General features: G+C 64.3%; 44 protein-coding genes and 1 tRNA gene (2 of these 45 cut by a window edge). 12 read left to right on the top strand and 33 right to left on the bottom strand.

What is annotated here, in order from left to right; all coding sequences use genetic code 11:
- Nucleotides 1-1756, top strand: partial view of an acyl-CoA dehydrogenase family protein gene (locus F6B93_RS14775; RefSeq protein ID WP_211695756.1) — the 3' portion only. It extends 185 nt beyond the left edge of the window; 1756 of the gene's 1941 nt are visible here — the last part of the coding sequence; its start codon lies beyond the left edge, outside the window; it ends in the stop codon at nucleotides 1754-1756.
- A gap of 1 nt (nucleotide 1757) precedes the next feature.
- Here F6B93_RS14775 and F6B93_RS14780 read toward each other — a convergent pair whose 3' ends face one another.
- The 3 genes from F6B93_RS14780 to F6B93_RS14790 form a co-directional block, all read right to left on the bottom strand.
- Nucleotides 1758-3335, bottom strand: a complete 1578-nt coding sequence (locus F6B93_RS14780) for a nitrate/nitrite transporter (protein ID WP_211695757.1) — start codon at nucleotides 3333-3335, stop codon at nucleotides 1758-1760.
- Between the two features lie 239 nt (nucleotides 3336-3574).
- Nucleotides 3575-4063, bottom strand: coding sequence for an LppP/LprE family lipoprotein (locus F6B93_RS14785; protein WP_211699513.1), 489 nt, complete (start codon nucleotides 4061-4063; stop codon nucleotides 3575-3577).
- A 109-nt stretch (nucleotides 4064-4172) separates the two neighbouring features.
- A complete protein-coding gene (locus F6B93_RS14790) occupies nucleotides 4173-4673 on the bottom strand; it encodes a cupin domain-containing protein (RefSeq protein WP_211695758.1) in 501 nt (166 codons plus the stop codon).
- Nucleotides 4674-4910: 237 nt separating this feature from the next.
- Between F6B93_RS14790 and F6B93_RS14795 the strand changes: the two genes are divergently transcribed.
- From F6B93_RS14795 to cysE, 3 genes are all read left to right on the top strand, one after another.
- Nucleotides 4911-6557, top strand: a complete 1647-nt coding sequence (locus F6B93_RS14795; protein ID WP_211695759.1) for an NAD-dependent malic enzyme — start codon at nucleotides 4911-4913, stop codon at nucleotides 6555-6557.
- Between the two features lie 313 nt (nucleotides 6558-6870).
- Complete coding sequence (gene cysK, locus F6B93_RS14800; protein ID WP_211695760.1) at nucleotides 6871-7803, top strand: cysteine synthase A; 933 nt, start codon at nucleotides 6871-6873, stop codon at nucleotides 7801-7803.
- Between the two features lie 2 nt (nucleotides 7804-7805).
- Nucleotides 7806-8495 (top strand): serine O-acetyltransferase, encoded by a 690-nt coding sequence (gene cysE, locus F6B93_RS14805; RefSeq protein ID WP_211695761.1) that lies wholly within the window; start codon nucleotides 7806-7808, stop codon nucleotides 8493-8495.
- Between the two features lie 114 nt (nucleotides 8496-8609).
- Here cysE and F6B93_RS14810 read toward each other — a convergent pair.
- Nucleotides 8610-8682: transfer RNA gene (locus F6B93_RS14810), tRNA-Asn, on the bottom strand.
- 259 nt (nucleotides 8683-8941) lie between these two features.
- Between F6B93_RS14810 and F6B93_RS14815 the strand changes: the two genes are divergently transcribed.
- Nucleotides 8942-9211: a hypothetical protein gene (locus tag F6B93_RS14815; protein WP_211695762.1), complete on the top strand. Its 270-nt coding sequence runs from the start codon at nucleotides 8942-8944 to the stop codon at nucleotides 9209-9211.
- A gap of 3 nt (nucleotides 9212-9214) precedes the next feature.
- Here the strand turns inward: F6B93_RS14815 and dnaG are convergent, their stop codons facing one another.
- Nucleotides 9215-11137, bottom strand: a complete 1923-nt coding sequence (dnaG, locus tag F6B93_RS14820) for a DNA primase (protein WP_211695763.1) — start codon at nucleotides 11135-11137, stop codon at nucleotides 9215-9217.
- Between the two features lie 38 nt (nucleotides 11138-11175).
- Entirely contained in the window at nucleotides 11176-12462 is a 1287-nt protein-coding gene (locus F6B93_RS14825; protein ID WP_211695764.1) for a deoxyguanosinetriphosphate triphosphohydrolase, read from the bottom strand.
- A gap of 76 nt (nucleotides 12463-12538) precedes the next feature.
- On the opposite strand from F6B93_RS14825, the gene F6B93_RS14830 reads away from it, so the two are divergent.
- A complete protein-coding gene (locus F6B93_RS14830; RefSeq protein ID WP_211695765.1) occupies nucleotides 12539-14539 on the top strand; it encodes a TPM domain-containing protein in 2001 nt (666 codons plus the stop codon).
- 32 nt (nucleotides 14540-14571) lie between these two features.
- Here the strand turns inward: F6B93_RS14830 and F6B93_RS22990 are convergent, their stop codons facing one another.
- The 5 genes from F6B93_RS22990 to F6B93_RS14895 all read right to left on the bottom strand — a co-directional run bounded on the left by F6B93_RS22990 (nucleotide 14572) and on the right by F6B93_RS14895 (nucleotide 29232).
- Complete coding sequence (locus F6B93_RS22990; RefSeq protein WP_246540797.1) at nucleotides 14572-25446, bottom strand: PPE domain-containing protein; 10875 nt, start codon at nucleotides 25444-25446, stop codon at nucleotides 14572-14574.
- A gap of 483 nt (nucleotides 25447-25929) precedes the next feature.
- The gene (locus tag F6B93_RS14880) at nucleotides 25930-26214 is read right to left on the bottom strand and encodes a WXG100 family type VII secretion target (protein ID WP_211695766.1); all 285 of its coding nucleotides are present in this window, start codon (nucleotides 26212-26214) and stop codon (nucleotides 25930-25932) included.
- Between the two features lie 32 nt (nucleotides 26215-26246).
- Nucleotides 26247-26543 carry a WXG100 family type VII secretion target gene (locus F6B93_RS14885; RefSeq protein ID WP_211695767.1) on the bottom strand — a complete coding sequence of 99 codons (297 nt, stop codon included), beginning with the start codon at nucleotides 26541-26543 and terminating at the stop codon, nucleotides 26247-26249.
- Between the two features lie 133 nt (nucleotides 26544-26676).
- Complete coding sequence (locus tag F6B93_RS14890; protein WP_211695768.1) at nucleotides 26677-27003, bottom strand: hypothetical protein; 327 nt, start codon at nucleotides 27001-27003, stop codon at nucleotides 26677-26679.
- Between the two features lie 690 nt (nucleotides 27004-27693).
- The gene (locus tag F6B93_RS14895; RefSeq protein ID WP_211699514.1) at nucleotides 27694-29232 is read right to left on the bottom strand and encodes a phospholipase C; all 1539 of its coding nucleotides are present in this window, start codon (nucleotides 29230-29232) and stop codon (nucleotides 27694-27696) included.
- A 630-nt stretch (nucleotides 29233-29862) separates the two neighbouring features.
- On the opposite strand from F6B93_RS14895, the gene F6B93_RS14900 reads away from it, so the two are divergent.
- Nucleotides 29863-30579 (top strand): GAP family protein, encoded by a 717-nt coding sequence (locus F6B93_RS14900; protein WP_281426089.1) that lies wholly within the window; start codon nucleotides 29863-29865, stop codon nucleotides 30577-30579.
- Between the two features lie 69 nt (nucleotides 30580-30648).
- Here the strand turns inward: F6B93_RS14900 and F6B93_RS14905 are convergent, their stop codons facing one another.
- From F6B93_RS14905 to F6B93_RS14925, 5 genes are all read right to left on the bottom strand, one after another.
- The gene (locus F6B93_RS14905; protein WP_211695770.1) at nucleotides 30649-31833 is read right to left on the bottom strand and encodes a PPE family protein; all 1185 of its coding nucleotides are present in this window, start codon (nucleotides 31831-31833) and stop codon (nucleotides 30649-30651) included.
- Nucleotides 31834-32150: 317 nt separating this feature from the next.
- Complete coding sequence (locus F6B93_RS14910) at nucleotides 32151-33344, bottom strand: PPE family protein (RefSeq protein ID WP_211699515.1); 1194 nt, start codon at nucleotides 33342-33344, stop codon at nucleotides 32151-32153.
- Between the two features lie 581 nt (nucleotides 33345-33925).
- Entirely contained in the window at nucleotides 33926-35845 is a 1920-nt protein-coding gene (locus F6B93_RS23775; RefSeq protein WP_211695771.1) for a PPE family protein, read from the bottom strand.
- 245 nt (nucleotides 35846-36090) lie between these two features.
- The gene (locus tag F6B93_RS14920) at nucleotides 36091-37968 is read right to left on the bottom strand and encodes a PPE family protein (RefSeq protein WP_211695772.1); all 1878 of its coding nucleotides are present in this window, start codon (nucleotides 37966-37968) and stop codon (nucleotides 36091-36093) included.
- A gap of 213 nt (nucleotides 37969-38181) precedes the next feature.
- Entirely contained in the window at nucleotides 38182-39573 is a 1392-nt protein-coding gene (locus F6B93_RS14925; protein ID WP_211695773.1) for a glycine--tRNA ligase, read from the bottom strand.
- Nucleotides 39574-39788: 215 nt separating this feature from the next.
- Here F6B93_RS14925 and F6B93_RS14930 point away from each other — a divergent pair, with 215 nt between their 5' ends.
- Complete coding sequence (locus F6B93_RS14930) at nucleotides 39789-40196, top strand: ArsR/SmtB family transcription factor (protein WP_211695774.1); 408 nt, start codon at nucleotides 39789-39791, stop codon at nucleotides 40194-40196.
- 143 nt (nucleotides 40197-40339) lie between these two features.
- Nucleotides 40340-40729 (top strand): Fur family transcriptional regulator, encoded by a 390-nt coding sequence (locus F6B93_RS14935; RefSeq protein WP_211695775.1) that lies wholly within the window; start codon nucleotides 40340-40342, stop codon nucleotides 40727-40729.
- Between the two features lie 13 nt (nucleotides 40730-40742).
- Here the strand turns inward: F6B93_RS14935 and F6B93_RS14940 are convergent, their stop codons facing one another.
- The 3 genes from F6B93_RS14940 to recO are packed head-to-tail and all read right to left on the bottom strand — an operon-like array spanning nucleotide 40743 to nucleotide 42891.
- Nucleotides 40743-41183, bottom strand: coding sequence for a hypothetical protein (locus F6B93_RS14940; RefSeq protein ID WP_211695776.1), 441 nt, complete (start codon nucleotides 41181-41183; stop codon nucleotides 40743-40745).
- Complete coding sequence (locus F6B93_RS14945) at nucleotides 41183-42052, bottom strand: decaprenyl diphosphate synthase (RefSeq protein ID WP_211699516.1); 870 nt, start codon at nucleotides 42050-42052, stop codon at nucleotides 41183-41185. Before F6B93_RS14945 ends, F6B93_RS14940 begins: the two co-directional genes overlap by 1 nt.
- Before the next feature lie 26 nt (nucleotides 42053-42078).
- Complete coding sequence (gene recO, locus F6B93_RS14950; RefSeq protein WP_211695777.1) at nucleotides 42079-42891, bottom strand: DNA repair protein RecO; 813 nt, start codon at nucleotides 42889-42891, stop codon at nucleotides 42079-42081.
- 61 nt (nucleotides 42892-42952) lie between these two features.
- On the opposite strand from recO, the gene F6B93_RS14955 reads away from it, so the two are divergent.
- Nucleotides 42953-44476, top strand: a complete 1524-nt coding sequence (locus F6B93_RS14955; protein ID WP_211695778.1) for an amidase — start codon at nucleotides 42953-42955, stop codon at nucleotides 44474-44476.
- A gap of 15 nt (nucleotides 44477-44491) precedes the next feature.
- On the opposite strand, the gene era is transcribed toward F6B93_RS14955, so the two are convergent.
- The 9 genes from era to hrcA form a co-directional block, all read right to left on the bottom strand.
- Nucleotides 44492-45394, bottom strand: coding sequence for a GTPase Era (gene era, locus F6B93_RS14960; RefSeq protein WP_211695779.1), 903 nt, complete (start codon nucleotides 45392-45394; stop codon nucleotides 44492-44494).
- 73 nt (nucleotides 45395-45467) lie between these two features.
- A complete protein-coding gene (locus tag F6B93_RS14965; protein WP_211699517.1) occupies nucleotides 45468-45815 on the bottom strand; it encodes a cytidine deaminase in 348 nt (115 codons plus the stop codon).
- Complete coding sequence (locus F6B93_RS14970; protein WP_211695780.1) at nucleotides 45778-47094, bottom strand: hemolysin family protein; 1317 nt, start codon at nucleotides 47092-47094, stop codon at nucleotides 45778-45780. The genes F6B93_RS14965 and F6B93_RS14970 overlap by 38 nt, the downstream gene beginning before the upstream one ends.
- Nucleotides 47091-47627 carry an rRNA maturation RNase YbeY gene (ybeY, locus tag F6B93_RS14975; RefSeq protein WP_211695781.1) on the bottom strand — a complete coding sequence of 179 codons (537 nt, stop codon included), beginning with the start codon at nucleotides 47625-47627 and terminating at the stop codon, nucleotides 47091-47093. The genes F6B93_RS14970 and ybeY overlap by 4 nt, the downstream gene beginning before the upstream one ends.
- Nucleotides 47628-47660: 33 nt before the next feature.
- Complete coding sequence (locus tag F6B93_RS14980) at nucleotides 47661-48719, bottom strand: PhoH family protein (RefSeq protein ID WP_211695782.1); 1059 nt, start codon at nucleotides 48717-48719, stop codon at nucleotides 47661-47663.
- Nucleotides 48720-48885: 166 nt separating this feature from the next.
- On the bottom strand, nucleotides 48886-49410 hold the full coding sequence (locus F6B93_RS14985; protein WP_211695783.1) for a nuclear transport factor 2 family protein: 525 nt from the start codon (nucleotides 49408-49410) through the stop codon (nucleotides 48886-48888).
- Between the two features lie 72 nt (nucleotides 49411-49482).
- Nucleotides 49483-50244 (bottom strand): 16S rRNA (uracil(1498)-N(3))-methyltransferase, encoded by a 762-nt coding sequence (locus F6B93_RS14990; protein ID WP_211695784.1) that lies wholly within the window; start codon nucleotides 50242-50244, stop codon nucleotides 49483-49485.
- A 27-nt stretch (nucleotides 50245-50271) separates the two neighbouring features.
- On the bottom strand, nucleotides 50272-51417 hold the full coding sequence (dnaJ, locus tag F6B93_RS14995) for a molecular chaperone DnaJ (protein WP_211695785.1): 1146 nt from the start codon (nucleotides 51415-51417) through the stop codon (nucleotides 50272-50274).
- A gap of 71 nt (nucleotides 51418-51488) precedes the next feature.
- Nucleotides 51489-52520, bottom strand: a complete 1032-nt coding sequence (hrcA, locus tag F6B93_RS15000) for a heat-inducible transcriptional repressor HrcA (protein WP_211695786.1) — start codon at nucleotides 52518-52520, stop codon at nucleotides 51489-51491.
- Between the two features lie 311 nt (nucleotides 52521-52831).
- Between hrcA and F6B93_RS15005 the strand changes: the two genes are divergently transcribed.
- Complete coding sequence (locus F6B93_RS15005; protein ID WP_211695787.1) at nucleotides 52832-53143, top strand: type II toxin-antitoxin system VapB family antitoxin; 312 nt, start codon at nucleotides 52832-52834, stop codon at nucleotides 53141-53143.
- 49 nt (nucleotides 53144-53192) lie between these two features.
- Nucleotides 53193-53813, top strand: a complete 621-nt coding sequence (locus F6B93_RS15010; RefSeq protein ID WP_211695788.1) for a GNAT family N-acetyltransferase — start codon at nucleotides 53193-53195, stop codon at nucleotides 53811-53813.
- Between the two features lie 23 nt (nucleotides 53814-53836).
- On the opposite strand, the gene mbtM is transcribed toward F6B93_RS15010, so the two are convergent.
- The 5 genes in view from mbtM to F6B93_RS15035 are tightly spaced (at most 16 nt apart) and all read right to left on the bottom strand, a layout consistent with a single transcriptional unit that may run on beyond the window.
- Complete coding sequence (mbtM, locus tag F6B93_RS15015; RefSeq protein ID WP_211695789.1) at nucleotides 53837-55429, bottom strand: long-chain-fatty acid--ACP ligase MbtM; 1593 nt, start codon at nucleotides 55427-55429, stop codon at nucleotides 53837-53839.
- Entirely contained in the window at nucleotides 55426-55683 is a 258-nt protein-coding gene (locus F6B93_RS15020; protein WP_211695790.1) for an acyl carrier protein, read from the bottom strand. The genes mbtM and F6B93_RS15020 overlap by 4 nt, the downstream gene beginning before the upstream one ends.
- Nucleotides 55683-55898, bottom strand: a complete 216-nt coding sequence (locus F6B93_RS15025) for an MbtH family protein (RefSeq protein WP_211695791.1) — start codon at nucleotides 55896-55898, stop codon at nucleotides 55683-55685. The genes F6B93_RS15020 and F6B93_RS15025 overlap by 1 nt, the downstream gene beginning before the upstream one ends.
- Complete coding sequence (gene mbtG / locus F6B93_RS15030; protein ID WP_211695792.1) at nucleotides 55876-57159, bottom strand: NADPH-dependent L-lysine N(6)-monooxygenase MbtG; 1284 nt, start codon at nucleotides 57157-57159, stop codon at nucleotides 55876-55878. The genes F6B93_RS15025 and mbtG overlap by 23 nt, the downstream gene beginning before the upstream one ends.
- 16 nt (nucleotides 57160-57175) lie before the next feature.
- Nucleotides 57176-57671, bottom strand: partial view of an amino acid adenylation domain-containing protein gene (locus tag F6B93_RS15035; protein ID WP_425518457.1) — the end only. The gene runs 4064 nt beyond the window's last position; 496 of the gene's 4560 nt are visible here — the last part of the coding sequence; its start codon lies beyond the right edge, outside the window; its stop codon occupies nucleotides 57176-57178.

Here is a 57671-nt window from a genome sequence, read left to right on the forward strand (position 1 = left end):
AATCTCCGACGAGGGCTTCCGCAAGGAGCACGGCGGGACCGGCGATGTCGGTGCGGCGATCACGATGATCGAGATGGTCGCGATGTCGGATCTGTCCCTCATGGTCAAGGCCGGAGTGCAATGGGGCCTGTTCGGTGGTGCCGTCGAGAACCTCGGCACCGAACGCCACCACGACACCTACGTCCCCAAGATCATCAACCTGGAACTCCTCGGCTGTTTCGCCATGACCGAGACCGGACACGGCAGTGACGTCCAGGCGCTGGAAACAACAGCGACCTATGACGCCCACACCGAAGAGTTCATTGTCCACTCCCCCACTCCGTCAGCCCGCAAGGACTACATCGGAGGTGCCGCCGAAACCGCGACTATTGCAGCGGTTTTCGCGCAGTTGGTCACCACGACCGGCGGCGAGGCAGTCAACCATGGCGTGCACTGCGTGTTGGTGCCCATCCGGGACGCGGCGGGCAATGATCTTCCTGGTGTGACGACGTCGGACTGCCACTACAAAGGGGGGCTGCCCGGCGTCGACAACGGCCGCATCGTGTTCGACCAGGTACGCGTACCGCGGGAGAACCTGCTGAACAAGTACGGCGACGTCGCACCGGACGGCACCTATAGCTCACCGATCGACAACCCGAACCGCCGGTTCTTCACCATGATCGGCACCCTCATCCGGGGCCGAGTCACCGTCGGTGGTAGCGCAGCCGCCGCTGCTCGCGTCGCGCTGGACATCGCCACCCGATATGCGTTGCAACGCAGGCAATTCAGCGCTCCTGACGATGACCGCGAAGTGCTGATCATGGATTATCTGGTCCACCAGCGGCGGCTGCTGCCGTTGATCGCGCGGTCGTATGCGTTGCAGTTCGCACAAAACGAGCTGGTATCCAAGTGCCACGACTTACAAACGTCGGACGTCGTCGACGCCGACGAGCAGCGCGAGCTGGAAGCCCGCGCCGCCGGGCTGAAAGCTGCCAATACCTGGCACGCGAGCCGGGCTATCCAAGAGGCGCGCGAGGCCTGCGGCGGAGCGGGCTATATGGCCGAGAACCGGCTGATCGAGCTGCGGGCGGACACCGACGTGTTCACCACCTTCGAAGGTGACAACCATGTGCTGACCCAGTTGGTGGCCAAGGAGCTGCTCACCGCCTACGCCGACGACATCCGAAGCATGAGCCCAGTCGAATGGGTACGCTTCGCCGCCAATGCCGTCGGCGATCGCGTGATGAAACGCACCGCGGCCGAGGCGATCATGCAGCGGATCGTGGACGCGCGCCAGGACAGCGAAGAGGAAGGCAGCCTGTTCAACCGCGGCACCCAGGTCAACATGTTTGAGGAGCGTGAGGACTATCTGCTGTCGTCGGTCGCGCGCCGCCTGCAGGGCAAGTCCAAAGAGATGTCGGCGTTCGATGCGTTCAATGCCGTGCAGGACCATGTGATGCACGCCGCTGCGGCCCACATTGACCGCGTAGTGCTGGAAGCGTTTGTCGCCGGGATCGAGGCGTGCCCAGACCCGGAGGCCCGCAGACTGCTCGGCATCGTGTGCGACCTGTATGCGCTGACGGTGATCGAGGAGGACAAGGCCTGGTTCATCGCGCACCGGTACCTGTCCACCGAGCGGGCCAAGGCGGTGACTCGTGGCATCAACGATCGGTGTCGGGCGCTGCGCCCACACGCCGAGACACTCGTCGACGGCTTCGGTATTCCAGCGCCGCTGCGTTACGCGGAGATGCTGCAACCCGAGACGTCATCGGACTGAATCAGGGTCCGAGAATCCTGGCCCGTGCCGGCCGGGAGGCGGGCTGCAACGCGGGCTGCGGTGCCGGTGACGGCTGCACCCCCACCAGACTTGCGACCGGCCGGCGCACGTAGACCTTCCAGGTGAGGATCGCGGCAGCAGCGTAGAAGATCATGAAGACCCAGAACGCCTCGGTCGCAGCGCCGGAGCTCACGTAAGACTCCCGCAGCGCGAGATTGATCCCCACCCCGCCGAGTGCACCCATGGCCGCCACGAAACCGATGACGACACCCGAGATGATGCGGGACCACTCGCGCCGTTCGGCTTCTCCCTGACAACGGCCCAGATCCAGCGAGCGACCGCACGCTTCGAAAACCGTCGGGATCATCTTGTACACGGACCCATTGCCCAACCCGGACAAGATGAACAGCGCAATGAAGCAGACAACGTAGCCGGCCATGGTTGCGCCCCGATGCGGGCCGGGGTGTCGCTCTTCGAGGGTGCTTGCGCTGATCAGCAGACCGGCCACCAGTGTCATCGCAACGAAGACGGTCAGGGTCAGACGGCTTCCGCCAATCTTGTCGGCGAGGCGGCCACCGTAAACCCGGGCTAGGGCCGCCATCAGGGGTCCGACGAAGGCCAGTTGGGCGGCGTGCAACGCGGCCGGCCCCGCATCTTGGCCGCCCGCCATGAAGTTGGTTTGCAGTACCTGGCCGAACGCGAACGAGAAACCGATGAAAGAGCCGAAAGTGCCGAGGTAGAGCAGCGAGAGTAACCATGAGTCGCGATGCGACAGGACCGCAGAAACGATGGGCCGCAGCCGGTTCACTTCGACCCGGTGCTGGTCGACGTTGTTCATGAACAGCGCGGCGCCGACTCCCGCCAATGCCAGCAGAACCGCATACAGCCCGCAGACTAGGTAGGGCTTTTCCCCGCAGCCGATGGCGATCACCATCAATCCGACGAGCTGAATCGCTGGGACCCCCAAATTGCCTATACCACCGGCGATTCCGAGGGCCGAACCCTTGAGGCGGTGGGGGTAGAACGCGTTGGCGTTGCTCATCGATGCCGCAAAATTCCCGCCGCCCAGCCCGGTCAGTGCCGCGCACAGCAGGTAGGGCCACAGCGGCAGTCCCGGATGGGTCAAGAGGATCATCGTGCCAATCGTGGGAATCAGCAACACGATTGCCGCGAAGGTCGTCCAATTTCGACCGCCAAAGATCGCGGTGGCCAACGAGTAGGGCATCCGCAGGCTGGCGCCGACCAGGGTGGCGACGGTATCGAGCAGAAACTTGTCACCCGTCGAAAGAGCGTAAATGTCTTCGGGCATGAGTAGCACCAGCACCGGCCATAGCGTCCATACCGAATAGCCAACGTGCACGGTCAGCGCGGACCAGAGCAGATTGCGTCGGGCAACGATCTTGTTGCCCGCTTCCCAGCCCAGCAGATCCTCGGGATCCCAGTGCGAAATGCGAGCTGAACCACCCAAACGTCGCGCCTTGGGATTCGAATCGCCCTGTGCGAAGCCAGATGCAGCCGCCGTTTCGCGACTGGGCCTGCGCGGCGAGCTCTCGCGTTGTAGCAGCTTCCGCTGTTCCATGACCCTCCTTGGTCCCGGCCTCGCCTGAGGCGGCACAAGGCTTACAGACTGCCAGCGCGGGCCGCACGCAGCATGTCGGGCACAGCCTGAAACTCCTGAAGAAGTCCTGTAAAACTGCTGTAGGCCAAGAAATTCAGTGATGTCGACCACAAGCAGAGCCGCTGGCAGCGCAGGTCACACCGACAACTGAGAACGCCGGTAATCGATTGCCTAGCAAACCTATTGATAGCTACTGATAGCTACTCATGGGGTATCGCGCCGCGCGCCTGCAACGCGCCGTCCGGTCCGATCTGGAATCGCACGGTGCTCTTGCCACTAGGACAGCACTCCTTATCACCACTGACGCGCCATCGGTACTCAACCGTCACCGTGTCATCGCCCGGAGGCAAGACGGTGATGTACGGCCTAGGGTTCGGGGTGGGTGAACCCAGCGGAGCGTTGTGACTAAAGAACAAGAGCTGCTGAGGAGTCGACTCCGAAGCAATGGTCGGAATGATCTGCACCCAGTACAACCGACAGTTGCGAGTATGTCCCCGAGTGACTTCGACCCAGGCCGAGTGCGGCACCACGATGGGAACCGCGGCGATGGCCCGCCGCACCGCGGCGGGCGTGGGACCATCGGAGTCCCCGCAGGCGTCCGGTGACTTCGGTGCCGATGTCGAATGCTGCTGGCTGCAACCGCCCGTCAACAACACCAGAATCAGGCCCAGGATCGAGCCCAGAAGCATCCGGATCCCGCCCCACCGACAGCGCACTTCGCGAGCTTAGCGAAGACCAGGAATGCCACCAGTTTCGCTGATGCCGGGTACCGTCTGCAGCGTCGGGCAGGGCGGCTTGTCACAGGGTTGGGGGCGGGCCCACGATCTCGATGCCGTAGGAACGTGCGAGTGCGGCCAGCGCGGCCGGGTCGGGCGGCACCTCGTCGGGAGGCATCGTGTCGGCCAAGCTAGCGGGTGTACCCGCGGCGAGGACGAACCGGTCAAAACCGGCTGGCGTGTGAAACGTGAGGACCCGAGCCTGCGGACTCGTCACCACGAACGCATGCGGCAGCCCGCGAGGAAGAACCGCGACCGCTCCCGCCCCTGGGGTGTGCACCTGACCACCTACCTCCACGCGCAACTCGCCCTCGATCACAAAGAACGTTTCCTCGTCAGCAAGGTGCCGATGCATCGGACTGCCGTAGCCCCGCTCACACTGGTGTTCCAAAACCGCCAGACTCCCGGCCGTCGCGTCGCCACCAGCGCGAATCCGAACCAGTGCACCGAGGAACCATACTGCCTGTTGACTCTCTGAAGTGAGAATCGCCGGGGTGCTCACGGCGCCGTTCTGAAAGGTCATAAACCCATCAGACACTGGCGAGCCCAAACCGTGTCCGCCTGGGTGAACTCTAGGCGTCCCTCACCGACAGTGTCCCCTGGTCTTGTCGAATTGGATCACCCATGCACACCCAGCGCGCCGTGGCGGAGCAACCGCGTGCCGTTCAGCCCAAACCGCGTTAACGTGACCTGACGCGCCCAACACCACCCGCTGCCGGTCGGGGCACAACCGCCCCCCACAGTCTGGAGGGAGGAATCAATGGACGATGCCCGCGTACCCCGGCTCCCGGCGGCCTTGGCCTCGCCGAGCCTCAACCGCGGTGTGGGCTTCACCCACGAGGAACGACGACGGCTGGGGCTGACCGGGCGACTCCCCTCCGGCGTGCTCACGCTCGACCAGCAGGCGGAACGCGTATGGCATCAGTTACAAAGCCTCGCAACGGATCTGGCACGGAACCTGCTCCTGGAGCAGCTTCACTACCGGCACGAACTCCTGTATTTCAAAGTACTCATTGAACACCTGACTGAGCTGATGCCCGTGGTGTACACCCCGACCGTCGGAGAGGCGATCCAACGCTTCTCCGATGAATACCGTGGCCAACGCGGCTTGTATCTCTGCATCAACCGGCCCCACGAGATCGCGGATTCTTTTGCGACATTTGGTCTCGGTCCCGATGATGTCGATCTGATCGTCTGCACCGACGCCGAAGCCATCCTAGGAATCGGCGACTGGGGCGTCGGTGGCATCCAAATCGCAGTGGGCAAGCTGGCGCTCTACACCGCCGGCGGCGGCATCGATCCGCGCCGCACCATCGCGGTGTCACTGGACGTCGGCACCGACAACGAGCAACTGCTCCAGGACGCCTTCTATCTCGGGAATCGGCACGGCAGGCGGCGCGGTCCGGAATACGACGATTTCATCAGGCGCTACATCGAGACGGCTCAACGCTTGTTCCCGCGCGCCATTCTGCACTTCGAAGACTTCGGATCGGAGAACGCACGCAAGATTCTGGACACCTACGGCGCCGACTACTGCATATTCAACGACGACATGCAGGGTACCGGCGCAGTGGTCCTCGCTGCGGTCTACGGAGGGCTGCACGTCACCGGTGTCCCGCTGCGCGATCAACGCATCGTCGTCTTTGGCGCCGGGACCGCGGGGATCGGAGTCGCCGACCAGATCCGCGACGCGATGGTGGCCGACGGGGCCTCGATCGAGCAGGCCACGTCCCAGATCTGGCCGATCGACAGGCAAGGATTGCTGTTCGACGACATGGACAACCTGCGCGACTTCCAAGTGAGGTATGCAAAGAACCGACGACAACTCGGGGTGCCCGCAGCGCAGAGCATCGGACTGGTCGACGTCATCACGCGAGCCTCCCCGACCATCTTGCTCGGTTGCTCCGCAGTCCCTGGAGCGTTCACCCGCGAGGTCGTCGAGGCGATGGCGGCCTCGGTCGACCAACCCATGATCTTCCCTCTGTCCAACCCAACCTCGCGAATGGAAGCGATGCCCGCCGACCTGCTGGCATGGTCGAAGGGCAAAGCCCTGCTTGCCAGTGGCAGCCCGGTGCCACCTGTCGAATACAGCGGAGCCACCTACAGCATCGGCCAGGCCAACAACATGTTGGTCTTTCCAGGTATCGGGCTGGGCACCGTGCTCGCCGGCGCTCGGCGGGTGACCCCGAACATGCTCCATGCTGCAGCGAAATCGCTAGCACAACAGGCTATTCCGTCCCGACCCGGCGATTCCCTGCTACCCGACGCGGCGCACCTACGCGCCATCTCGGCGGCGGTCGCCGAGGCCGTCTATCAGGCCGCCATCGAAGACCAGGTCGCCACCAAGACGCACACGGACGCCGCGCAAGCCGTTCTCGACACGATGTGGCTGCCCACGTACAACTAAGCCAGCCCCGGGCCATGGATGCCTAACCCCCGTTGTGCCCCTATAGTGGGGCCTATGCAACGGGCCGTACACCTGCGCTTTGTCCGCTCGCGCTGCCTAGACGCCGACTGTTGTTGTTGATTCCGAACGCCGCGCGTTGATCCTCGCGCTCCTGCCGAAACATGTGAAGAACTACAGCCGTCGGATGCTGATCGCACTGGCCTACAGGAAGCACATCGCCACCAACGTCAATCACGTTCGACGCAACCTGGGACCCGACAAGACCCGCGCCGACATCTCAAGGAAATGACGAGCAACAGATGAGCAGCAAAAGATGAACATTGCCGAGGACATCACACAACTCATTGGGAGCACACCGCTGGTTCGGTTGCACCGCGTCACCGAGGGCGCCGTCGCGGATGTGGTTGCCAAGCTCGAGTACTTCAATCCAGCTAACAGCGTGAAGGACCGGATCGGCGTAGCCATGCTCGACGCTGCCGAACAAGCGGGCCTGATCAAGCCGGACACCATCATCCTTGAACCGACGAGCGGCAACACGGGCATCGCCCTGGCGATGGTGTGTGCGGCACGCGGCTACCGGTGCGTGCTGACGATGCCGGAAACGATGAGCATCGAACGACGAATGCTGCTGCGCGCCTACGGTGCCGAACTCGTCCTCACTCCGGGGCCCGACGGCATGCCGGGCGCGATCGCCAAGGCCGAGGAGCTGGCCAAGACCGATCAACGCTTTTTCGTGCCTCAGCAGTTCGAGAACCCCGCGAATCCTGCCATCCACCGCGCCACCACCGCCGAGGAAGTGTGGCGCGACACCGGCGGAAACGTCGACATCTTCGTCGCGGGAGTCGGCACCGGCGGCACGATCACCGGAGTCGGCCACGTCATCAAGGAACGCAAACCGACGGCACAGTTCGTGGCCGTCGAACCGGCGGCATCGCCCGTACTGTCCGGCGGCCAGAAGGGACCTCACCCGATCCAGGGCATCGGTGCCGGGTTCGTCCCACCGGTACTCGACGAGGATCTGGTCGACGAGATCATCACTGTCGGCAATGAGGACGCGCTCAACCTAGCGCGTCGGCTCGCCCGCGAAGAGGGATTGCTGGTCGGTATTTCCTCCGGCGCAGCCGCGGTAGCCGCACTACAGGTGGCACGGCGGCCGGAAAACGCCGGAAAGCTGGTCGTCGTTGTCCTCCCGGACTTTGGCGAGCGATATCTGAGCACAACGTTGTTCGCCGACGTGACGGACTAGCAATGCTGGCGGCCATGATGCGTGACATCCGAGCGGCGCGGCAGCGGGATCCCGCCGCCCCGACCACGCTGGAGGTCATCATCTGCTACCCCGGCGTGCACGCCGTGTGGGGCCACCGACTCGGCCACTGGCTCTGGAACCATCGCGCCAGGCTGCTGGCGCGAGCGTTGAGCGAGCTCACCCGGATCCTGACCGGGGTCGATATCCATCCGGGTGCCGTGATCGGCGCCGGGGTATTCATCGACCACGCGACCGGCGTGGTGATCGGGGAGACCGCCGAGGTGGGCGACGACGTCACCCTGTACCACGGCGTTACCCTCGGCGGCAGCGGCATCGATTGCGGAAAGCGTCACCCCACCGTCGGTGACCACGTCACGATCGGCGCTGGGGCCAAGGTCCTGGGTCCGATCAAAATCGGCGAGGGCAGCCGGATCGGCGCCAACGCCGTCGTGGTCAAGCCGGTCCCCCCAGACTCAGTTGTCGTAGGCGTCCCCGGACAGATCATCGACCACAGCCAACCCGGGCCGGGCGGCCCCTACGACTGGCGGTTGCCCGACCTCGTGGGGGCCAGCCTCGACTCCCTGCTGACCCGGGTGGCCAAGTTGGAGGCGCTCAGCGATGGTCAGCAGACCGGACGCGTCATCCGGCCACCCGAAGCCGGGGTATGGCATGGCGAAGACTTTTCCATCTGAAGTCCATCTGAGGTCCATCTGAGGTCATGCCCGGCTGTTGCTGGCAGGCTGACAGAGGGCTCAACAACCAGGGCCAACGACAGGGGCCGCGTCAACGCGACAGAAAACGCTCGGCTCCCCCGGGAGGACTCGAACCTCCAACCCTTCGGTTAACAGCCGAACGCTCTGCCAATTGAGCTACAGGGGACCGCTACACCCACGCGAATGCGTGAGCAGCAGATCGCGGGACGACTCTAGCGTACTGGCTTGCCAACCCCCAATGAGAGGAATGGCCCCAATGACAGGAATCGGCCCCAATGATAGGGACCGGGCACTGTGGCCGTATATCGTGAATCGAGGGTGCGGGCCACCGTGCTTAGCGGGAATGCCTAGGGGGATCGGGCACGCGCGCAACCCGGCCCGTGGGGCAGGATAGAACCAACGCACAGCTAGTCGGAGGGACCGCTTTGATCGGGTATGTCGTCGTGCTTGGACTGGGTTACGTGTTGGGCGCGAAAGCCGGGCGCCGCCGCTACGAGCAGATCGCCGGCACCTATCGCGCTATCACCAGCAGTCCCGCGGCCAAGTCCGTGATCGAAGCCGGGCGCCGCAAGATCGCCAATCGGGTCTCCCCCGATAGCGGCTTTGTGACTCTGGCCGAGATTGACGATCAGACGGCGGTTCTGGAACGCGATGTCGAGCGCGCCGTCGACCCGCAACCAAAAACCGCGCCCTGACGCTCAACTGCTGAGTTCGTCACCGCTGGCCTGCTCCTTCAGACTGCGCCGATAAGCCTCCATGGCGACCAGGTCGCCGAACAGCGCGTGGTACTCGTCATCCTGGTCGATCGGCGACATGCGCTGCAGCTTGGACTTCATCTCGGCGATCTGCTGGCCTATCCACGCCTCCTGCAAGCGGGCCAGCACCCCCGCGATGTAGCGCGGCAGCCGGTCCTCGTCGACCTGGATCGTCTCGACACCCAGCTCGGTGATCAAGCCGGCGGTCAAGGCCGACGTCGTCTGTTGGCGCACCATGTCCAACCACTGCGCCCCGGCGATGCCAGTCGACGTGCCGCCCGCGCCCTCGATGGCCGCGCGGACAGCGGCGTAGCCGGGGTGCGCAAAGCTCTCGACGCTCAGGGTGTCGAACACCGGCCCGGCCAGCGCCGGATACTGCAGGGCGGACTTGAGCGCCTCACGCTGCGTTCCGAGAGCGGGGTCACGGGGATGCGGACGGGCGGCAGGGGCTTCGGCCGACGCTGCCTTGGAGTCTTCCGGCTCGACCTGGCTCGGGGCCGCCGATCCGCGGCCACCCCGGCGGGGATTCTTGGACGATTTTGCTTCACCGCGGACCCGCTCGATGACCTGCGCGACATCGTCCCAACCAACCCAGCCGGCAAGTTGGCGCGCGTACTCGTCGCGCAGTGCGGGGTCCTTGATCTGAGCGACCATCGGCACGCAACGGCGTAAGGCGGCCACCCGGCCCTCGGCATTGTCCAGATCCAATTCGGCAATCACGCTGTGAATCGCGAACTCGAACAACGGGGTTCGCCGTGCGACCAGATCACGCAGCGCACCGTCGCCCGACGCCAATCGCAGGTCACAAGGATCCATGCCATCCGGGGCCACGGCAACATAGGACTGGCCCGCCAACTTTTGCTCGCCCTCGAACGCCTTGAGCGCGGCGGCACGTCCGGCGGCGTCGCCGTCGAAAACATAGATCAGCTCTCCACGAAAGAAGCTGTCGTCCATCATCAGTCGGCGCAGCATCGCCAGGTGCTCGTCGCCGAACGCGGTCCCGCACGACGCGACCGCGGTGGTGACTCCAGCCAAATGCATAGCCATAACATCGGTGTAGCCCTCGACGACCACCGCCTGGTGCGCCTTGGCGATATTGCGTTTCGCCAGGTCGATGCCGAACATCACCGACGACTTCTTGTACAGCAGGGTCTCTGGTGTGTTGACGTACTTGGCTTCCATGGGGTCGTCGTCGAACAGCCGGCGCGCCCCAAAACCGATGACTTCAGCGGCCGAGGTGCGGATAGGCCATAGCAGCCGCCGGTGGAACCGGTCTATCGGGCCGCGGCGACCTTGCCGCGACAACCCGGCAGCTTCCAGCTCTTTGAACTCAAAACCCTTGCGCTGCAGATGTTTTGTCAGTGAATCCCACCCCGAGGGCGCGAACCCGCAGCCGAAATGCCGGGCAGCGCCGGCGTCGAAGTTGCGCTCGGTCAAATACTGACGAGCCGCTGCCGCCTCATCGGACTCCAACGCCTCGGCATAGAACGCTGCGGCGGCCGAGGTTGCCGCGAGCAGCCTGCTACGGCTACCGCGATCGCGCTGCACGCTGGTGGCCGGACCGGTGTAGCTGATCGTGTGGCCGACCCGATCGGCGAGCAGTTCAACCGCCTCGACAAAGCCGACGTGTTCGATCTTCTGGATGAAGGCATACACGTCGCCGCCCTCGCCGCAGCCAAAGCAATGAAAGTGGCCGTGGTTGGGTCGCACATGAAACGACGGTGACTTTTCGTTGTGGAACGGGCACAGGCCCTTCATCGAATCGGCGCCGGCGCGCCGCAACTGGACGTAGTCGCCGACGACGTCCTCGATCCGGGCCTTCTCGCGAATGGCGGCGATATCGCGATCGGAGATCCGGCCAGACACCGGCCCAGTGTACGGCCCCGGGTTTTGCGGCGAGCCCCCTACAGCGCGGCTTGACGGGCTTCGATGCGCTCCAGCCGGCCCTCCGTGTAGGACGCGATCTGATCGACGATCACCCGCCACCGCGCGCCGTCGCTGGCCGCCGTGTTGAATGCCGCGGCAAAGATCGGGTCGAGGGTTCGAGGCGCCCCGGAGTACAGCCAGTGGGCCACCCGATGGATACGTTCGCGCTGGCGGGCTTGGGTTTCCAGATGCCGCGGGTCGGACATGATGAACTGCAGCGCCAGGATTTTGAGCACCGCGACCTCGGCGCGGACGAGTTCGGGGACCTGCAGGTCGGCCTGGAAGCGCACCAGCGGCCCTGGGCCGGCGGCGGCGCGAGTGGTCGCGATCGCGGCCGACGCGAACCGGCCGACAAGTTCGCTGGTCAACTGCTTGAGTGCGACCGACGCCGCCAGCGTGGCGTCGTACTTGCCGACGGCGGCGACGACCGAGAGCCTCGACAGCCGACCCGCTGCGGCCAGCAACTCGTCGGCACTCACTGTGCCGAATTCGCTCTCACCTAGTTTGGCGAGGGCGGCCGCGCCGTCGTCGTCGGCAAGTACCCGCAAGTCGATGCGTTCGGAAACGACACCGTCCTCGACGTCGTGCACCGAATAGGCGACGTCGTCCGCCCAATCCATGACCTGCGCTTCTAGACACGCTCGCTGCGCCGGGGCGTGGGTGCGGACCCACACCGCCGGATCGCGATCCTCGTGGTAGAAGCCGAATTTGCGCCGGGCGCTTGCCGGGCCGCGGCCCCGTGTCCACGGATATTTGGTGACTGCATCCAGGGATGCGCGAGTCAGGTTCAGGCCCGCGCTAAATCCTTGTTCATCAAGAACTTTGGGCTCGAGACTGGTCAGTATCCGGAAGTTCTGTGCATTGCCCTCGAAACCGCCGTACAAGGTAGCGACCTCATCGAGCGCGCGCTCACCGTTGTGGCCATACGGTGGATGCCCGATGTCGTGAGCCAGACCAGCCAATTCCACCAAGTCCAGATCGCAGCCCAGTCCAATCGCGATCCCCCGCCCGATCTGAGCCACCTCCAGCGAGTGCGTCAACCGAGTGCGCGGAGTGTCGCCCTCGCGCGGTCCGACGACCTGCGTTTTGTCCGCCAGTCGACGCAGCGCGGCACTGTGCAACACGCGGGCCCGGTCGCGGGCGAAGTCAGTGCGGTGCTGGCCTTCCGTACCCGGTAGCCCCGCGGTCTTTGGCGCTTCCGGCACCCGTCGCTGACGGTCGGCTTCGTCGTACGGGTCATGCGGGTCCTGCTGGTTCGTGGTCACCGATCCACAGTCTGCCAGGCAGCTACCCCCCGCGGACCCGCCGAGCGGTGCCGGGTCGGCGGGCTAAATTGGCGATATGCGCATTGCTCGCCTGGTTGCGATCATCCTGACAATTCTCAGCATCGGGCTGCTGGCCGCCCCGCCAGCCGGCGCGCAACCGCCGTTTCGGCTGCCCGACTACGTGACCGACGACGCCGGTGTGCTGACTGCCAGCGATCGCGACGCGGTGAAGTCTGCCGTCAACAGGCTCTACACCAATCGCCACCTGCGGCTGTGGGTGGTCTATGTCGACGACTTCTCCGGGGATGGCTCGGTCGACTGGGCGCAACGAACCATCGGCCTCAGCGAGCTTGGTGACCACGACGCGCTGCTCGCGGTTGCCACCAAGGGTCGCGCGTATGCCTTTCTGGTGCCGCCATCGATACCGGGCATCAGCCAGAGTCGGGTCGACAAGCTGCGACGCAATCGAATCGAACCGGCGCTCCGCGACGGCGACTGGGGCGGCGCGGCCGTCGCCGCGGCGACAGGGCTCAACAAAGCACCGAGCCCATCGAGTCGCAGATTGCTGCTCATCGTGCTCGGCGTCATCGTCGTCGCTGTGGTGGCCTTCGTGATCGTGATGCGCTACCGCGAACGCCGGCGTCGGGCCCGCGCGCTGGCCGCGGCACGACGCGTGGACCCCACCGACGCGCGGGCATTGGCGGCTGTTCCGTTGGAAGCTCTCGAGGACCTATCCCGATCGATGGTCGTCGACGTCGACAACGCGTTGCGGACCAGCTCCAACGAGGTCGCGCTGGCGATCGACGAGTTTGGCGAGGAGCGCACCGCACCGTTCACCCAGGCGGTGGACAAGGCCAAGGAGGCCTTGTCCCAAGCATTCACGGTGCGCCAACAACTCGACGATGACACACCCGAGACACCGGCACAGCAACGTGAACTGCTCACTCGGGTAATAGTGTCCGCAGCGCACGCCGACCGCGAGCTCGAGTCACAGACCGAGGCGTTCGAAAAGCTGCGCAATCTGGTGATCAACGCACCGTCCCGGCTCGATCTGCTCACCCAGCAGTACGTCGCACTCACCACCCGAATCGCCCCTACCGAGCAGCGCCTTGCCGAGTTGCACACCGAATTCGACGCTGCAGCACTGACTTCGGTCTCGGGCAATGTCACAACCGCCACCCAGCGGCTGGCATTCGCCGACCATGCCATCGGTGAGGCGCGTGACCTTGCTGCCCAGCCGGTGAGCGGACAGCAGGCCGCGCTGGTCGACGACGTCCGCGCCGCCGAGTCAGCGTTGGGGCAAGCCCGGGCACTGCTGGATGCGGTGGACAGCGCGGCCAGCGACATCCGCCGTGCAGTCGCGTCGCTGCCAACGATGGTGGCCGACATCCAAGCGAGCATCGCACAGGCCGACGAACAGCTGCAGCAGCAGTCGACGCCGCAATCTCCACATATCGGCGACCTCATGGCGGCGCGCGATGCGGCGGCCCGGGCCGTGCATAGTTTCCGCGGCGGCACGGCGACCGATCCGCTGGCCGCGTTCGCGCGGCTGACCAAAGCCGACGCCGACCTGGACCGCCTCGTGGCTACTCTTGCCGAAGAACAGGCAACCGCCGAACGACTCACCCGTTCGCTCGAGCAGGCGTTATTCACCGCGGAGTCGCGGGTACGGGCGGTCTCGGAGTACATCGATACCCGCCGCGGCAGCATCGGACCCGAGGCCCGCACCCGGCTCGCGGAGGCGAAACGGCAGCTCGAGGCCGCACAGGGACGAAAGTCGACCGACCTCAGCGAGGCGATCGCCTACGCCAATGCGGCGTCCGCGCTGGCAGCCCACGCGCAGTCGCTGGCCAACGCCGACGTGCGATCGTCGCAGCGCGCCACTACCCGCCGCGGGAGCAACAACGCCGGCGCAGTCCTGGGAGGCATCATCATCGGCGATCTGCTCGGCCGGGGCATGCGTGGTGGTATGCGCCGCGGGATGGGCGGCTGGAGCCCCACGTCCTTCGGCGGCAGCTCGGGTTCGCCGGGTGGTTCATCCGGCGGCGGGTTCCTTGGTGGGGGTGGGCGGTTCTAGCAGCGCCGTCACCGAGGCTGACGGCGGGCCACCTAAGCGTCGTTGCCGTCCACGCCGCCGGGCAAGGTGCCCGTGCCGCCTTCGCCGCCGGTGCCTCGGAATCCGTCACCTTGGTTGCCTTGGGCACCGAAGCCGGCGGGGCCGCCGGTCCCGGCGGCGCCTCCGTTGCCGCCGTTACCGCCGGTGCCATTCGTGCCGACTACCCCACCGTTGCCGCCGTTGCCGCCATTGCCCCCGGACCCGCCGGCACCGCCCCGGGTCGTGAAGGCGTCGACGCCGCCGCCCTTGCCGCCAGTCCCGCCCTTTCCGCCGTTACCCCCGTCGCCGGCAGCGCCACCGTCGGCACCCGCTCCGCCCTCGCCACCGGTGCCCGCCGTGCCGCCGGCGCCGCCGAAACCGCCCCTGCCAAGGGTGACTTGACCTGAGGAGTTGGTGGTGTTCAACCCGAGACCGCCCTCACCGCCTTGGCCACCGTTGCCACCGATGCCGCCGGTACCGGCAACGCTGGATGCGGTGGTGGCGGCGCCGCCGATACCGCCAGCGCCACCTTCACCGCCCATGCCCCCTCGTCCGCCGAAAATGAACTGACCGGGGGCGGAGGTGTTGGCGGCGGTACCGCCGGTGCCGCCGGTGCCGCCGGTGCCGCCGGTACCGCCGTCGCCCGCGATGCCGCCGACACCGCCGGAGCCGGTCGCCCCACCCTGGCCACCGTTACCGCCGGCACCGCCCATACCGCCGTCGTCCGCGAATCTACTGTTGCCGGGGGCGTCGTTGCCTCTGCCGCCGTTGCCGCCTTGTCCGCCCTTGCCGCCGGTGCCACCGTCTCCGTTGGTGCCACCGGCGCCGGTGTTGCCGCCCTGGCCGCCCATACCGCCGTCGCCGCCTTTGAAGCCGCTGCCGGTGCCCGCGGCGTCATCGCCGGTAGCGCCAGCACCGCCGTCACCGCCGCGGCCGCCGTCGCCGAAGGCGCCCACGTCGCCCGCCGTGGCGCCAAATCCGCTGCCGGCCGCCCCACCGGCGCCGCCGCCACCACCGGCACCGCCCATACCGCCGCCACCGCCGTCCAGACCCAACCCCACGCCGCTGCCACCGGCCCCGCCGGTCCCACCGGCACCGCCGCCGCCGCCTTGACCACCGCTACCGGTGGTACCGCCGATACCGGCGTCGCCGCCATCACCACCCTGACCGCCCTCACCACCGGCGCCACCGGTCGTGCCCACCTGCCCACCGGCACCGGTCACGCCGTCACCACCCTTGCCGCCCATGCCGCCTACGCCGCCGTCGCCCCCGGTCCCAGTCGTCCCCTGCGTAGCGCCTACAGACGAGCCGGCCGACCCGGCGATACCGCCTTGACCGCCGGCACCGCCTTTACCGCCGTCCTGACCGGCGCCGCCGTCGCCGCCGGCCCCACCGGCGCCGCCCTCGCCGCCAGTCCCACCGCCGCCGGTGGTACCGCCGACGCCAGATTCACCACCCTGTCCGCCCCTACCGCCCATACCACCGGCAAAGCCGTCGCCGCCGTCGACGCCATTGGCGCCTTGGCCCCCTTGCCCACCGGCGCCGCCGTCGCCGCCGGTGCCCGCGTCACCCGCTGCGGCCGCGGCGCCCGCACCGGCGCCGGCCGCCCCACCAACGCCCGCGTTGCCGCCAAAGCCGCCGTTGCCGCCGTTGGTGCCGACACCGTTCATGCCGGTCGAACCGGCACCCCCGGTTCCCCCGTGACCGCCGTCTCCGCCGCGGCCACCCGCACCGTTGGTGCCGCCGGTACCGGCGGCGCCGCCCGCACCGCCCGCACCGCCGCGGCCGCCGTCAAAGCCCCGAGCACCCGCGGCGGCATTACCGCCGTCTCCGCCGGCGCCGCCCATGCCTCCGGCTCCGCCGTTGCCGCTGCTCCCCGCGGCACCGACCGTCCCCATCACTCCGCCCGCACCACCGGCGCCACCGGCGCCGGCCTCGCCGCCGGTCCCGCCGGTCCCGCCGAACCCGCCCCGTTGGCCAATGCCCACGCCGCTGGCGCCCTCGCCGCCGGTGCCGCCCATTCCGCCGTCACCGCCGACCCCGCCAGCCCCACCGGTGCCGAACAGCAGCGCGGTGTTGGCCCCGCCGGCCCCACCTGCCCCACCGGCCCCACCGTCGAAGCCCATCCCGCCGTTGAAGCCCGCCTGGCCGAACTGGCCCGGGTTGCCCGCTGCACCGGCGTCACCCATGCCACCAGTACCGCCGGCCCCGCCGGCCCCGCCGGTGCCGAACAGCAGCTGCCGGTTCGCGCCGCCAGCCCCGCCAGCGCCGCCATCCCCGCCGGACAGGCCCGCCCCGCCCTGGCCACCAACGCCGGCCAGGCCACCGAAGAGCCCATTGGCACCGCCAATCCCGCCAGCCCCGCCGGCCCCGCCGACAATGATCGCGTCGCCGCCAGCACCGCCGGCCCCGCCAGACCCATACAGGAGTCCGCCTGACCCACCGGCCCCGCCGGCCTGCCCGGGCGCGCCCGAACCCCCGTCACCACCATGGCCGAACAAGAACCCGGCATCGCCGCCCGCTTGCCCGGTGCCCGGGGCGCCATCGACGCCATCACCGATCCACGGACGGCCCAGCAGCGCCTCGGTGGGTGCGTTGACCACCTGCAGCACGTTCTGCTCGATGGTCCGCAATAGCGGAGATTGCCCATTGATTCCGAAGAAGCCGGAGATGTTGTGGCCGACGTTGGCGGCGCCGGAGATCAGGTCGGGTGTGGCGAGGTTGGCGGTGCCGGTGTTGAACAGGCCGGAGATGTAGGTGCCGAGATTGGTGATGCCCGATAGGTGGCTGCCGACGTTTTCGAAGCCGGAGTTGAAGTCGCCGCCGTGGTTGAAGAAGCCTGAGGTGCCGGTTCCGGAGTTGCCGAAGCCCGAGGAACCACCCGCGCCGGTGTTGAACAAGCCCGACGACACGCCAACGGTGTTGTTGAACAGGCCCGGATGGAACTCGAAGAATATGGTTTCCCCGGTGAACACCTGCCCGTAGAAGATCGCGGGAACGTCGGCCTCGATGGGGATGCCTTCGGTGTAGATGAGGCTGCTTTCCACCGGGATCGAGATGGCGAACGCGGGGTTGATGTCATCGACCTTCCAGAACGCACCGATATTGCGGTCACCCTCGATGAACAAGCCCGTGTTGAGATCGCCGGAGTTGAAGAATCCGGTGTTGATATCACCGGCGTTGTAGCTCCCGGTGTTGGTGTCGCCGACGTTGTACTCGCCGGTGTTGTAGCTCCCCACGTTGTAGTTACCGGTGTTGTGGTCACCAACGTTGAAGCCACCGAAGTTGAAACTGCCGGAGTTAAACCAGCCGGTGTTGTAGCTACCGGAGTTGAACAACCCGGTATTGCCGGTGCCCGCGTTGAACACGCCGGTGTTACCGACACCGGAGTTGAACAAACCGGTGTTACCGACACCGGAGTTGAGCCCACCAAAGCCGATCTGGTTGTCGCCGGTGAGCCCGATACCGATGTTGCCGCTGCCGGTGTTGGCCAGCCCGAAGTTGCCATCACCGGTGTTGGCCAACCCGAAGTTGAAACTACCGTTGTTACCGAAACCGATGTTGAGGCTGCCCAGGTTGGCGCTGCCGTAGTTGTTGAAACCGAAGTTGGCCGCACCGAAGTTCGAGCTGCCGAGGTTGGCGTTGCCGATATTGAAACTGCCCCAGCTGCCGCTGCCGAAGTTGGAGTCACCGATATTGCCATGACCCACATTGAGCGCACCCACGTTGCCAAAACCGAAGTTCTGGAAATCAAGGGGCCCCAGACTGGCCACACCCGACAAGTTCTGCCCGACGTTACCAAAGCCGGAAACAACATCCAGCACACTAGATCCGGCGCCGATCTCGGCTCTATTGAACACACCCGAGATGTGGTTGCCGAAGTTCAAGATACCCGTAGCGGTCCCGTCGGGATCCGGATGGTTCCCGAAATTCAAGAAACCCGAACTCCCCGTGCCGAAGTTCCCGATGCCCGAGGACGAACCCCCACCATTATTGAACAAGCCCGACGACGGCTCGGAGGTCTCGAAGTTGAACAAACCCGGCCCGGGCTTGATGTCGAGCAGCGTGATCGTCGTGGCCGCCGATATGGGGAAAGCCAGGGTCAACCCGAAATGGCCCTGACTATCGGCCTGCACGAAGAACCCGTTGTTGTAGTTACCCGAGTTGAACCCACCGGTGTTGACCGACCCGGTGTTGGCGATACCGGTGTTGATGTGACCGGTGTTCCACCCGCCGGTGTTGGTGTTACCCGAGTTGTAGGCACCGGTGTTGGCGTTGCCGGAGTTGCCCCAACCACTGTTGAGGTCACCGGCGTTCCACCAGCCGGTGTTGGTCGCGCCCGCATTGGCATAGCCGGTGTTGTAGCTGCCCGTATTGGCCACACCCCAGTTGCCGGTGTCGGAGTTGAACACACCAACGTTGCCGGTACCGGAGTTGGAAACACCCACATTGTTGGTGCCCGCGTTCCACCAGCCACTGTTTTGGATCGCGGAGTTAAACAGGCCCAGGTTCCCGTCACCGGCGTTGCCCAGCCCGGTGTTGATCAGCCCCGCGTTCAACACCCCGGCATTACCGCTACCCGCATTGAGGAACCCGGAGTTGCCGGTGCCGGAGTTGAACAAACCGACGTTGCCGACACCGGAGTTGAGCCCGCCAAAGCCCACCTGATTGGTGCCGGTGAGCCCGATACCGATGTTGCCGCTGCCGGTGTTGGCCAAACCGATGTTGCCATCTCCAGTGTTGGCCAAACCAAAATTCAGGCTACCGAAGTTGCCCAACCCGAAATTCGCGTCACCGAAGTTACTGAAACCGCGGTTCAAGCTGCCGAAGTTAGCGCCGCCGATGTTGTTGCTACCGGTGTTAGCGCTCCCCAAGTTCCAGTCCCCGATATTGGCGTTGCCAAAGAAGTTATGGCTGCCCTGGTTAGCGTTACCGAAGATGTTCCAATCACCGACATTGGCGCTACCGAAGAAGTTCGAAAAACCAACGTTAGCGTCGCCGAGGTTGGTGCTGCCGATGTTACCGCTACCGAAGTTGAAGCCGCCCAGGTTGGCGCTACCCAGGTTGAAACTACCGATATTAGCGCCACCGGAGAAACCGCTGAAGTTCCACCCGCCGATATTGGCGCTACTGCCAATATTGAGGTTGCCCAGGTTCGCATTGGCAAACAAGTTGCCAAAACCGATGTTGCCCAAACCAATATTACGGTAAGCGATACCCGCCACGTTCTGGCCCACATGACCCGCACCCGAGACAAAGTCCTGCGCCAACAGGCCAGCACCCTCATTGTCGAAACCCGACACCATCGTGGCGTTGAAGTTCAACACGCCCGACACCAACGAGCTACCAAAGTTCAACAACCCCGAGCCAGACCCGGTGTCGGCATCCATAATATTCAACAACCCCGAAACACCAGCACCAAAGTTACCGAAGCCCGACGAACCACCCTCACCAACATTAAAGAAACCCGACGACGGCGACCCCGTCACATTCCCAAACCCCGGCCCACCCTGCAGGTCAAGCAACGTAATCTTGAAAGTACTGGTCTCCACCGGCACGTTGTCCGGGAACCCGGTAACAAAATCAGGCACAGTACCAATGAACGCCGGATCATTCGTAATTAACGCCAGAGCACCGATCTGCGAGGAGATGTCTACCTCGATGGCGTAGCCCAAGGACGCATGACCCAGGTCATTGCCCCGCAAGAAAAATCCGTTGCTGCGGTCACCGGAATTGTAGCCGCCGGTGTTGACATCACCCGTGTTGTACACACCGGTGTTCGCATGGCCCACATTGTACAAACCCGTATTATGGCTACCCACATTGTAATTGCCGGTATTGAAACTACCCGGGTTGTAGACACCCGTGTTGTGACTCCCCACGTTATACCCACCGGTGTTGACATCACCCGCATTCCACCAACCCGTGTTGGCCACCCCCGCGTTGCCCCACCCAGTGCTGAAACTACCCGAGTTCCACAAACCCCAGTTCCCGTTACCAGAGTTGAACACACCCACATTGCCCGTACCCGAGTTGAACAACCCGATGTTGCCCGTACCCGAGTTGAACAACCCGATATTCCCACTACCGGAGTTCAGCCCACCAATACCCACCTGATTCGTGCCCGTGAGCCCGATACCAATATTCCCGCTACCCGTGTTCGCCAACCCAATATTGCCATCACCCGTATTCCCCAAACCGAAGTTCAAGCCACCCATATTGGCCCAACCGATGTTCAACCCACCCGCATTACCGAAACCGAAATTACTACTCCCCGCATTACCGCCACCAACATTCCCACTACCCAAGTTCCCCAAACCAAAGTTCAGGCTCCCCAAATTACCACTACCTAAATTACTACTCCCCGCATTACCGCTACCAAAATTACCACCCCCAAGATTCCCATCACCAAAATTAAGACTCCCAAGATTACCCCCACCAACATTCAACTCACCCACATTCGCAAAACCAAAATTGAACCCCGCGTTGACGAAGCCGGAGATGTTGTGGCCGACGTTGGCGGCGCCGGAGATCAGGTCGGGTGTGGCGAGGTTGGCGGTGCCGGTGTTGAACAGGCCGGAGATGTAGGTGCCGAGATTGGTGATGCCCGATAGGTGGCTGCCGACGTTTTCGAAGCCGGAGTTGAAGTCGCCGCCGTGGTTGAAGAAGCCTGAGGTGCCGGTTCCGGAGTTGCCGAAGCCCGAGGAACCACCCGCGCCGGTGTTGAACAAGCCCGACGACACGCCAACGGTGTTGTTGAACAGGCCCGGATGGAACTCGAAGAATATGGTTTCCCCGGTGAACACCTCGCCGTAGAAGATCGCGGGAACGTCGGCCTCGATGGGGATGCCTTCGGTGTAGATGAGGCTGCTTTCCACCGGGATCGAGATGGCGAACGCGGGGTTGATGTCATCGACCTTCCAGAACGCACCGATATTGCGGTCACCCTCGATGAACAAGCCCGTGTTGAGATCGCCGGAGTTGAAGAATCCGGTGTTGATATCACCGGCGTTGTAGCTCCCGGTGTTGGTGTCGCCGACGTTGTACTCGCCGGTGTTGTAGCTCCCCACGTTGTAGTTACCGGTGTTGTGGTCACCAACGTTGAAGCCACCGAAGTTGAAACTGCCGGAGTTAAACCAGCCGGTGTTGTAGCTACCGGAGTTGAACAACCCGGTATTGCCGGTGCCCGCGTTGAACACGCCGGTGTTACCGACACCGGAGTTGAACAAACCGGTGTTACCGACACCGGAGTTGAGCCCACCAAAGCCGATCTGGTTGTCGCCGGTGAGCCCGATACCGATGTTGCCGCTGCCGGTGTTGGCCAGCCCGAAGTTGCCATCACCGGTGTTGGCCAACCCGAAGTTGAAACTACCGTTGTTACCGAAACCGATGTTGAGGCTGCCCAGGTTGGCGCTGCCGTAGTTGTTGAAACCGAAGTTGGCCGCACCGAAGTTCGAGCTGCCGAGGTTGGCGTTGCCGATATTGAAACTGCCCCAGCTGCCGCTGCCGAAGTTGGAGTCACCGATATTGCCATGACCCACATTGAGCGCACCCACGTTGCCAAAACCGAAGTTCTGGAAATCAAGGGGCCCCAGACTGGCCACACCCGACAAGTTCTGCCCGACGTTACCAAAGCCGGAAACAACATCCAGCACACTAGATCCGGCGCCGATCTCGGCTCTATTGAACACACCCGAGATGTGGTTGCCGAAGTTCAAGATACCCGTAGCGGTCCCGTCGGGATCCGGATGGTTCCCGAAATTCAAGAAACCCGAACTCCCCGTGCCGAAGTTCCCGATGCCCGAGGACGAACCCCCACCATTATTGAACAAGCCCGACGACGGCTCGGAGGTCTCGAAGTTGAACAAACCCGGCCCGGGCTTGATGTCGAGCAGCGTGATCGTCGTGGCCGCCGATATGGGGAAAGCCAGGGTCAACCCGAAATGGCCCTGACTATCGGCCTGCACGAAGAACCCGTTGTTGTAGTTACCCGAGTTGAACCCACCGGTGTTGACCGACCCGGTGTTGGCGATACCGGTGTTGATGTGACCGGTGTTCCACCCGCCGGTGTTGGTGTTACCCGAGTTGTAGGCACCGGTGTTGGCGTTGCCGGAGTTGCCCCAACCACTGTTGAGGTCACCGGCGTTCCACCAGCCGGTGTTGGTCGCGCCCGCATTGGCATAGCCGGTGTTGTAGCTGCCCGTATTGGCCACACCCCAGTTGCCGGTGTCGGAGTTGAACACACCAACGTTGCCGGTACCGGAGTTGGAAACACCCACATTGTTGGTGCCCGCGTTCCACCAGCCACTGTTTTGGATCGCGGAGTTAAACAGGCCCAGGTTCCCGTCACCGGCGTTGCCCAGCCCGGTGTTGATCAGCCCCGCGTTCAACACCCCGGCATTACCGCTACCCGCATTGAGGAACCCGGAGTTGCCGGTGCCGGAGTTGAACAAACCGACGTTGCCGACACCGGAGTTGAGCCCGCCAAAGCCCACCTGATTGGTGCCGGTGAGCCCGATACCGATGTTGCCGCTGCCGGTGTTGGCCAAACCGATGTTGCCATCTCCAGTGTTGGCCAAACCAAAATTCAGGCTACCGAAGTTGCCCAACCCGAAATTCGCGTCACCGAAGTTACTGAAACCGCGGTTCAAGCTGCCGAAGTTAGCGCCGCCGATGTTGTTGCTACCGGTGTTAGCGCTCCCCAAGTTCCAGTCCCCGATATTGGCGTTGCCAAAGAAGTTATGGCTGCCCTGGTTAGCGTTACCGAAGATGTTCCAATCACCGACATTGGCGCTACCGAAGAAGTTCGAAAAACCAACGTTAGCGTCGCCGAGGTTGGTGCTGCCGATGTTACCGCTACCGAAGTTGAAGCCGCCCAGGTTGGCGCTACCCAGGTTGAAACTACCGATATTAGCGCCACCGGAGAAACCGCTGAAGTTCCACCCGCCGATATTGGCGCTACTGCCAATATTGAGGTTGCCCAGGTTCGCATTGGCAAACAAGTTGCCAAAACCGATGTTGCCCAAACCAATATTACGGTAAGCGATACCCGCCACGTTCTGGCCCACATGACCCGCACCCGAGACAAAGTCCTGCGCCAACAGGCCAGCACCCTCATTGTCGAAACCCGACACCATCGTGGCGTTGAAGTTCAACACGCCCGACACCAACGAGCTACCAAAGTTCAACAACCCCGAGCCAGACCCGGTGTCGGCATCCATAATATTCAACAACCCCGAAACACCAGCACCAAAGTTACCGAAGCCCGACGAACCACCCTCACCAACATTAAAGAAACCCGACGACGGCGACCCCGTCACATTCCCAAACCCCGGCCCACCCTGCAGGTCAAGCAACGTAATCTTGAAAGTACTGGTCTCCACCGGCACGTTGTCCGGGAACCCGGTAACAAAATCAGGCACAGTACCAATGAACGCCGGATCATTCGTAATTAACGCCAGAGCACCGATCTGCGAGGAGATGTCTACCTCGATGGCGTAGCCCAAGGACGCATGACCCAGGTCATTGCCCCGCAAGAAAAATCCGTTGCTGCGGTCACCGGAATTGTAGCCGCCGGTGTTGACATCACCCGTGTTGTACACACCGGTGTTCGCATGGCCCACATTGTACAAACCCGTATTATGGCTACCCACATTGTAATTGCCGGTATTGAAACTACCCGGGTTGTAGACACCCGTGTTGTGACTCCCCACGTTATACCCACCGGTGTTGACATCACCCGCATTCCACCAACCCGTGTTGGCCACCCCCGCGTTGCCCCACCCAGTGCTGAAACTACCCGAGTTCCACAAACCCCAGTTCCCGTTACCAGAGTTGAACACACCCACATTGCCCGTACCCGAGTTGAACAACCCGATGTTGCCCGTACCCGAGTTGAACAACCCGATATTCCCACTACCGGAGTTCAGCCCACCAATACCCACCTGATTCGTGCCCGTGAGCCCGATACCAATATTCCCGCTACCCGTGTTCGCCAACCCAATATTGCCATCACCCGTATTCCCCAAACCGAAGTTCAAGCCACCCATATTGGCCCAACCGATGTTCAACCCACCCGCATTACCGAAACCGAAATTACTACTCCCCGCATTACCGCCACCAACATTCCCACTACCCAAGTTCCCCAAACCAAAGTTCAGGCTCCCCAAATTACCACTACCTAAATTACTACTCCCCGCATTACCGCTACCAAAATTACCACCCCCAAGATTCCCATCACCAAAATTAAGACTCCCAAGATTACCCCCACCAACATTCAACTCACCCACATTCGCAAAACCAAAATTGGGGACGAGGTAGCCCTGATCGCTGATAAGACTTACGGCAGCGCTGCCCCCCAGCGCCAGAGTCTGCGGCAGCGTAGCGAGCGCCGGGAGGGCCGCAACCGCGGACGACGCGCCGGCGTAATAATTGAACATCGCCGCCACATCGGCGGCCCACATCTCCTCATACGCGGCCTCAACCGCCGCAATCGCCTGGGTGTTCTGCCCAAATAGATTCGACAACGCCAGCGACACCAACAAAGTTCGGTTAGCCGCGATCACCGCCGGGGGCACCGTCGCCGTTAACGCCTCCTCGAACACCCCGACCGCCGCGCTGGCCTGCTGGGCCGCCGCCTCGGCGTGGCCCGCCGCCTCGCTCAACCACGTCACATAGGGCGCCGCGGCGGCCACCATCGCCGCCGCCGCCGCACCCTGCCACGCGCCTTCCACCAAGTCGGTGGTTACCGAGCCGAATGATGCTGCCGCAGAACCCAATTCGGCGGCTAATCCATCCCACGCCGTTGCTGCCGCAACGAATGGTCCTGAGCCCGGGCCGCCATACATCAATGCTGAGTTGATCTCCGGCGCCAATACAGGGAAATCCATGATGCTATTGCCTTTTTACTTGCTATCGCCCTGCCGAGCAGGCCTCTAGTGTATGTCCGGTCTGGCGACCGCACCCCAATTACGGATAACGCAACAATGCGCGGCTCCGCGACCGCCAACAGCTCCACCCAGCCGTCCCGAACGCGGTCGATGTCGATGACCCTACCCACGGATTGTCCGTACGTATTGGTATTGGAAAAGTTCTAATGAAAACAGACGAGTTCTCATGGACGGTCGTTCTGTGCGCGGACCACCAAGACGTGGTCTGCCAATGGTGGAGCCACCCTCACCGGATTCGGGAACAACCTCGGCGGTTCTTAGCCGTAGCAGCGCCAGGCCGCTCAACAACGTCGGCTAGCGCAAAATGCACTGAGGGCGCGGGCACTAGGTGCCCGCGCCCTCAGCGCGATTTACTTGACGGTCAGGGCAAGCGCACCGGAAACCCCGGTGCGCCGCCCCGAACCGAATCCTCTTGCGACCTCGTCAGGCCCAGCTGGAGCCAACGGCGCTGTCGGTGCTCGCCATGTTGTTGCCGGCGGCTTGCACCTTCTGCCCGTGGGCGTTGGCCTGCTGGTAGATCACCTGGAAGTTACGCCCCAACTGGGCGATGAACTCCTGGCACGCCACCGAACCGGCGCCGCCCCAAAAGTCACCAGCAGCCAGCACATCGCGAACGATGGCCTGGTGCTCAGCCTCCAACGATGCGGCCTGCGCGCGAATCAACGCGCCATGGGCGTCGACATCGCCGAACTGGTAATTGATGGTCATTGGTTTTGTCCTCCTGACTCGAAGCTTGTGGGCTAGCTGCTAAGGATTTGCTGCGACGACTGCTCTTGCTGCTCGTAGTGATTCGCGTCGCGCACCAGACCGTCACGCACCCCGTGGAGCATGTTCACGATGTTGCGGAAGGCCGTGTTCATCTGCGTCATGGTGTCCATCGACGTCGCCTCGGCCAGACCGCGCCATCCCGCACCCGAGATGTTCTGCGCGGATGCCCACATCCGGCGGGCCTCGTCCTCCACTGTCTGGGCGTGGACCTCAAAGCGGCCCGCCATATCCCGCATCGCATGCGGGTCAGTCATAAAACGCGTTGCCATGTTGGCTATCTCCTTTTGTTACATGGACCTAATTACATGGGAGTTGTATACAGGTTGACTGCTGCGATCATCGGCACTGGACACCAGAACCGTCGATCACTCGTGACACAAGTACAGTCTTTCCCTCCCCTCTCTAACCGGCCGCCGGAGAATGCGGTATCACGCTGCTGTTGTTGCGCGGCATCTCAAAGCGCGGTTCGGCATTCTCGGCCTCCCACTCGCGCCATTCGGCCCACTCGTCCCATTCGTCCATCGCTGCGGCTTCCGAGTCTGCCGCCTCGGCCACCGTGCCATCGCCCTCTACACCGTCTTCAGGATCGGGCGCCCAGTGGTCGTAGTCGTCCGGAGGCACGGCTACACCCCAAGTGAGCGGAACCGACAACCCGCAGAGCAACCCCGATTCACCCCGTTTCGCCGCCACCGCATCGGGCGGCAAGGGTGGACCAAGAGGCAAAAGCACGCTGTCCCCTTCCACTGCCTATCTCGATACACCAACGCTCAATGGCCAGACCATCGAGCTCTCCGAATCGTATGACAAACCGGAGACAATATCCGCAAAATTCTGGAATTTTCCTTGTACCAGAGCCGACGCGTCTCACGGAAGCCCGCCGATGACGACGCGCCACGCAGTGTGCCCCACGCCGCCCCCCGGCCGCCGGCCAGGGGATTTGGGGTCGCGCCGCGAGTGCGAGCCTTCAACCATGCAACAAGATACGGCGTCCATACAATACGGTACGGCGTCGCACGCGTCAACGGATGCCGTTCGGAATCTGAGTAGGGAAGCCCTTGGTCCAGGACCCTCAACACCCGACTGGGCTGACTTTGGGTCAGCTTCGCCGGTCGACACACGGGGCGATCCACGGTGGGCAGCGACATGCCGGGCGGCGCGGCGGGTGCCGGCATCCCGAAGCGCTTGCCGATCAACTGCAGCTGCGAGGCGTGGTCGCATTGATCGTGGCGCGACCCCGTCCTTCGAAGACCCCGCGGCACCTGCCCGGTGCTCACGGCCCGCACCCTCCGTCGCACATTCCGCTCGCACTTGGTCCCCATTGGCAGCTGCCAGGAATAAGATTGTCGCGGCCTGGTTTCACCAGAATTCGCGGCCATTCGAACCTCGTAACGGGGCGATTTTCCGGGCCCGGCCGCCAATTCAGCTGCAGAGTCCGCTGGGAGTACCGCGGGTGGGCGAGGTCTCCTGGGTTGGCATCGCCTGCGGAAACGGCACCCGATACGGAACGGCCGGCAGCGCGCCGTCGGTGGTCCCCAACACCACATTGGGGACGCACTGCGGCAACTTCGGCACGGCCGCCAGCAAGGGGTGGCTCAAATTGGGCTTGGCCGGGTTCGGCGGGCTCGCGAAGTTGAACGTCGACGTCATATCGCCGACGACCCCGTCCCGCCAAGCGGACAGGTTGGGAACCGGCACACCGAACCGCGTGCTAATGAACTTCAGCGTCGACGTGTGATCAAACGTGTCACTGACCATCAGCGCGCCGCGGCTGAACGGGGAGATGACGAAGCAGGGAACCCGAAAGCCCAAACCGATCGGCCCACGGATGCCGCCCGACCCATCCACCGCGTCGATATCGGGGACCGTCACGAATTCACCCGGCGTGCCCGGGGGCGGCGTTGGCGGGATGACGTGGTCGAAGAAACCGCCGTTCTCGTCATAGTTGATGATCAGCGCGGTCTTTTCCCACACAGCTGGATTGGAAAGCAGAATCCGCAGCGCGGTCACCATGGCCACCGCGCCGAACGCAACCGGCAACGCGGGATGTTCGGATTGCAGGAAATTCGGCACTAGCCAGGACACCTTGGGCAACCGGTCTGCCCGGACGTCGGCGGCGAAGTCTCGCGGGTAGCTCGGAGAAATACCGAAACGGGCCAAATTTGACCTCGGATCCGCGGACTGCCTGAAAGCCTGTATCAGTCCGTTGTTGCTGAGCGGTGAGTTGATCAACGGCCCGAAGAACTTGTTCTGGTACACCTTCCAGCTGACCGCGGCATCTTCGAGGTTTTCGGGCATGAGGCGCCACCGATACTGCTGATGCGGTATGAACCCGGGCTCCACCAGCTGCGGTCCGCCGTCGACGCCGTCGGGGTCGATGGTGGCGCTCATCCAGTACAGCCGGTTGGGCAGCGTGCCGCCCAGTAGCGAACAATAAAATCCGTCGCAGATCGTGAAGGTGTCCGCCAGCAGGTAGTGGATCGGAATGTCTTGCCGGGTGTAATAGCCCATCGTCATGGGGACGTAGGGCGCGGCACGTTCCCCCGCTTGCGCGGGTAGCCAATTGTCGTTGGCGCCGTCGTGCCATGCCTCGTGCATGGCGATCCATTGGTGCGCAGGGTCATTGACGCACTCGCCCTGAACCAACGGGCCTCGGGTGGTATCAAGACGAAACGGAATGGTGATCCCGGCTGGGTCCAGGGCCTGCGTCATGGGATTCCATCCCGCCTGTGCGAACAGCGGCGACGGGTCATCGAATCCGCGGGTGCCCGACAGCGTCCCGAAGTAGTGATCGAACGACCGGTTCTCCTGCATCAACAACACGATGTGCTCGATGTCGGTCAAATGGCCCTGGCAGGGTCCCGCACCATAGGCCTTTTCGATCACCGGGGCCGCATAGTCCATCATTATCGCCCCCGCGCCGACGGCGGCGAGCTTGGTCATGAATTCTCGCCGTGACATCCCAAGAAACGGGCCGCCGCTCACTTCAACTGCCTTTCTGCGCACATTTCAGATCACGGTATAGACACGGTGGTTCCGGCCACGGCACTCCTAACGGCGTGTCGCGACGCATTTCGCGTGCAAAAACGTGGCTGCGCTGCGTTCCGGGACGAAAGTCGGGCGACGAGATACCGACCAGGTTTCGAACGTGAGCGGGACCCAGCACATCTCCTCGCCCGTCCTCGCCGGCTATCCGCCGCGACCGGCGAAGCCTGAAAGTGACTGGGCACCAGTGGATGATGCCCACCAACCAGCGGTCGGCACCTCGGCTCCGGGGACGGGTCAGAGGTCGGCGTCAAACACCGAGACCGTCGGCGGACAAACGGTCGGGACCAAAAAATTAGTCTAATCCCACATTCCTAATGAAACCTTCAGAGCGTCTATTTCCCGCTTCGCGCCTGTGCCGGGTGTCAGCAGATAGTTCCAGGTCAGACCTGGGTCGTCGTGATGTCGGTGATATGGAACCAGCAGCCCGTATTCTTACCGGCACGCCAAGAAGGGCTGCCGATCGAGGTAATTCCACTGTGATCCGGAAAATGGCGGTCTACCTCCTCTAACGCAAACCGTGCTGCCGTTGTAGCGTTGCGACCCATGTGGTGCACGGTGCTGGTGTTAGCTCTTGTGGCAACAGCCGACCCCTTTCGGATCGGGATCAGCGTCATGTTGTCTTCACGACCCCGTCCCGTGCGCCACCTGGTTGCGTTCTGGCTGGGAGGCATCACGATCAGCATCACCGTGGCGATGGGTGTGCTCTTCGCGCTGCGCGATGTGGCTCTTTCGGTGATGCACCGGCTGGAACTCGCCACAGCCAGCTCCACCGCCGGTCACATTCAAGTCGCGATGGGGGGTATGGCGCTGCTGATCGCGGCAGTCACGGTGGGCTTCTCGCCATTCCAGCGATTTCGGCTCGGCATGCCCGGCAGCCACCCGTCCCACCTGGAGGCGCGGGCGTCGACCGCGATCTCGAGATTGTCGACGCGCGCCGAGGATGCGATGCGATCCCGACCGCTGAGGGTACCTTTCTTGCTCGGCGTGGGGATGTTGGTGGACCTCCGGTTCCTGGTAGCGCTCACCGCCATCGTGGCCTCGGGTGCCGCCGTCAGCACTCAGATCAGCGCGGCGGGGGTCTACACCCTGCTAGCACTGGCCTTCATCGAGCTTCCACTGGCCAGTCAGCTGGCTGCGCCGGCAAGGACCGGTCAGGTCCTGTCCAGGGTTCATGACTGGGTGAAATCGCGCCGGCCACAGATCTTCGCCGTCGTCGTCGCCATGCTCGGTGTTTTCCTCGTCAGCAATGGGGTGAGCTAGCGCGTCACGGTGCGCCAATGGCGCAGTCCGGATCGCTCCGGCACCTAGGCAACCAGACGACGCAGCGCGCTATCCGATGCCGGTCCGGGGGATCACACTGGGCCGTGCGGTCACCACATTCGGATTGGCCCCACCACGGCCCAACATCCCGCCGGGCGCCCCAGCCCCAGCACCACCCATACCCATGGGCATCGGCATCATCCCCATCGGGCGACCACCCGCCGCGGCCATCTCGGCCGTATTCGGCATCGCACCCAGCCCCGACACCGCCGAACTGGTGATCCCTTTGGGCACCGACCCCTCCCAGGTCGGCGGCACCGACATCGCACCCACCAACCGCGCCTTACCCAATTCGCCGGCCATCCCCGAACCCAAAGCCCCGGCACCGCCCAGGCCCTCCAACGGAGCAACATCACCGGCCAACAACGCACCATCAGCGGCGGCCAACCCGCCAGCCTCAGCCCCAAATGTCCCCGCAGTCGCCCCCGTCTGCCCCAACTGCATCAACGGCCCAATAAGCATGCTGGCCGGCATCGCCACCGCCTGCGAGGCCCCCAACACCGTCTCCACCGGCACCGCCGAGGCCATCGCCGGCAACCCCTCGACCGCGCCCTGAAGGACCGGCGACAACGCCCCCGTCGCCGCCGTCGCCATCCCGGCAAGCTCGAGATTGATTTGCCCCCCAAGCGCGGCGACCTGCCCAGCAACGGCGCCCAACCCCGCCAACTCCAACGGCGGCACACCAAAGGGCGTCAACGCCGCGGCCACCGACGTCGCCCCCGCGTCATAGCCCACCATCGCGGCCACGTCCTGAGCCCACATCTCCACATAGTCGAACTCGGTCGCGGCGATCAGCGGCGTGTTCTGACCCAAGAAATTCGTCGCCACCAACGACATCAACGCCGTGCGGTTGGCCGCCACCGCCGCCGGATGCACCGTCGCGGCCAATGCCGCATCAAACGCCAGCGCCGCCGCACGTGCCTGGCCCGCCGACAACTCCGCCTGGCCCGCCGCCGCGCTCAACCACGCCACATACGGTGCCGCCGCAGCCGCCATCGACACCGACGCCGGACCCGACCACGGCCCATTGGCCAACCCGCTCAGCACCGACTGAAACGACGTCGCCGAACCTGCCAAATCCGCCGCCAACCCGTCCCAGGCCGCCGCCGCCACGAACAGCGGGCTCGACCCCGCACCACCAAAAATCCGCGCCGAGTTGATCTCCGGTGGCAACCACGAGAAATCCAGAATCATCGCACCCCCAAACCAGCCAGACGCAACCGCGGCGCCAACAACGACATGTCCGGACGCTCATCAAGAGACAGCACGCGCGACAACGCAGCTGGATGGACTAGCTCTCCACTCAAGACCGCGCTTCTCCCGAACGGCCGGAACAACCTGACACAAAGGTATTCGCGTCAGCGATCACATTGGTTACTTTGCCCAGCGCAACGGAGCGCCGACGTGCCTAGGCTGGCTGCTCGCCGCTATTGGCGCTCGTGACGGGCGTCGCGGGCCACCCGGGCACCGCGCATACGACGGCCGACCCAGAAGGCCGGCGCATACTCGCGTTATCCGACCCCGGTTCGGGGTATCACACTGGGCCGTGCGGTCAGCACATTCGGATTGGCCCCACCACGGCCCAACATCCCTCCGGGCCCACCGGCCGCGGCACCACCCATACCCATTGGCATCGGCATGAATCCCATACCACCGTGCCCGGCCATCGCCGGTGTCCCGCTGGGCATTGCACCCAGCCCCGACATCGCCGAAGTGGTGATCCCTCTGGGCACCGACCCCTCCCAGGTCGGCGGCACCGACATCGCACCCACCAACCGCGCCTTACCCAACTCGCCGGCCATCCCCGAGCCCAAGGCCCCGGCACCGCCCACACCCTCCAACGACGCGGCATCACCGGCCAGCAACGCACCATCAGCGGCAGCCAAACCCCCAGCCTCAGCCCCATACAACCCCGCGGTACCCGCAGTAGTCGCCCCCGTCTGCCCCAGCTGCATCAACGGCCCAATAAGCATGCTGGCCGGCATCGCCACCGCCTGCCCGGCTCCCAACACCGTCTCCACCGGCACCGCCGAGGCCATCGCCGGCAACCCCGCCGCAGCGCCCTGGAGTACCGGGGACACGGCCCCCGTCGCCGCCGTCGCCATCGCCGCGAGCTGGGTATTCACCTGCGCACCAACAGCGGCGACCTGCCCACCAATGGCGCCCAAACCTGCCAACTCCAGCGGCGGCACACTAAAGGGCGTCAACGCCGCCGCCACCGACGTCGCCCCCGCGTCATAGCCCACCATCGCGGCCACATCCTGAGCCCACATCTCCAGATAGTCGAACTCGGTCGCGGCGATCAGCGGCGTGTTCTGGCCCAAGAAATTCGTCGCCACCAACGCCATCAACGCCGCGCGGTTGGCCGCCACCGCAGGCGGAGGAACCGTCGCGGCCAACGCCGCATCAAACGCCAGCGCCGCCGCGCGAGCCTGACCCGCCGACAACTCCGCCTGGCCCGCCGCTGCGCTCAACCACGCCACATACGGTGCCGCCGCCGCCGCCATCGACACCGACGCCGGACCCGACCACGGGCCATTGGCCAACCCGGTCAGCACCGACTGAAACGACGTCGCCGAACCTGCCAAATCCGCCGCCAACCCGTCCCAGGCCGCCGCCGCCACGAACAGCGGGCTCGACCCCGCACCACTAAAAATCCGCGCCGAGTTAATCTCCGGCGGTAACCACGAGAAATCCAGAATCATCGCAACCCCAAACCGGCCAGCCGCAACAGCGGCCCCGACCATGCGCTAGGACGCTCATCGACAGCGATCACGAAAACCGCCACGGCCGGATCGTAAAACAATCCACGCCTAAAGTCCCGCAGTTTCACAAAAAACTTATTGAGAAATTCTGATTCGGGATGCCGCGCCTACGCAGCACCGATCCGGGCCGGTTGGCCGGGCTGCCCGGAGTGCCGGCAACAGGACCCGAAAGGGCATCGGCATCGGCTGCCCGAGGTCATACCCAACCCGGAATCCGTCCGGAGCGCCGGCCGCCGAAGCTGCGGCGTACAGCCAGGAAATGCCGTCGCGGCGGCGGTCTCAGTCGCGTGCTGCCAGAACCACTCTCGGCTGAGCCAGGGCTTGCCGCAGAGACTTGGGCGACCCCACCCGCCGACCCGTGACCGTAACCCCGGCCACGGCAACCAGCCGCACCCGAAAGGTAAACCCTGCCGCCTTTGAAACGGGTCTGCGAAGGGTCTGAAACGGGTCTGAGAAGGGTCTGAAACGGGTCTGCGAAGGCACGAAAAGGGTCTGGGAAGCGTTTAGGAAAAAGGTTCCTACTAGAACAAGTTCTTGAAGAAACCCGAGAGTAAATCACCAAAAACCAATACCCCGGAGCTGCCCGATCCGGATGTAAATAGCCCGGAGCTCATCACGCCGGTGACGAAGATCCCAGCGTTATTGACCGCCGCGCTGTTGTAGCCGCTGTTTCCGAACCCAGTGTTGAGAATACCCGAGTTTCCGCCAAACATAAGCGTGGTGCTGGTATTAACGTAACCCGAGTTGCCGAAGCCAGAGTTCTGGATGCCCGAATTACCGACTCCTGTCGGGTCGTTCTGACCGAAGCCCGAGTTGCCAGTACCGACATTGAAAAAGCCGGAATTGGGGCCAACTTGAGTGGCCGCACTGAAGAAGCCCGTGTTAAGGGTACCCGCGTTAAACCCACCCGTGTTGGTGTCGCCCGAGTTGAAGAAACCGGTATTGACGTTGCCGGCATTTCCGAAGAAGGTGTTGACGTCGCCCGAGTTAAAAGAGCCGCTGTTGCCATTGCCCGCATCCGCGAAGCCGGAGTTGCTGTTTCCGGCGTTGAAGGCCCCCGAGTTGTAGTCACCGGAGTCGAAAAAGCCGAAGTTGCCCGCGCCAGCGTTCGCGAAGCCGGTGTTCGTGGCGCCACCATTCCAGAATCCGGTGTTGATGTCACCGGCGTTCCCGAATCCCGTGTTACCGGTGCCGGAGTTGCCGATGCCTACGTTCCCGGTACCAGAGTTGAAGAAGCCAATATTTCCGGTGCCGGAGTTACCGAAGCCGATGTTTCCGCTGCCCGAGTTCAGGCCGCCGATTCCGATCTGGCCATCACCCGTAAGCCCGATTCCAATGTTGTTGTTGCCCGAGTTCCCAAATCCGAAGTTCCCACTACCCGTATTGCCGAACCCGAAATTGTTACTACCGAAATTGCCACTGCCGAAATTGAGGGTCCCGTTATTTCCGTTGCCGAAGTTTGCATCGCCGATGTTGCCGCTGCCTATATTGGTGCTGCCGATGTTTCCGCTGCCCACGTTGGTGGCGCCGATGTTTCCGCTGCCCACGTTGTTGCTACCGGAGTTTCCGCTGCCCAGGTTGAGATTGCCGATGTTGCCGCTACCCAGGTTGGTACTACCGATGTTGCCGCTACCGAGGTTGGTACTGCCCGTGTTGCCGCTACCCAGGTTGGCGTCACCGATATTGCCGTTGCCGAGGTTGATGTCGCCGGTGTTCCCGCTCCCCAAATTGAGGGAGCCAATGTTCCCGAGACCCACGTTGATGCCCTGAAGCGGCGCCGGCACGGCGGCCGCCTGAGCCTCTGCCGCATGAGCAGCGGCCGCTGGGATACCGGCCGGTGTCACCCCACCCAACAAACCCGACAAACCCGACAAACCCGGCAAACCCGACAAACCCGGCAAACCCGACAAGCCCGGCAGCCCCTGCAACGCCTGCTGCCACGGGGCCAACTGCGCCGCCGCCGCCGACGCCCCAGAGTGATACCCCACCATCGCGGCCACATCGGCGGCCCACATCTCCTCATAAATGCCCTCCGCGGCCGCAATCGCCGGAGCATTCTGCCCAAACACATTCGACAACACCAACTGCACGAACGCGTTCCGGTTAGCCGCGACCGCCAACGGATGCACCGTCGCCGCCCGCGCCGCCTCAAACACACTGGCCACCGCCTTAGCCTGACCAGCCGCCCCCACAGCCTGCGCCGCCGCCGCACCCAACCAGCCCGCATACGGAGCTGCCGCAGCCGCCATCGCCGCCGCCGCCGGACCCTGCCACGCCTGACCCGCTAACCCCGAAGTCACCGAGGCAAACGACTGCGCCGCCGAGCCCAACTCCGCAGCCAACCCATCCCAGGCCACAGCCGCCTCCAACATCGGCGCAGACCCCGCGCCCGAGAACATCCGCAACGAATTGATCTCCGGCGGCAAAACCGAAAAACTCATTACACCGGCCCCTCCTTTACCGGAATATTCTCAACCCAAACCCCGCGCGTTACAGCAAACGACACGCAAATCCCTCCGACCGAAACCCGATTCTCGAAACCCAAAGCCCGTCACCGTGTCGTTTCAAAGAGCAACGACGGCGTGAACGAGAGGCGTCGTTCACATCGTCGTTGCCGCAAACCGGGCCCCGTCGCCCCCAGCTCGACCCGCGCAACCGGTCGCCGACGGACACCCGAATCTGGCGACTACCTGAAGAAGCCCGACAGTCCGGTACCCGAGTTGAAGCCACCGGAGTTGTCGCTGCCCGAATTGATGATCCCGGAGCTGTCGTCGCCCGAGTTGGAGACACCGGCAAGCTGGTTACCGGAGTTAGTGAATCCGGAACTGAAGGTGCCGATATTCCCGAACCCGGAGTTGAAGCCATCGAGCGATGTGGTGCCCGCGTTCGAGAAGCCCGAATTACCAGTGCCGCTGTTGAAGAATCCCGAGTTTCCACTGCCCGCTGGGTCGGAGTTGCCCCACCCAGAGTTTCCGGTGCCTGCGTTACCGAAGCCGGAGTTCGGAACTGTTTGGGTGATCGCGCTGAAGAAACCGGTGTTAAGGGTGCCGCCGTTGAAGCCGCCCGTGTTGATGTTGCCCCCGTTAAAGAAACCGGTATTGACGTTGCCCGCATTTGCGAAGCCGGTATTCGAGTCTCCGGAATTGAAGAATCCGGTGTTGCCGGCGCCCGCGTTCCCGAAACCAGTGCTTTGGAAGCCGGCATTGAAGCTGCCCGTGTTGTAGTTTCCAGCGTCGAAGATGCCCAGGTTACCAGTGCCCGCACTCCCGAAGCCAGTGTTTGAACTGCCCGCAGCCCAGAAACCGGTGTTGAAATTGCCCGAATTCCCGAAGCCGGTGTTTCCATTACCGGAGTTGAAGAAGCCGATGTTGTTGTCGCCGGAGTTGAAGAAGCCGATATTGTTGTTTCCGGAGTTGCCGAAACCAAGATTACCGATGCCGGAGTTCAGGCCGCCGATTCCGATCTGGCCATCACCCGTAAGCCCGATGCCGATGTTGTTGTTGCCGGTGTTCCCGAAACCGAAATTCGTGTCACCGATATTCCCGAAGCCGAAATTCGTGTCGCCGATGTTCCCGGAACCGAAGTTGGTACCCCCGATATTCGCGGTGCCGAAGTTGATGTCGCCGTTGTTTCCGTTGCCGAAATTGAGAGTGCCGAAGTTCCCGCTGCCGATGTTGAGACTGCCAATGTTTCCGCTGCCGGGGTTGCCGCTGCCGAAGTTCCCACTACCGACATTGAAGTCACCGATGTTTCCGCTACCGAAGTTTCCGGTCCCGATGTTCCCGCCACCCAGGTTCAGGTTGCCAAAGTTTCCACTGCCCAGGTTGGTGCCGCCGATGTTTCCACTGCCGAGGTTCAGGTCACCGATGTTTCCGCTGCCCAGGATGTTGAACGTACCGATGTTCCCCAGGCCCAGGTTGAGGCTCAGCACCGTCACCGCTTGGGCGGCCGCCTGCGGCGCGCCGGACAATTGGGCAGAAATGGCGTGAGCAGCGGCCGCTGGGATTCCGGCCGGTGTCACCCCACCCAACAAGCCCGGCAGCGCCTTTAACGCGTGCTGCCACGGGGCCAACTGCGCCGCCGCCGCCGACGCCCCAGAGTGATACCCCACCATCGCGGCCACATCGGCGGCCCACATCTCCTCATAAATGCCCTCCGCGGCCGCAATCGCCGGAGCATTCTGCCCAAACACATTCGACAACACCAACTGCACGAACGCGTTCCGGTTAGCCGCGACCGCCAACGGATGCACCGTCGCCGCCCGCGCCGCCTCAAACACACTGGCCACCGCCTTAGCCTGACCAGCCGCCCCCACAGCCTGCGCCGCCGCCGCACCCAACCAGCCCGCATACGGAGCTGCCGCAGCCGCCATCGCCGCCGCCGCCGGACCCTGCCACGCCTGACCCGCTAACCCCGAGGTCACCGAGGCAAACGACTGCGCCGCCGAGCCCAACTCCGCAGCCAACCCATCCCAGGCCACAGCCGCCTCCAACATCGGCGCGGACCCCGCGCCCGAGAACATCCGCAACGAATTGATCTCCGGCGGCAAAACCGAAAAACTCATTACACCGGCCCCTCCTTTACCGGAATATTCTCAACCCAAACCCCGCGCGTTACGGCAAACGACACGCAAACACTTGCCACCGAAGCCCACCAGCGCCGACCCAGCCACCCGCCACGGACCCGGGAAAGGTGCCCGGTCGGTGACCGAGGCCTTTATCTACCATCCGGCCAAAAAGCCGAACCGGCGCGGCCAGGGTCGACCGCAATGAACGCTCTAGCAGCCCTTGAGCCGGACCGCCAGGTAATCGGCGACCTTGTTCATGGCCACCCGCTCTTGCGCCATGCTGTCGCGCTCGCGCACCGTGACGGCATCGTCCTGGAGTGAATCGAAATCAATCGTCACGCAGAACGGCGTACCGACTTCGTCCTGGCGACGGTAGCGCCGCCCGATCGCCCCGGCGTCGTCGAAATCCACGTTCCAGTACTTGCGCAATTCCGCACCCAGGTCGCGGGCCTTAGGGCTGAGGTCGGCGTGCCGCGACAGCGGCAGCACCGCGGCCTTGACCGGCGCCAAACGTGGATCCAGGCGTAGTAGTGCGCGCCTATCCATCCCGCCCTTGGCATTCGGAGCCTCGTCCTCGGTGTATGAATCGATAAGGAACGCCATGAACGAACGGGTCAGACCCGCGGCAGGTTCGATGACGTAGGGCGTGTAACGACGATCGTCGACCTGGTCGTAGAATGACAGGTCGGTTCCGGAACACTTTGTGTGCGTTGATAAGTCGAAGTCAGTTCGGTTGGCGACGCCTTCTAGCTCGCCCCACGGATTGCCAACGAAACCAAATTTGTATTCGATGTCGACGGTGCGATCGGAATAGTGCGACAACTTCTCCTTGGGATGTTCGTACAGTCGCAGGTTCTCCGCATCGATACCGAGGTCGACGTACCACTGCCGTCGGGTGTCGATCCAATACTGATGCCATTCCTTCGCTGTCGACGGCTCGACGAAGAACTCCATCTCCATCTGCTCGAATTCGCGGGTGCGAAAGATGAAGTTGCCTGGAGTTATCTCGTTGCGGAAGCTCTTGCCGATCTGCCCGATACCGAACGGCGGCTTCTTGCGAGCCGTCGTCACTACGTTGGCAAAGTTGACGAAGATGCCTTGCGCCGTCTCGGGGCGCAAGTAGTGCAGCCCCTCCTCCGTCTCGATGGGTCCCAGATGCGTCTTGAGCATCATGTTGAACTCGCGGGGCTCGGTCCATTGGCCGGGCTCGCCGGTTTCCGGGTCCCGAATGTCTGCCAGACCGTTGGGCGGCGGCCGCCCGTGTTTGGCTTCGTAGGCCTCGATGAGATGGTCGGCCCGGTAGCGCTTGTGGGTGATCAGCGACTCAACCAGCGGATCGTGGAAGACCTCGACGTGCCCGGACGCCACCCACACCTCGCGCGGCAGGATGATCGACGAATCGATACCGACAACGTCGTCGCGACCGGTGACGACCGACCGCCACCACTGTTGCTTGATGTTGTCCTTGAGCTCGACTCCCAGTGGACCGTAATCCCACGCGGACTTGGTGCCGCCGTAGATCTCGCCCGACGGATAAACGAAGCCTCGCCGTTTGGCCAGGTTGACTACGGTATCGATGACGGACGCCACGGGGTGGTGCACTCCCTTCAGGGGATGGCCGACTCATGCAGCGCAAAACCGTTGCGTGCAAAACATCAGCCATCGTAGCGATCGAGGCCTAGGACACCTATCTTCTTTGACATGCATCATCATGCATGTGACAGTGGAAGTTAGCCACATGCCGATCGCAACTGACATTCCGGGGCAGTCCGCACCTGTCTCAATGCCCTGGCACTTCTCGAGGTGATGACTCCGACATGGTGACGTCCCCCGCAACGCGGACCGCCACTCCCGAGGACGTGAGCGCCGAGGCCGCTGCCGGTCACGACCACGGATCCGCCGGTCTTGCGGTGTATACCGAGCTCCCCGTACCGCCGCCGCGGGAGATTCTCGAGGCAGCCGGTGAGCTGTTGCGTGCGCTGGCGGCGCCCGTGCGCATCGCCATCGTGCTGCAGTTGCGCGAATCCCAGCGCTGCGTGCACGAACTCGTCGACGCGTTAGCCGTGCCCCAACCGCTGGTCAGCCAGCATTTGAAGATTCTCAAAGCAGCCGGAGTAGTGACCGGGGAACGCGCCGGTCGCGAAGTCCTCTACCGCCTCGCCGACCATCACCTCGCGCATATCGTCGTCGACGCGGTCACCCACGCAGGCGAGGATTCACCATGACCCGCGCAGAGCGCAGCGATGCTGAGGAGCGGCGCCAATGACCCGCGCCGGCGACGATGCAGAGCGCAGCGATGCTGAGGAGCGGCGCCAATGATTACAGCCAACGACGATGCATCGCGCAGCGATGAGAAGGAGTGGCGCCGATGACTTCCGCGAGCGTCCGATCCACCCGACAGCGAACGGCGATCTCAACGCTGCTGGAAAAAGTCGACGACTTCCGGTCGGCCCAGGACCTCCACGACGAACTGCGGCGCCGCGGCGAGAACATCGGTCTGACCACCGTCTATCGGACGCTGCAGTCGATGGCCGCCGCAGGAATAGTCGACACGCTGCGCACCGACACCGGTGAGGCGGTCTACCGCAGATGCTCGGAGCAGCACCACCATCATTTGGTGTGCCGCAGTTGCGGCTCCACTATCGAAGTGGCCGCTCTTGACGTCGAAACGTGGGCGGCGGAGGTGGCCGCCAAACACGGATTCTCCGACGTCAGCCACACGATTGAGATCTTCGGCACCTGCTCCGAGTGCAGCTAGGTTGGTCGGTGAACTAGCCAACGAGCGCGCTGCGGATCTGGGCGCCCGTATCCAGCACCAACAGGATCAGGGTGCGCAACGCGTCGTCGGTCAAGCCGGCACCGGGGAAGTTGTACCGCAGCATCACGTCCGCAGTCTTGGACCCAGGACCACCAGAGTTTCGCTGGGCAGCCTTCTCGCCGACCTCTTCGAGTCCCTTTTCCAGCAGGGTCACTGAGCCGAAATTGACGTCGCGCGCTTGCTGGGCAACCTGGTCACGGATTTTCTTGGTGAGCGGCAGGTCCCACGCCAACACCTGAGTCAGTGACACCAGGTCGAGATCCTCGACGATGCTCACGACCCGCAGCGACGCAAAAGTACCGTCATGGCGAACCGTCAGGGCGCCGTCGGGCTCCTCCTCGGCAGAAAGAACGCTGAGGAGTATGGATGCCAGCCGGTCCCGCAACGATGGCACTAGGCGCTCCCAAACCGTCGGTTGCGGGACGCGTATTCCTCGCAGGCCGCCCACAAGTCGCGGCGATCGTAGTCCGGCCACAGCTTGTCCTGGAATATGTATTCGGCGTAGGCCGCCTGCCAGAGCATGAAATTGCTGGAGCGCTGTTCCCCGGAGGTCCGCAGAAACAGGTCGACATCGGGTATATCCGGTCGCTGGAGGTGACGGGAGATCGTGGACTCGGTAATCCGATCCGGATTCAGACTGCCGGCGGCGACCTTACGACCGATTTCCCGGGTGGCTTCGGCTATCTCCGTCCGCCCACCGTAGTTGACGCAGTAGTTGACCGTGATGACGTCGTTGTTCGCCGTCATGCGCTCGGCAATCGCCAGCTCGTTGATGACGCTGCGCCAAAGACGCGGACGGGAACCCACCCACCGGATCCGCACCCCCATCGAGTTGAGGTTCTCACGGCGCCGCCGCACCACGTCCCGGTTGAAGCCCATCAGGAAGCGGACTTCCTCGGCGGAACGCTTCCAGTTTTCCGTGGAGAACGCGTAAAGACTGAGCCACTTGATCCCGAGTTCGATAGCACCGCAAGCGATATCGATCACCACGGCCTCGCCCATCTTGTGCCCCTCGGTGCGGCGCAGGCCACGCTCGGTAGCCCAACGGCCGTTGCCGTCCATCACGATGGCGACATGAGCGGGCAATCGGTCACTCGGAATCCGTGGTGGGGCCGCCTTCGAGACGTGCTGCGGTGGCCGGCGTGGTGCACCACCGCGAGATGGTGGCAGCTCCGGGAAGACGACCGGCCACGTCGACGTATCGGGAAAGGTCGGATAGTCGTCAGGCGCCGGGGGCAGCTGCGGGAAATCGGTGGGCTTCAGCGTGCGCTCCGCCCTCTTGGCCGCGCTCACTGATCCTGCCCGATCACAGCGACACCACGGTCGGCCATCTGGGTGCACCACTCGCCTGCCGGGGCATGCTCACCCTGGTAGCGCCGCTCCACCAGCGGCAACGTCTTGAGCTGCCGCTCCAGATGCCACTGCAGGTGGGCGGCCACCAAACCGCTGACATAGCTGCGATGGGCTTGCGGTGCCTGCTCGGCGGCCTCCCAATCACCGTCGTGCAGTGCGGCCATCAGGTCCAGCACGCCCAGCGGCGGTGTGGTCGAACCGGCTGGGCGGCAGTAGCCGCAGACGCTACCCCCTGCAGCGATATGAAACGCCCGATGAGGACCGGGTGTGGCGCAGCGGGCGCACTCGGTGAGCGCCGGCGCCCATCCTGCGATGCCCATCGCACGCAGCAGATAAGCATCCAACAGAAGGTCACGAGGCCGACGCCCGTCGGCCACCGCCCGCAACGCGCTCACCGTGAGCCGATGCAGAGCTGGCGCGGGCGCCCGCTCCTCACCGGCCAGCCGTTCGGCGGTTTCCAACATCGCGCACCCGCAGGTGTACCTGCCATAGTCGCTGACGATGTCGGTGGCGAACGCGTCAAGGGACACCACCTGGGTGACGACGTCGAGGTTGCGGCCGGGGTGTAGCTGCGCATCGATATGCGCGAACGGCTCCAGGCGCGCACCGAATTTGCTGCGGGTACGTCGGACGCCCTTGGCCACCGCGCGCACCAGTCCGTGATCACGGGTCAACAACGTGACGATCCGATCGGCTTCGCCGAGCTTGTGCTGGCGCAGCACCACTGCCCGGTCCCGATACAGCCGCATCACAACAGTTTTGCACCCCACCGCGACATCGTGGGTATCCGCGCCGATAGTCTCGTACTCCGTGGTTGGCGCTGCTGGGTCCGTTTCGGGGGCCAATCCTGGATCGGGTCTCGGATCTGGCGGCGAGCGCCTGCCCACGCTGACCGACCTGCTCTACGAGCTGGCCACCGGCGCGGTGACCTCCGACGAGTTGGTGCGACGATCGCTGCGAGCGATCGATGTGAGCCAGTCCACATTGAACGCCTTCCGGGTGGTGCTCAGAGAATCGGCGCTGGCCGACGCGGCCACAGCCGACCGGCGGCGCGCCGCCGGCGACACCGCGCCGCTGTTGGGCATCCCGATTGCGGTCAAAGACGACGTCGACGTTGCTGGAGTACCCACCGCCTACGGCACCCAGGGCTATGTTCGGCCCGCCACCGAGGACTGCGAGGTCGTTCGCCGCCTCAAGGCGGCCGGCGCGGTGATCGTCGGCAAGACCAACACCTGCGAACTGGGCCAATGGCCCTTTACCAGCGGACCCGGCTTCGGGCACACCCGCAATCCCTGGTCACGCCGCCACACGCCGGGCGGATCCTCCGGCGGCAGCGCGGCCGCGGTGGCCGCTGGCCTGGTCACCGCCGCGATCGGCTCCGACGGCGCCGGCAGTGTCCGGATACCCGCGGCGTGGACACACCTGGTGGGCATCAAGCCGCAACGCGGCCGCATCTCCACGTGGCCTTTACCGGAAGCGTTCAACGGCATCACTGTCAACGGCGTGCTGGCCCGCACGGTGGCCGACGCGGCGCTGGTGCTCGATGCGGCATCCGGCAACGTCGCCGGCGACCTGCACAGGCCGCCGCCGGTCATCGCATCCGACTATGTCGGCATCGCACCCGGTCCGCTGAAGATTGCGTTGTCAACGCGCTTCCCGTTCACCTTCTTTCGGGCGAAGCTCGATCGCGAGATCCTGGCTGCCACGCAAACGGTCGCCGAGCAGCTCGAACTGCTCGGCCACACCGTGGTGAAAGGGAACCCGGACTACGGCCTGCGGTTGTCGTGGAACTTTCTCGTGCGGTCCACCTCGGGCATTTGGCAGTCGGAGGAACGGCTGGGCGACAGAGTCAATTTGGACCGCCGCACGTTATCCAATCTGCGCACCGGTCACATGCTGTCGCAAGCGATTCTGCGCAGTTCGCGCCGCCATGAAGCCATTGACCAGCACCGGGTGGGCTCGATCTTCGACATCGTTGACGTCGTGCTGGCTCCCACGACCGCACAGCCACCGCCGATGGTGCGCGCCTTCGACCAGTCGAGCGCGCTGACGACCGACCGCGCGATAATCCGCGCGTGCCCGTCGGCGTGGCCATGGAATCTGCTGGGCTGGCCGTCGATCAACGTGCCCGCCGGGTTCACCTCTGACGGTTTGCCGATCGGCGTGCAGCTGATGGGGCCGGCCAATAGCGAGGGAATGCTGATTTCGCTGGCCGCCGAATTGGAAGCCGTCAGCGGCTGGGCGAGCAAGCAGCCGCACGTGTGGTGGGACACCGGGACGAGCACTCCACCCATCCACACTGTGGCGACGCCGCCCCGATCCGGGAAGCGGTAGCCGCTACCACAGGTGCTAGAAGCCGAGTCGACCAAGCTTTTTGGGGTCGCTCTGCCAGTTCTTGGCGACCTTGACGTGCAGGTCCAGGTAGACCTTGGTCCCCAGCAACTTCTCGATCTGACCTCGGGCAGTGGTACCGACTTCCCGCAGTCGTGTTCCGCCTTTGCCGATAACGATGCCCTTCTGGCTGTCTCGCTCGACGTAGAGCACCGCGTGCACGTCGACCAGGTCGTCGCGGTCCTCTCGTGGGTTGATCTCGTCGATGACCACCGCCAACGAATGCGGCAGCTCGTCGTGCACGCCCGCAAGAGCGGCCTCTCGGATGAACTCCGCCATCAGCACCTCTTCGGGCTCGTCGGTGAGTTCCCCGTCGGGGTAGTACGCCGGGCCGGCAGGCAATGCCGCAGCCAACACGTCGATGAGCACGTCGACCTGCTCACCCGTCGCCGCCGATACCGGGACGATCTCGGCTGCATTCGGGACAAGTTCGCTCACCGCTACCAGCTGGGCAGCGACCCGCTCTTTCGGTGCCGTGTCGATCTTCGTGACGATGACCACCACTGTGGTACCGGACGGCGCGATCGAGCGGATCTGCTCGGCGATCCACCGATCCCCCGGACCGATCGCTTCGTCCGCGGGAATGCACAACCCGATGATGTCGACCTCGGCGTAGGTGTCGCGTACAAGGTCGTTGAGCCGCTTGCCCAGGAGCGTGCGCGGCCGGTGCAGGCCCGGCGTGTCGACGAGGATGATCTGAAATTCTTCTCGATGCACGATCCCGCGAATGGTGTGCCGCGTGGTCTGGGGCCTGGTTGACGTAATTGCGACTTTCGTGCCCACCAACGCGTTCGTCAAGGTCGACTTGCCGGTATTCGGCCGCCCGACCAAACACACAAAGCCCGAATGAAATTCGCTCACGCTCGTCCCCGCGTCGAGCGTGTGCACAGTGCGAGTTCTTGCGCGATTGTTCGCACTGAGTTCACGCTCGGCGTCACAGCGGGTTGCCTTCGCGGTCGGTGAGCACGATCGCGGCGGTTGGGGCAAGTTCCCGGACGGCAGCGATGCCGGGATCGTCCGCGGAGCCAGCCACCAGGACGGCAGCCTCGAGACTCCGCGCCCCGCTGGACGCGGCCGCCGCCACTGCTGCCTGCAGGCCGGTCAGTTCGAGCGCCTTGAGGATCACCGGGGCCGCCGCATAGGTGCGGCCGTCGACATCGCGCACCGCGGCGCCGGTGCCAGTCTCGGCCCGAGCCATCGCCGCCCGCGCGAGCACGATGAGCTTGGCGTCCTCGGGGTCCAGCTCAGCCACGTTTGTCGGTCTCCTTAACGTCGGAACCATTAGGGCCATCGGGTTCGGCCAGACTCAGAAGCACGGTGCCGACCCGTACCCGACCGCGATGGTCGGGGCCGCCCTCAGCGTGCAGCCGCAGTCCGTGTGATACCACTTCGGCGCCGGGCAGTGGGACGCGGCCCAGTTCCAAGGCCATCAAGCCACCCACGGTGTCGACGTCGAGATCACCGTTGAATTCCATGCCGTAGAGTTCGGCGATGTCTTCGATCGGCAAGCGCGCTGATACCCGGAAACGCTTGTCGCCCAGGTCTTCCACCGGCGCCGTCTCGGCCTCGTCGTATTCATCGGCGATTTCGCCGACGATTTCCTCCAGCACATCTTCGATGCTCACCAGGCCGGCTATCGCGCCGTATTCGTCGACCAGCAAGGCCATGTGATTTCGGTCGCGCTGCATTTCCCGCAGCAGTGCGTCCAAGGGCTTGGAGTCGGGCACGAACACCGCGGGGCGCATCACCTGCGCCACCGGGGCTTCGCGGCCGTCGGTTGATGAACAGAATGTTTGCGCGACAAGGTCTTTCAGGTAAACCACCCCGACAACGTCGTCGACGTTTTCACCGATCACCGGAATGCGGGAATGGCCGCTGCGCACGGCGAGGGTCACTGCTTGAGCGGCCGACTTGTCGATCTCGATCCAGACCATCTCGGTTCGCGGCACCATCACCTCACGGGCCGGGGTATCACCGAGCTCGAAGACCGATTCGATCATCCGGCGCTCATCGGCGGCGACCACACCACGCTGCTGGGCCAAGTCGACGACTTCGCGCAATTCAATCTCGGACGCGAAGGGGCCGTTGCGAAAACCGCGACCCGGGGTCAGCGCATTGCCCAGCACCACCAGCAAACTGGTGATCGGCATCAACAGCCGCGAGATGACGCGCAGCGGAAGGGCCGCGGCCAACGCGATCGAATACGCGTTTTGGAGCCCCAGGGTGCGTGGACCCACACCAACGATGACAAAACTGGCCAAGACCATGATGGCCGCGGCGACAAACAACCCCCCATGCAGGCTCAAGTTGTCGCGGATGTAGACCACGAGCAGCGCCGTTGCGGTGATCTCGCAGGTGACCCGGAGAAGCACCATCAGGTTGATGTACCGTGGCCGGTCGGTCATCACCTTGAGCAGCGAGTTCGCCCCGGGCCGCTGGCTGCGTACCAGTTCATGCACCCGAGCCGGCGACACCGTACTGATGGCGGAGTCGATGGCCGCGAACAACCCGCCCAGACCGATCAGCCCGATCGAGCCGAGCAGCTGCGAGGGCCCGGTCACGGCTGGTCGAAATACCTTGACTTGTCCAGCAACCGGCGGTCCCTTTCATACTGTCGGTCATGCTGATAGGCCTCGACCTGTTCGGCCACCCACTCTTCGAGCAACCGATCCTGCAAAGCGAACATCTCCTTAGCCTCAGCTGGCTCGGCGTGGTCGTAGCCGAGCAGATGAAGCACACCGTGGATGGTCAGCAACGCCAGCTCGTGACCGAGGCTATGGCCTGCCGCCACCGCCTGCTCCGCGGCGAATTCCGGGCACAGCACGATATCGCCCAGCATGGACGGTCCCGGCTCTGGGGCGTCGGGGCGACCGCCCGGCTCGAGCTCGTCCATGGGAAAGCTCATCACGTCGGTCGGCCCAGGCAGATCCATCCAGCGCATGTGCAGATCGGCCATCGCCGCCGTGTCGAGCAACACCATCGATAACTCGGCGCCCGGGTTCACGTCCATCTTGGCGATGACGAACCGCGCGACGCTCACCAGTTCCGTTTCGGAAACGTCGATTCCCGATTCGTTGGCTACCTCGATGCTCATCGGTTTTCCCGGTCGGTCCGCGTCATGCCACCATCATCGGCGACCGCGGCCACCGGACGCGCGCCGAGCCGCCCGATTCATCCCCGAACCGGGCTCCTCGCACCGTGCATAGGCCTCGACGATCTCCGAAACCAGGCGATGACGTACCACATCGACGCTGGTCAGCTCTGCGATATGGATGTCGTCGATGTCTTCTAGGATGCCGACCGCCGCCCGCAGACCCGACCTGGCGGCGCCCGGCAAGTCGATTTGAGTGACATCTCCGGTGACGACGACTTTCGATCCGAAACCCAGGCGGGTGAGGAACATCTTCATCTGTTCGGCCGTGGTGTTCTGCGCCTCATCGAGGACGATGAACGCGTCGTTCAGCGTCCGTCCACGCATGTACGCCAGCGGCGCTACCTCGATGACCCCCGCAGACATCAGCTTCGGGATCAGCTCGGGGTCCATCATGTCGTAGAGCGCGTCATAGAGCGGCCGCAGGTAGGGGTCGATCTTTTCGCTCAGCGTGCCCGGCAGAAAGCCAAGGCGCTCACCGGCTTCCACCGCGGGGCGGGTCAAAATGATGCGGGTTACCTGCTTGGTCTGCAGCGCGTGGACCGCTTTGGCCATGGCAAGGTAGGTCTTCCCGGTACCGGCTGGGCCGATCCCGAACACGATGGTGTTGGCGTCGATCGCGTCGACGTAGCGCTTCTGGTTGAGCGTCTTGGGCCGGATCGTCTTGCCCCGGCGCGACAAGATGTCCAAGGTGAGCACCTCGGCTGGCGACTCATTGCCGGTGCCGACCAGCATGGCGACGCTGTGGCGCACGACCTGTGGGGTCAACGGCTGGCCACTGGCCGCGATCGCAATCAGCTCGGAAATCGCCCTTTCGGCCAGCGCGACATCGGCCGGCTCACCGGAGATGGTCACCGCGTTGCCGCGCACATGGAGGTCGGCGCTCAGGGTTTGTTCCAGGGCACGCAGGTTCTCGTCGCTCGAACCGAGTAAGCCCACAACGAGGTCGGGCGGAACGTCGATGCTGCTGCGAACTTGAGCGTCGGCCTGGCGGGCTGCACCAGCGTCAGCAGCGCGGGTCTCGCGGGGCGTCACGTGGCTTCTGATGCCTGCTTTCTGCGATTTTCCAATGGGGAGCTTTCTCAGTCTACCGCTGGCAGATCGGCCGGCCTCCTGGATTCGCTCACGAGGTTCGTCGCGGCGAGACGGTGGTCGTGCGTGCTGGACCGCGATCGTGAGTGCGGGATACGCCCCGCGGTAGTCAGCGCTGCAACAACGTGTTAGCCGGCAGATCCTTGTCGAGCACCTTGCGGGCCTGAGCGACTCCGGTGACCGGTAGCAACGCCTCGTCGAGTAATCCGATCTGTACCAGCAGTGACGCCTGATCCCAGTAGATCCGTTCGTAGGCAACCTTGTTGGCCTCGAACCCCATGACGACGACGACCGGCAGCATGACCGCGCGACCGGTGGGTGCCACGCCGGGAAGGAACGCGGGCATTCCGATGTCGTGGGTGAACGACATGATCATTTCGTCGACGACACGGTCGGCTCCCACGGTGCGACACACCGGGACGATCGTGGTATCGGCGGGCCAGCGGCCGATGAAGTACTTGTCGTAGAAGGCCGCCACTTGTTCTCTGCCGACGCCGCCCATCATCGTCGGCACGTGATTGACGAACGGATCCCGTGACATTGTCGCCATGGTCGCGTTGACATCCTTGGCGACAAACTCACTGGCGACATGCTCATCGAAGATCGCACTCAGATCGTGAGGGCCGTTCGTCATCCGGTCGACTCCGTTCCTTGCGACTGCGCGGGGTTCTCATTCTCCCGGAACGCCTGAGTGTGGTCTACGGCACTACAGGCCCGAGGCATCGTCCCATCGCGGGGTCAACACGCCGATGGCTCCCAAGGCCACCGCAGCCGCTGTGGACGTCCGCAGCACCGTCGGGCCCAACCGGACCGCGACAGCGCCCGCATCGGTCAACGCCGCGAGCTCGTCCGGCTCGATTCCACCCTCCGGTCCGACCACGAGAATCACGGAGCTAGCGTTCGCCAGAGCGGCGTCCGCAACGCGGTCGGCCGCCGACTCGTGCAAGACCAGCACTGCCGCACCACGGGCCGCCTCACCACGGATCCGCTGGACCAGCGCCGAGGTAGACAACACGCCATCTACCGGCGGGATGTGCGCCCGCCGCGACTGTCGCGCGGCCGACCGAACGACCGCACGCCACCGACGAAGACCCTTGTCGGCCCGGGCTGCGTCCCAGCGGGCCACGCAGCGCGCTGCTTGCCAGGCCACGAACGCATCGGCACCGGCTTCGGTTGCCAATTCGATCGCCAATTCGGAGCGCTCGGATTTGGGAAGCGCCTGCACCACTGTCACCGCTGGACGCCCTGGTGCAACGCTCCAGCGTTCCAGCACCCGCGCCCGCAGCCCGTCACGCCCGGCTCGCTCCACCCGACAGCGGGCCAGACCACCGACGCCGTCACCGAGGACCAGCTGCTCGCCGCACCGGATGCGACGCACCGTGGCGGCGTGAAAACCCTCGTCGCCGGCGAGGACTGCCAGCGCGCCGGTGTCGGGCAGCGCGTCGAGGTAAAACAGCGTCGCCACCATGTGGAGGGTCCCTGCGCGTGAACCCGGTTAGCGCCCGGTGAAGGTCTCGCGTAGCCGGCTGAACAGTCCGCCGCCCGCGGCATGCGTCGAGCGGACCTCGGCGACGTCGCGGCTGCGGCGGCTCTTCAGCTCCCGCAGCAGTTCGGTGTCATGGTGATCGAGTCGGGTGGGCACGACCACTTCGACGTGAGCGTGCAGGTCGCCGCGCGTGCTCGAGCGCAGATGCGGCATCCCGCGACCACGCAGCGTGATGACTGAACCCGGTTGCGTGCCCGGTGGAACGGTGATCTCGCTGACTCCGTCCAGGATGGCGTGCACCGTAACTGTGACTCCCAGCGCCGCGTCGACTATCGGCACCGAGACCGTGCAGTGCAGATCGTCGCCCTCGCGGACAAAAACGTCATGGGCCTGCTCGTGGACCTCGACGTAGAGGTCACCGGATGGCCCTCCCCCGGGTCCCACTTCGCCCTGAGCGGCGAGCCGGACCCGCATCCCGTCGCCGACGCCGGCGGGAATCTTGACGCTGATCTCTCGACGAGCGCGGACACGGCCATCGCCCATGCACAGATGGCACGGGTCGGGAATAACCACGCCGACGCCGCGGCACGTGGGACACGGACGTGACGTCAACATCTGACCCAATAGCGATCGCTGGACCGATTGCACCTCCCCGCGGCCACCGCAGGTGTCGCAGGGTACCGGCGCGGAATTGCTGTTGGTGCCTTTGCCCTGGCATCGGTCACACAGGACCGCGGTGTCGACGGTGACCTGTTTGGTGACGCCCGTTGCGCACTCTTCGAGATCAAGGCGCATGCGAAGCAACGAGTCGGAACCCGGTCGCACCCGTCCGGTAGGACCGCGTGATGCCCCACCTCCGCCGAACCCGCCACCGAAAAACGCCTCGAACACGTCGCCGAGGCCGCCAAAGCCACCAAAGCCATTGCCGCCTGCAACGTTCTCCAGCGGGTCACCACCCGCATCGACGATGCGACGCTTGTCCGGGTCGCTGAGCACCTCGTAGGCGACACTGATCTCCTTGAACTTCGCCTGGGCCGCCTCATCGGGGTTGATATCGGGATGCAGCTCGCGTGCCAGCTTGCGGTAGGCACGTTTGATCTCGGCGTCGCTAGCGCCCTTGCTCACGCCGAGCAACCCGTAGTAGTTGCGTGCCACGCCTAACTCACTCCTATGCGCGTTGTGCCGCGCCTACGCGGCTATCCCCAAACTGTGCAGCAGGTGCGCGGTCATCGAGCACCCAGGACTTCGCCGATATAAAGAGCAACCGCAGCAACGCTGGCGATAGTTCCCGGATAGTCCATCCGCGTCGGTCCCAGCACACCCATGCCGCCGAAGACGGTGTCGGAAGTGCCGTACGCCGTCGACACCATCGACGTGCCCGCCATCTGCTCAGCCGCGGTCTCGTGACCGATGCGCACCGTCACTTTACCGGCCTCCTGCTGGGCCGCGAGCAACCGTAACACCACCACCTGCTCTTCGAGGGCTTCCAGGATCGACCGCAGCGACCCGCCGAAGTCCGCGGCGTTGCGCGTCAGGTTGGCCGTACCACCGAGGACCAGGCGTTCCTCGGTGTGCTCGACCAGCGATTCCAGCAATACTGTCGCCGCGCGGCCCACGGCGTCGCCCAGCCCGCCAGCGCCGCTGAGCTGGCCGGCAAGCTCGGCCACCGCCACCGAGGCTGCCGAGAGCTTCTTGCCGTCCAGTGCTTGGCTGAGCATCTCCCGCAGCTGCGAGAGCTGATGATCATCGATGACATCGCCGAGTTCGACGATGCGTTGGTCTACCCGGCCCGAATCGGTGATCACCACCATCAACAGGCGAGCGGGCGACAACGCGATCACTTCCAGGTGGCGAACTGTCGAGGTCGACAACGTCGGGTACTGCACGACGGCTACCTGACGGGTCAGTTGGGCCAGCAGCCGCACCGCCCGACGCAGCACGTCATCGAGGTCTACGCCGGACTCGAGGAAACCCTGAATCGCTCGCCGCTCGGCCGCCGACAGGGGTTTGACCTCTTCGATACGGTCGACGAACTCGCGGTAGCCCTTCTCGGTCGGCACCCTGCCCGAACTGGTGTGCGGTTGGGCGATGTACCCCTCGGCCTCCAGCACCGCCATGTCGTTGCGGACAGTGGCCGACGAGACACCCAGGTTGTGCCGCTCTACCAGCGATTTCGAGCCGATGGGTTCCTGCGTCGCGACGAAGTCGGCGACGATGGCACGCAGCACCTCAAAGCGACGGTCGTCGGCACTTGACATCGACTCCTCACCTCCTCGCGCCTGGTGGGCCGGCTTCATTTTACGGTCATCGCGGCAGCTGGGCGTCCACGCTGCAGATTCGGCAGCGACTATGACGTCCATGACGTCGCTGGCCAGACATCCCGACGTGGCGAACCGGTGGCAGCGGCCTCGCCGGCCCAGTCCCGCGCCGCGCCCCTCGGCGCTGCGGTGAGTGCCGGGGCGCTTAGATCGTTCCCGGGTAATCCCTGGCAGTCCCCGCGCGGTCGTCCGACTAGCCTGTCTAGCATGATCACGCCGAGGCAGAGCGACACGTCAGAGGCGATCAGCGAATGATCTTCAAGGGAGTACGGGACGGCAAGCCCTACCCCGACCACGGGTTGTCCCATCGGGACTGGGCGCGGATCCCGCCACAACAGATCCGGCTCGACGAATTGGTCACCACGACGACCGTGCTCGCGTTGGACCGCCTGCTCTCGGAGGACTCCACGTTCTACGGCGACCTGTTCCCGCACGCGGTGAAGTGGCGGGGGATCACCTATCTCGAGGACGGGTTGCAGCGCGCGGTGCGCGCAGCGCTGCGCAACCGCACCGTGTTACATGCGCGAGTGTTCGACATGGACCTGGCGCTAGGGCGAACGTAGGTCGCGCACAACCTACGGGACTTTGGGTTCGGTAGGCTCTGCCGTTGATATGGCTGATGGCGAGGTAATCCTGCCGCGGGAACTCACGGATCTTCCGGATGAGGTCCGCAATGTCCCGGCGCCGCCCACCCCGACGGTGGCCGAACCGTACGCTTTTCGTCTCGCAGATCCCGACGACGACGCCGAGATGATCGCCGAGTGGATGAACCGGCCGCACTTGGCTGAAGCCTGGGAATACGCCTGGCCGGTGTCACGCTGGCACCGTTATCTACGCGCCCAGCTTGAGGGCAGCTATTCCCGGCCTTTCATTGGGAGCCGGCACGGACAAGACAATGGCTATATCGAGTTATACCGTGCTGCAAAGGATTCCGTTGCTAGCCTATACTTCGCCGATCCCTACGATCTGGGCCTGCACGCCGCCATCGCCGACCTAAGGATCGTCAACCGCGGTTTTGCCCCGATCTTGCTCCCGCGTCTTGCGGCTAGCGTCTTCGAAATCGAACAGCGTTGTTGTCGAATCATGTTCGAACCCGACCATCGCAACACGGCGGCGCGCCGGCTGTGCGAGTTCGTCGGCTGCGTCTTTCTCGGTGAGCATCCCTTGGGCCATCGACGGGTCGCGTTGTACACCTTGCCTCGGACGCCGGAAGACGTTCCCAAAGTCCGGTAGCAGGGGCGACGCCGCGGAATCGCTCAGTGGCTCGCAACCCCTAGATTGCGCTTGGCTTCCAGCCGACGCAGCTTTCCCGACGAGGTGCGCGGCAACGAACCGGGAGCCAAGAACAGGACATTCGCCGGAACGACACCACATTCGGACGCGACCCGCGCCACCAGCTCGCTGCGGGCGCCGGCCTCGTCGCGACCGCGGAACTCGGCGGCGATCATCAGTCCGGGCCGAGCTGCGTCCTCGGTCTCAATCGCCACGACCGCTCCTTCGCGGACGCCGCGCACCTCCGCGGCGATCCGTTCGATCTCGCTGGGGAAGAGGTTACGGCCGGCGACCGAAATGACCTCCTTGGCGCGGCCGCAGACGACCAGCCCGCCGTCAACAAAGTAGCCCAGATCGCCAGTCTTGAACCAGCTCTCGGGTTCGAGTGGCGCTTCGTTGAGGTATCCCGACATCATCGAGCTTCCGCGGATCTCGATTTCGCCGATGTCGCGCCCGGGCGTCTGGAGGTGCTCATTCTCGACCGGGTTGACCCGCACCTGCATTCCGGGGATCGCTTCGCCCAGCATGGCGTGCCGATGCAGCGACTCGCCAGATCCACTTGTCGTGGAGCGAATCTCGTCGTAGCGCAGACCGCTTCCCGGAAGCGGCGCGGTGACTGCGCAGGTGGCTTCCGCCAGTCCATATGACGGGGCGACGGCACCAGGATCAAGGCCGAACTTGCTCAGCTCTGTCGTGAACCGCTCCAGCCCAGCGCAATCGACGGGTTCGCCACCGTTGATCGCCACCCGCAGCCGACCCAGATCGACGTTGGGTGCCCGGCGCGCGTACTTGCCGATCACGGAATACGCGAAGTTCGGCCCCACGGTGATGGTCGCCGCGCTGTCATCCAGCCATGTCAGCCATCGAAACGGTGAGGTCGCGAACGCAGCGGTGGGAGCCAGCCACATCGGCGCTCCGGAAAGTGCGCCGCTGAGCAGAAAGGTCAGTCCCATGTCGTGATAGAGCGGGAGCCACGAGCAACCCCGATCGGCTGACGCGTCGACGCGGACGCGTTGCATGAGACCGTCTACGTTGCTGAGCACCGCCGCTGGGGAGAGCATGGCAGTGCGCGGCGTGCCGGTGGAACCGGCGGTGCCCTGCAACACTGCGGGCGTGTGCGGCGCGGCGCAGAGCGGCGTCAATCGTGTCGACAGCTGCCCGCGCGCGGCCTCCCCGACGTCGTGCACGGCAATCGACGCGTCCGTGCTGCGCAGCAACTGGAGCACCGAGCCGTGGCTGAAGACCGTTGTCACACCAACGCCCACAAACCGGTTCACCGTCGAGGCCGCCCAGTGCCGCGGGTCTGCGCCGCGTACCGGTCCGGGCAGGATTGACACGCTCTGCCCGGCAAGCCACGTGCCTTGAAGCGCAGCGACCAGGTCGACCGTCGGCTCACCGACCAGACCGACTGCACCGGGGTTGTCCTCGGCGAGAATCCTTGCGGCGACGAGTTCGGCGCGCGCATGCACCTCTGGCCAGGGGTAGTGCTTCCAGGTGCCGCTGTCCTGGTGGAAAACGACGAGGTCATGAGCCGACGAGGTCATGGCCCGCGACAGGGCCGCCGCCAACACACTCATCGGATGGCCTGACCCCTGGCCCGGATAGCCGCTTCCAGGTCACCGACTGTGTCACAGCCGAGCAGATCTTCCTCGGAAAGCGCCACCCCCAGTTTGTCCTCAATCGCCACCATTCCCACCGCGAACGCGACCGAGTCCAGTCCGACGTCGTCGACCAGCCGGGACTGCGTGGTCACGCCGCTGACATCGACTCTGAGATCGTCACGAAGAATCTCCTCGAGGGCGGCACTGACCGCATCCGGAGTGCGGTCCATCAGTTCACCCCGAGGGCGGCACGCAGACTCGTGGGCCGAAGGTCGGTCCAGTTCTGTTCGACGTAACTCAGGCATTCCTCGCGGCTGGCTTCGCCGTGCACGACGCGCCAACCCGCCGGGATGTCGGCGAAGGCCGGCCACAGGCTGTATTGCTCTTCGTCGTTGACCAGCACGAAGAATGTGCCGGTGTCGTCATCGAAGGGATTGGTGCTCATCGCTTCTCCTCGGGTTGTCTGGGGTGGGAATGCTGGCGCCGAGCACCCGGTCGGACAACAGTCCCAGGCAGCTCAGGTTGGGAAATCCGGGACCCTGGGTGAGTCCGGAAAGGTTCGGTAGAAACAGCTTGGGCCTGACGTCGATGACAGACAGGTCATGGCCGATCGCTTCCTGCAGGCGGTCAGCCGTCAGGGGTCCACCCAGCCCGAGTTCGAGCAGGTCCAAAGCGTCCTGGCTGAATAGCGAGGTAAACCACAGCGGGTCGGCGCCGGACCCGTCGATAACAAGGTCGAAACCATGGACGGTTTCCAGGTTTTCGCTTCCCCGGTTGGTGCTCAGTGTCAACCGCACCTGTCCTCGGCGGCCCACCGCGTGGGCGACCCGGCCACGCAAGTGATGGATACGATCATCGGCCAGGAGCGCTTCCTGCACGCTGGCTGAGAATACTCCGCGGTCGGTACGGGCCAACGCATCACGCCGCTCGTCCATCGTCAGCGCTGCCCAGTCGGTAGGGTCAGAAAACAGCGAGTTCTCGAAAAAGCCTTCGCCGCGGGTGAACAACGTCACCTGCGGCGAGATGACAGTGATGGTGGAAACCCGATGCCGGAACAGCTCATTGAGCATCGACGCGGCCGTTTCACCTCCGCCGATTACTGCCACTCGCTCTGCCATGATGCGGTCATGACCGGCAGCGCGGTCCCAGAACTGCGCGATGGACAGCACGCGCGGGTTGCCGGGCAATAGCGACTTCTCGGCCTGACCAGGTCCGGTGATCATCAAAGCGTCGGCACGCACCGTGGTCTCGTGCGTACGCAGCTCCCAGCGGTTGCCGGCGACGGCGAGCCCGTCGACCTCGCCATGAATCACGTTGAGCCCAACCTGATCAGCCACCCACGCCAGGTACTGACTCCACTTGAGATGGGTGGGCGCCGGGCGGCCTCGGTCGATCCATTCCGCGAAGGACGCGGTTGCAATCAAGTACGACTGCCAGCTGTAACGGGTCATCCGCTCGTCAAGTTCGGCGTTGCGTCGCGGCACCAGCGCCGATCGGTAGGGAAACCCGACGTCCTTTTCCGGGCTGGTACCCAGCCGGTGCGCCCCGTCGGTCCAGCCGCCACTGCCCTGCCAGTTGGCCCCGACACCGATGCGTTCCACAGCAACGATGTCGGCGACATCAACGCCCATGTCGCGCAGCACGGACGCTTTGGCGGCGACGGCAACGGCCTTGGCTCCGGCGCCGACGATCGCAAGTGTGCTCATGTCGAGATCTGCTTCCTCACAATGCATCCACCAGCGTCGCGACCGCGTCGCGCCAGAGTCCGGACAATACGGTGGCCTCGAGCTCAGTGGTCAGCGATTCGCTCCAGATCCAGGTGGTCCGTAGCTGCGGACCCGCGTCGGTCTCCTGCACCACCGCCACCACGTCAAAGGTATAGCGCAGTGGCAGCCTGGGCTCGCTCGCTAGCGGGAGCAGCGTGGTCAGCTCTGGGTCGGTGATCACGCTCCACGGTGCCCCACCGGGTGCTCGTGAGCCGCCGTGAAAGCGCCCTAGATAATTGAACTCCACCTGGGGATGGGGCGCGGCGACGAGCTCGGGGTCACGTCGCTGGTAGCGCAACAGCCCGTAGTCCAGGCCACGGTTGGGCACCGCCGCAACATGGTCGGTGACGGTACGCAGCAACTCACGGCCCAGGGCAGGGTCGCGTCGGACACGATCGACATCCACCGGTGACTCGGTGCGGCCCAGCCGGACCGGGAAGACGTTCGTGAAC

The organism is Mycobacterium spongiae (assembly GCF_018278905.1).
GTDB classification, from domain to species: Bacteria; Actinomycetota; Actinomycetes; order Mycobacteriales; family Mycobacteriaceae; genus Mycobacterium; species Mycobacterium spongiae.

Bases quoted from the DNA above. Each gene is read 5' to 3' on its own strand.
- F6B93_RS14780 (WP_211695757.1), bottom strand. From the start codon at position 3,335: ATGGAACAGCGGAAGCTGCTACAACGCGAGAGCTCGCCGCGCAGGCCC.
- F6B93_RS14785 (WP_211699513.1), bottom strand. From the start codon at position 4,063: ATGCTTCTGGGCTCGATCCTGGGCCTGATTCTGGTGTTGTTGACGGGC.
- F6B93_RS14790 (WP_211695758.1), bottom strand. From the start codon at position 4,673: ATGACCTTTCAGAACGGCGCCGTGAGCACCCCGGCGATTCTCACTTCA.
- F6B93_RS14795 (WP_211695759.1), top strand. From the start codon at position 4,911: ATGGACGATGCCCGCGTACCCCGGCTCCCGGCGGCCTTGGCCTCGCCG.
- cysK (WP_211695760.1), top strand. From the start codon at position 6,871: ATGAACATTGCCGAGGACATCACACAACTCATTGGGAGCACACCGCTG.
- cysE (WP_211695761.1), top strand. From the start codon at position 7,806: ATGCTGGCGGCCATGATGCGTGACATCCGAGCGGCGCGGCAGCGGGAT.
- F6B93_RS14830 (WP_211695765.1), top strand. From the start codon at position 12,539: ATGCGCATTGCTCGCCTGGTTGCGATCATCCTGACAATTCTCAGCATC.
- F6B93_RS22990 (WP_246540797.1), bottom strand. From the start codon at position 25,446: ATGGATTTCCCTGTATTGGCGCCGGAGATCAACTCAGCATTGATGTAT.
- F6B93_RS14880 (WP_211695766.1), bottom strand. From the start codon at position 26,214: ATGACCATCAATTACCAGTTCGGCGATGTCGACGCCCATGGCGCGTTG.
- F6B93_RS14885 (WP_211695767.1), bottom strand. From the start codon at position 26,543: ATGGCAACGCGTTTTATGACTGACCCGCATGCGATGCGGGATATGGCG.
- F6B93_RS14895 (WP_211699514.1), bottom strand. From the start codon at position 29,232: ATGTCACGGCGAGAATTCATGACCAAGCTCGCCGCCGTCGGCGCGGGG.
- F6B93_RS14900 (WP_281426089.1), top strand. From the start codon at position 29,863: ATGTGGTGCACGGTGCTGGTGTTAGCTCTTGTGGCAACAGCCGACCCC.
- F6B93_RS14905 (WP_211695770.1), bottom strand. From the start codon at position 31,833: ATGATTCTGGATTTCTCGTGGTTGCCACCGGAGATCAACTCGGCGCGG.
- F6B93_RS14910 (WP_211699515.1), bottom strand. From the start codon at position 33,344: ATGATTCTGGATTTCTCGTGGTTACCGCCGGAGATTAACTCGGCGCGG.
- F6B93_RS23775 (WP_211695771.1), bottom strand. From the start codon at position 35,845: ATGAGTTTTTCGGTTTTGCCGCCGGAGATCAATTCGTTGCGGATGTTC.
- F6B93_RS14920 (WP_211695772.1), bottom strand. From the start codon at position 37,968: ATGAGTTTTTCGGTTTTGCCGCCGGAGATCAATTCGTTGCGGATGTTC.
- F6B93_RS14930 (WP_211695774.1), top strand. From the start codon at position 39,789: ATGGTGACGTCCCCCGCAACGCGGACCGCCACTCCCGAGGACGTGAGC.
- F6B93_RS14935 (WP_211695775.1), top strand. From the start codon at position 40,340: ATGACTTCCGCGAGCGTCCGATCCACCCGACAGCGAACGGCGATCTCA.
- recO (WP_211695777.1), bottom strand. From the start codon at position 42,891: ATGCGGCTGTATCGGGACCGGGCAGTGGTGCTGCGCCAGCACAAGCTC.
- F6B93_RS14965 (WP_211699517.1), bottom strand. From the start codon at position 45,815: ATGGTTCCGACGTTAAGGAGACCGACAAACGTGGCTGAGCTGGACCCC.
- ybeY (WP_211695781.1), bottom strand. From the start codon at position 47,627: ATGAGCATCGAGGTAGCCAACGAATCGGGAATCGACGTTTCCGAAACG.
- F6B93_RS14985 (WP_211695783.1), bottom strand. From the start codon at position 49,410: ATGACGAACGGCCCTCACGATCTGAGTGCGATCTTCGATGAGCATGTC.
- F6B93_RS14990 (WP_211695784.1), bottom strand. From the start codon at position 50,244: ATGGTGGCGACGCTGTTTTACCTCGACGCGCTGCCCGACACCGGCGCG.
- hrcA (WP_211695786.1), bottom strand. From the start codon at position 52,520: ATGTCAAGTGCCGACGACCGTCGCTTTGAGGTGCTGCGTGCCATCGTC.
- F6B93_RS15005 (WP_211695787.1), top strand. From the start codon at position 52,832: ATGATCTTCAAGGGAGTACGGGACGGCAAGCCCTACCCCGACCACGGG.
- F6B93_RS15010 (WP_211695788.1), top strand. From the start codon at position 53,193: ATGGCTGATGGCGAGGTAATCCTGCCGCGGGAACTCACGGATCTTCCG.
- mbtM (WP_211695789.1), bottom strand. From the start codon at position 55,429: ATGAGTGTGTTGGCGGCGGCCCTGTCGCGGGCCATGACCTCGTCGGCT.
- F6B93_RS15020 (WP_211695790.1), bottom strand. From the start codon at position 55,683: ATGGACCGCACTCCGGATGCGGTCAGTGCCGCCCTCGAGGAGATTCTT.
- F6B93_RS15025 (WP_211695791.1), bottom strand. From the start codon at position 55,898: ATGAGCACCAATCCCTTCGATGACGACACCGGCACATTCTTCGTGCTG.
- mbtG (WP_211695792.1), bottom strand. From the start codon at position 57,159: ATGAGCACACTTGCGATCGTCGGCGCCGGAGCCAAGGCCGTTGCCGTC.